Raw genomic sequence first — 54,644 nt, 5'->3', positions numbered from 1 at the left:
AGCCCGAACAACGCGATCAGGGCGTAACTCGCGATCTCGATCGCCCCTTCCGCCTTGCACATGGTCTTGGCGGTCGCGTTCAGCACCCAGGCCGAGATGCCGACGATGAGGATCGCGACCAGCGACTGCATCAGAGCCGAGGCGAAAGACAGCGCGATGCCGCGCCGCGCGGTCTCGCGGTTGGCGACGAGATAGGAGGCGATCACTGCCTTGCCATGGCCGGGGCCGGCGGCGTGGAAGATGCCGTAGGCAAACGAGATGAAGAGCAGCGTCCACACCGCCGAGCCGTCGGACTTGGCGGCGCGAATGGTCGCCGACATCTGGCGATAGAATTCCGACTGTTTTGCCAATAGCCAGCCGATGAGGCCGCCAGCCTCGGGCTGGGCCGCCTGCGCCGGCCGCGGCGCGCCGAACGGGTTTTGCGCGAAGACATCGTGAAGCGCAGCATCCGCCACGCTCACGACGAGGAAAACAGCCGCGCAGGCAAGCAGGCCGCCTACAAGCCGAGAATGAAGACGGCCGATCAAGGGCAATCCACCGTGATCTTGTTGGCGAACATCATGCCGAAATTCGAATTCTCGCCGTTCATGAAGGTCTGCTCGTTGAGCTTCTGCGCGCTCGCGGTGCCATCGCTCGGGCGCTCCAGCTTCATCTGGCAGCCGGCGGGCGCGCCCACCAGTTTCACCGGGCTTTCCTTGGCCATCTGGAAGTCGATGAAGAAAGAGCGGTCGAACACTTCGAGCACCAGCTGCTTGGACTTGACCGGGTTCTTCAGCGGCAGCGTGAAGTGCAGGGTCAGCACCGTATCCTTGTAGTCGAGGAAATAGTCGACGGGCTCCTGGAATCGCTCCTTCTTGCCGTCGGCTCGCGCAAAGGTGAAGTAAGCGTATTCCTTGAGCGACTCGACGTTGGTCTGCGCCAGCGGCCCGAGCTCCTCGCGCGTATAGGCGCCCTTGGTCTTGCTCTCGAGCCCCTGCACCGCATAGGACGAGAACATGTCATCAAACGTCCAGGCGTGGCGGACGCCGGTGATCGAGCCGTCCTCAGCGTAGAGCAATTCGCTGGTCGCGGTGATCCAGACATGCGGGTGTGCGCTCGCCGCACCCGCGGCGAGTGACAGGCCGGCGGCGAGCAACAGGCCGAGAAGGGCGCGCATGCCCATCAGGCCGCCTTCGCGTCGTGGAGCAGCCCGCGGCGGCGGAGAAGCGCGTCGGGTTCGGGTGGGCGGCCGCGGAAGGCCTCATAGGCGGCTTCCGGATCCACCGATCCGCCCGAGGCGTAGATGTCGTCGTGCAGGCGCTTGGCGACGGCGGGATCGAAGATGTCGCCAGCCTCCTCGAACGCGCCGAAGGCGTCGGCGTCCATCACCTCCGACCACATGTAGCTGTAATAGCCGGCGGCATAATGATCGCCAGTGAAGATGTGACCGAACTGGGTCGGACGGTGGCGCAGCGCGATCTCCTCGGGCATGCCGATCTTCTCCAGCTCGCGTCTCTCGAAGGCGCGCACGTCGCTGGCCGCTTCGGCCGGCTGGGTGTGGAATTCGAGATCGACCAGGGCCGAGGAGACGAATTCGACCGTGGCAAAGCCCTGGTTGAATTTTCGTGCGGCCAGGAACCGCTGCAACAGCTCGTCCGGCAGCGGCTCGCCGGTCTGGTAATGGCGGGCGAACTTCTGGAGCACCTCGGGCCGCTCCTGCCAGTGCTCATAGAGCTGCGACGGCAGCTCGACGAAATCAGTGAAGACGGAAGTGCCCGACAGCGACGGATAGGTCACGTTTGAGAGCATGCCGTGCAGGCCATGGCCGAACTCGTGGAACAGGGTGCGGGCATCGTCGGGCGACAGCAGCGAAGGCTCGCCGCCGGCGCCCTTGGCGAAATTGCAGATATTGAGAACCAGCGGCGCAACATCGCCGTCGAGCTTCTGCTGGTCGCGCAGCGAGGTCATCCAGGCGCCGGAGCGCTTCGGCGGCCGGGCGAAGTAGTCGCCATAGAACAGCGCCTTGTGCTTGCCGTCGGGGCCCTTGACCTCCCAGACCCGGACGTCGGGGTGCCAGACGGGAACGTCCTTGCGCTCCTCGAAGGTGATGCCGAACAGGCGCGTGGCGCAGTCGAAGGCGGCGGCGATCATGTGGTCGAGCGAAAGATACGGCTTGATCGCGGCGTCGTCGAAATTGGCGCGCTGAAGGCGCAGCTTCTCGGCGTAGAAGCGCCAGTCCCAGGGAGCGAGCTTGAAATTGCCGCCCTCTTCCGTGATCAGCGCCTGCATGTCGTCGCGGTCGGCGAGCGCCCGCGCCCGCGCCGGCTTCCAGACCCGCTCCAAAAGGCACCGCACCGCGTCCGGCGTCTTGGCCATGGAGTCCTCCAGCCGGTAAGCGGCGAAGGTCGGATAGCCCAGCAGCTTGGCGCTCTCTTCACGCAGCTTGAGGACCTCGACGATGGTTCCATTGTTGTCGTTGGCATTGCCGTTGTCGCCCCGCGCAGTGAAAGCCTTGTAGACCTTCTCGCGCAGATCACGCCGGGCGGAGCTCTTCAGGAACTGTTCGACCGAGGACCGCGACAGCGTGACGATGGCCTTGCCTTCCATGCCGCGCTCTTCTGCCGCAGCCTTGGCGCTGGCGACGAAGCTCTCCGGAAGGCCCTGGCGGTCGGCCTCTCCCAGCTCCATGACCCAGTCCTGCTCGTCGCCGAGCAAATGATGGCTGAAGCTGGTGCCGAGTTGGGCGAGCCGCTCGTTGATCTCGGCCATCCGCATCTTGGCCTCGTCGGAGAGCCCGGCACCGGCGCGGTGGAAGCGGGTGTAGGTGCGCTCCAAGAGGCGAAGCTGCTCCGGAGCCAGATCCAGATTGGTGCGGTTCTCGTGCAGCTGGGCGATGCGGCCGAACAGCACGGCGTTCATCATGATCGGATTCCAGTGCCGTGCCATCCGCAGAGAGACCTCCTTGTCGATCTCCAGGATGGCCGGGTTGGAATGCGCCGAAACGAGGTCGTAGAACACGGCCGCCACCTTGCTCAGCAGCTTGCCCGAGCGCTCCAGCGCCGTGATGGTGTTGGCGAAGTCGGGCGCGGCCGGATCGTTGGTGATCGCCGCGATCTCGGCGGAGTGGTCGGCGAAGGCCTGCTCGAAGGCCGGCAGGAAGTGCTCCGGCTTGATCTCGTCGAAGGGCGGGGTCGCAAACGGCGTCACCCAGGCCTTCAGCAGCGGGTTGGTCTCGGAGTCCGTAATTTGGCGGGGTTCTGACATCTCAAGTCCCGATTTCGTGGCTCAATTGTTGCGGCCAGCTATAGCACGCGATAGGGCTTTTTTGGGCCATTTGGCCTTGCTCCCGGCCGCCTTTTCGGGGAGATTGCGGCCCTCGAAGACTAGGGATCCCTGAGCCCATGAACGCGCCTTCCTCCTCGTCCCGCCAGATCGCCTGGCCAAGCGTCATCACCGTCATCAGCGCCGCCATCCTGATCGGCGCGGAGGTGTTCGGCGCGGCGTTCGCCGGCGGCTGGGCGCTCGCAATCCTGTTCGGGCTCGGCGACCAGGGCACGCACATCCTGCAGGCCGTGCTGTTCGCGCTCGGTGTGCTCGTGATGACCGCGTTCATCCGCGCGGCCCAGCGTGTCGAGCCCTTCACAAAGCGCCGCTGACGCTTCTCGCGCGCGAGAGACGCGCGCGCTGCCACAGAAAACTTAACGCGTGTTCATCTTCCGCGTCGCTCGCGCAACACCGCGCAAGCAGATGTTAGGCAATTCTGTTCTCAGCCTAAAAAAATTCTTGCGAAGCTGATTCAAAACGCTTATGTGCGCTCTTGCCCAATTTCGCACGTGCCTGTGGTCGTGTGTCAGTCGGTAGGTATCCGGACAAGAGGCCGGACAGCCGCCAAGGGGTGAAGAAGCCGAGGGGCTCTTCGGAAGTGCGGAAGTCTGAAGACCGAAAGGTCGGACGAGGAAGCAAACCCGGAGCGTCCAGCATCTCTCTCAAAGAGATGCCTTGTCGAAGGTGACTTCGCTCTTTGCAACCGTGACTGGCAGCCGGAGGCGAACCGGCGCACCCCGCTCTCAACGGGGGACGCGACTTAAAGCAACGACGGATCGGGCTTTTTTGGTCTCTACCGGCATTCCAACGCCGGCGCGGGCTACTGAAAAGGCTTGTCCTTCATTGCCAGGTGTGCGGGCGGGAAATTCCCAACCAATCCACGGCAGCACAATTCGGTCTAGGGGTCTTTGCCCTGTCGCGTCTCCATCGTGCGGCAGCGGCGTAGCACCCTCGTCCGAGAACCACTTTGAACGAGCTCCGTCGCTGGGGCCGCTTTGGAGAGTGCTATGACCGAACGTATCCAGGAATTCCTGCGCAACCGCCGCAAGGATGGCCTCGACACCGAGCCGTGCCTCGTCGTCGACCTCGAGGTCGTGCGCGACAATTACCAGACCTTTGCCAAGGCGCTGCCCGACAGCCGCGTGTTCTATGCCGTCAAGGCGAACCCGGCGCCGGAAGTGCTGGCGCTGCTGGCGTCCATGGGCTCCTGCTTCGACACCGCGACGGTCGCCGAGATCGAGATGGCGCTGGCCGCGGGTGCGACGCCCGACCGCATCTCCTTCGGCAACACGATCAAGAAGGAGCGCGACATCGCGCGCGCCTTCGCGCTCGGCATCCGGCTTTTCGCCGTGGATTGCGCCGCCGAAGTCGAGAAGGTCGCCCGTGCCGCACCCGGCGCGAAGGTGTTCTGCCGCATCCTCTATGACTGCGCCGGCGCCGAGTGGCCGCTGTCGCGCAAGTTCGGCTGCGACCCGGAGATGGCCGTCGAGGTGCTCGACGTTGCCAAGCGCCTGGGCCTGGAGCCGTGCGGCATCTCGTTCCATGTCGGCTCGCAGCAGCGCAAGGTGAAGGCGTGGGACCGTGCGCTGGCGATGGCCTCGCAGGTGTTCCGCGACTGCGCCGAGCGCGGCATCAACCTGTCCATGGTCAACATGGGCGGCGGCTTTCCGACCAAGTACTTGAAGGACGTGCCGCCGGTCGTGACCTACGGCCGCTCGATCTTCCGCGCGCTGCGCAAGCACTTCGGCAACCAGATCCCGGAGACCATCATCGAGCCGGGCCGCGGCATGGTGGGCAACGCCGGCATCATCGAATCCGAGGTCGTGCTCATCTCGAAGAAGAGCGACGAGGACGAGGTGCGCTGGGTCTATCTGGACATCGGCAAGTTCGGCGGTCTCGCCGAGACGATGGACGAGTCGATCCGCTACGCCATCCGCACCGCCCATGACGGCGCGGACATGACGCCGTGCGTGCTCGCGGGTCCGACCTGCGACAGCGCCGACGTGCTGTACGAGAAGAGCCCGTATCCGCTCCCCGTCACGCTCGAGATCGGCGACAAGGTGCTGATCGAAGGCACCGGGGCCTATACGTCGACCTACTCGTCGGTGGCGTTCAACGGCATCCCGCCGCTGAGGACGTACCACATCTGATCCGCCTCTTTCTCTGAGGCCTGACGAACCCGGGAGCCGGCTTGCCGGCTCCTCCCCTGACATTTCGATCTGACGACGTCTTGGACAGGCGTGCTGCGCGCACGCCGTTCAAGCGGGGACTGACGCGCCATGACCGCTTTTCGGAAGCCACAAGTCGCCCTCACCTCGAAAGCCGCTCCGTTCGTGATCCGCGCGGAGCGTGCTGTCGACGTCGCTGTGCGTGAAGCGCTGCTCGATGCCTGCTTTGGCGAAAACCGCCACGGCCGCACCTGCCAGCGCTTGCGCGACGGACGCGCGCCTGCCGCAGGCCTTGCCCTGTCGGCGGTGCGCGAGGGCAAGCTCGTGGGAACCGTGCGGCTGTGGCACGTCAGCGCCGGAGGCAGGCCCGCTTTGGTCCTTGGACCGCTGGCGGTAGACCCTGCCTGCCGCGAGCTCGGGATCGGCGCCGCGCTGATGCATCAAGCGCTGGCCGCCGCCCGGGCGCGCGGGCATGCCGCCGTGATCCTGCTCGGCGATGCCCCCTATTATGCCCGGTTCGGCTTCTCGGGCGAGAAGACCGGCGCGCTGGCGCTGCCTGGCCCGTTCGAACGCGACCGCCTGCTCGCGATCGAATTCCAGGAGGGTGCGCTCGATGGCGCCGAGGGGATGATCGTCCCGACCGGCGCGCCCCTGTCCAAACGGAGGGTCCTTCGCGCCCTCCATGCGCACGCGGCCTGAGGGATTGCCATGATGGCGACGACCGAAGCCGCGTAAAGCGGCAACGCTCGGCTGCGCCGTCCTGACGCCTGTTCTTTCGGGGTTGCGCAGGCCCGAGAAACGCCCTTTAACCCCCGCGAAACACGCCTTTCAGTCGAGGTCCGAAACATGTCCCGTCGCCTCATCTCCACCGGCTCTCCCCTCGAGAAGACCGTCGGCTACAGCCGCGCCGTGATCGACGGCGAGTTCGCCTTCGTCGCGGGAACCACCGGCTATGACTACACCACGATGACGATGCCGGCCGATGTCACGAGCCAGTCACGCAACTGCTTCAAGACCATCGAAGCCGCCCTGAAAGAGGGCGGATTCGAGATGGCCGATATCGTCCGTGCGACCTACTACGTCACCGACGCCAGCTACATCGATGCCCACTTCGCCGTCTGTGGCGATGTCCTCGGTGATATCAGGCCGGCGGCGACGTTGCTGGTCGTCAGCGCCCTCGCCAAGCCCGAGATGAAGGTCGAGATCGAAGTCACCGCCAAGCGCCGCAGCATCTGACAAGCGCCGCAGCGCCTGATCCACCCCTCACCATTTGTTTGCCAGCACGTTCCGGAGAAACCATCCCATGAGCCCCGCCTCGCAGATCTACGCGAAGATCACCGGTCCCATCGTCATGGTCGGCTTCGGCTCCATCGGCAAAGGCACGCTGCCGCTGATCGAGCGGCATCTCGACTACGACAAGTCCCGCGTCACCGTGATCGATCCCAAGGACGAGGGCCGCAAGGCGCATTGCGAGAAGCAGAATGTGCGCTTCATCCAGAAGGCCGTGACAAAAGACAATTATCGCGAGTTGCTGACCCCACTGCTCACCGAAGGCGGCGGCCAGGGCTTTTGCGTCAATCTCTCGGTCGATACCGGCTCCACCGACATCATGGAGCTCTGCAACGAGCTCGGCGCGCTCTACATCGACACCGTCAACGAGCCCTGGCTCGGCTTCTATTTCGATTCCTCGAAGGGCCCGGAAGCGCGCTCCAACTACGCCCTGCGCGAAGCCACGCTGGCGGCCAAGCGCGCGCGCCCCGCGGGCTCGACGACGGCTGTCTCCTGCTGCGGCGCCAACCCCGGCATGGTCTCCTTCTTCGTCAAGCAGGCGCTGCTCAATGTCGCCGCCGATCTCAAGCTCAATGCCCCCAAGCCGAAGACCAAGGCCGAATGGGCGGATCTGATGCGGCAGGCCGGCATCAAGGGCATCCACATCGCCGAACGCGACACTCAGCGCTCCAAGAAGCCGAAAGAGCCCGACGTCTTCGTCAACACCTGGTCGGTGGAAGGTTTCCTGTCGGAAGGCGTGCAGCCGTCCGAGCTCGGCTGGGGCACTCATGAAAAGTGGATGCCCGAGAACGCGCGGACCCACGAAGCCGGCTGCGGCGCTGCCATCTACCTGATGCAGCCCGGCGCCAACACCCGCGTGCGCACCTGGTGCCCAACCCGCGGCGCGCAATATGGCTTCCTCGTCACCCACAACGAGTCGATCTCGATCGCCGATTACTTCACCGTGCGCGACGCATCGGGCACGGCGGTCTATCGGCCGACCTGCCACTATGCCTATCATCCGGCCGACGATGCCGTGCTGTCGCTGCATGAAATGTTCGGCCGCGCCGCGAAGATGCAGGAGAAGCACCACATCCTCGACGAGAACGAGATCGTCGACGGCATCGACGAGCTCGGCGTGCTGCTGTTCGGCCACGACAACAATGCCTACTGGTACGGCTCGCAGCTCTCCATCGAGGAGACCCGCAAGCTCGCGCCCTACCAGAACGCCACCGGCCTGCAGGTGACCTCCGCCGTGCTCGGCGGCATGGTGTGGGCGCTGGAGAACCCGAATGAAGGTATCGTCGAAGCCGACGAGATGGATTTCGATCGTCTGCTGGAAATCCAGCTGCCCTATCTCGGCCCGGTGAAGGGTTTTTATACCGACTGGACGCCGCTGACGGATCGTCCGGGACTGTTCCCGGAAGACATCGACACCAGTGATCCCTGGCAGTTCCGGAATATTCTGGTGCGGTGAGGGACGCGAGTCTTCGGCCTCACCACAGCTGTCATGCTCCGCGAAGGCGGGGCATCCAGTACGCCGCGGCGTCTCGGTTCAATCACTACGGTCTCTGGAATACTGGATCGTCCGCCTTCGCGGACGATGACACCGTTGGTCTATCAGCCAGCTACTTCTTCTCGATCGGCGGCGCGATCTTCTCGGCCGGTGCCGGCGGCAGTGCCGGCTTGGTCGCCGCGCCTTGTGTCTGCGGCTCGGGGCGTGCGGGCTCGGGGGCCGGCGTGGTCGGCCGGTCGCCGCCGGGCTTGGCTTCCGCGGGCACCTTGCTCTGCTCGTCAGAGGGCGTGCCCTGCAACGGCGGCGTTGCCTGCGCCATCTGCAGCCGGCTCTCGGCGCGGATCTGCGCGATCGATAGGCCTGATATCGCGACACCTGCTGCGAACAGCGAACAGGCGATCACCAGGTCGAGTTTCAGTCTGCGCTTGTCATTGACTGTCATGTCGATCATCCGCCTTTGTCCGCGGGATCAACGAAATTGCCCGACCAGGGTTCCGTTCCCGGCAAGGCGGAACTGCACGCCTGCGCGCCAAAACGCCGCGCTTACTCCGTCGTGCTGACTTCCCAGGTCGCGTGGCGGATGCCCGGCAGATGCTGGAGATCGGTCGCCACGGTGTTCAGCTCGTTCGGGTCGACCGCGCTCGCGACGAGCTTCGCCACAATCTCCAGCAGGTCCTCGCCGATCTCGACGACCTCGATACCCGCCACCGGATATTTCGCTGCCTCGAGCTTGTCGACGAGGCGATCACGCATGTCGGGCAGGGCGTCGGCGGTAACCGCGAGCTTGAAATAATAGGTCGCCTCCAGCGCCTTCTCGTTCAGCGGGATGCGGTTGATGGCGTTGACCAGCGGGCGCAGCATGGTGTTGCCGGCGATCACGAACACGGTCAGGGCGGCCGCCTGCGCGATCATATCGGCACCGGCACAGGAGCCGACCGCGGCCGAGGCCCACAGCGTCGCGGCGGTGTTGAGCCCGCGGACGTCCATGCCCTGCTTCATGATGACGCCGGCTCCTAAGAAGCCGATGCCGGAGACGACATAGGCGATGACCCGCACCGCGCCGTCGGCGCCGTCCAGCTGCATGGCGAGATCGACGAAGGCGGCGGCGCCGACCGCAACCAGCACATTGGTGCGCAGGCCCGCGGTGCGTTGGCGATATTGCCGCTCGGCGCCGATCAGCGTGCCCAGCACGAAGGCCGTGGTCAGGCTGACCAGCGTGTCGAGGAAATCAGCAAGCTGGAAGGTCGTCAGAAATCGCATGAATGTCAGCTGCCGTAGGGTGGGCAAAGCGAAGCGTGCTCACGGCTTCCGTCAACGCAAAAAGATCGTGGGCACGGCGCAAGAGCGCCTTTGCCCACCCTACGGCCTAAAGGATGACAGATTAAAGCTCCAGCATTCCGCCGTCCCCATTTTCGTCGGCGAAAGCCAGCAGCGTGCCCTTCGCATTCCAGGCGATCGCGGCGACAGGGGGCGTGCCGTTGCGGCGGACCAGGATCTCGGCGCCGTCCTCCAGCCGCACCATCAGCACGGTGCCGTCGCTGTAGCCGGCGGCGAGGATGTCGTTCTTCGGATGGCAGGCGACCACCGACACCCGCGCCTGCAGCGGCGCGAGCATTGCGGGCTCCTTACCCATCGGGCCGTCCTTGCTGGCGAACGGCCACAGGATGATGGTGTCGGCGCCCGAGGTCGCCAGCGCCTTGCCGCCCGCGCTCCAGGACATCGAGCGGACGCGGCTGGGATAGCCGGTCATGCGCATATGCCTGTTGTCGGCAAGCCGCCAGCCATGCAGCGCCGCTTCGTGCATCGTGGTGACCAGGAATTTGTTGTCGGGGCTGAAGGTGACGCCGAGATGCGAGCCGGCCCAGGGCAGGAATTCGGCTGATCCCGCCATGTTCGGAAACCACAGCGTCGCGCCGTTGTAATGGGCGATCGCGAGCCGCAGTCCCTTCGGCGCGAAGGCAAGGCCGCCGACGGTCGAGGGCACCTCGAGCGACTTCTCCTCGGTCTTGCCGCTCTTGACGAAAGCCGTCTTGCCGGCCGACCAGGCGTAGGAGCCGTCCGCATGCAGCGCCACCGCATCTATCCAGCGTCGCTTGGGATCGGTGGCGAGCAGCATCACCTCGCCCTTGGCGTCGAGCGAGACGACCTTGCCGTCGTCGCCGCCCATCACCAGGCGCTTGCCATCGCAGGCGGTGGAGAGAATGCCGCCGCTGTGAACAGTGACCGTGCTGATCTCGCCCTTGTCATCGACGAACGCGACATTCTCCTCGCCGCCGACGAAGGCGGCGCGATCCCTGAGGAAATGCACCGAGGTCACGCCCATGCCGAGCGTAACGGGCTTGACGCGATCGGTGACGGAGACGATCGAGGCGGAATCGGGGGCCGGCGAAAACTCTTTCATCACGAGACGATGCAGCTCTCAAAACCCTTGCGGATGGCTTCTTCCGGCAGTTCGCGGCCGATGAAGACGAGGCGGCTCTCGCGCGGCTCGCCCTCCTTCCACTTCCGCTGGTGGTCACCCTCCAGCATCATGTGGACGCCCTGGAAGACATAGCGGTCGTCGTCGTCGTGGAAGGCGAGGATGCCCTTGGAGCGCAGGATCTTGCCGCCCTCGACCTGCACCAAATTCTGCAGCCAGGGCATGAACACGTTCGGATCGAGCGGCTTGTCGGTCTTGAGCGACAGCGACTGCATGTCCTCGTCGTGATAGTGCTTCAGGCCGTGACCGTGATCATGGTGGTGATGATCGTGGCCGTGATGGTGGTGATCATGATCGTGGTCATGATCGTCGGCCTCCAGGAAATCCGGCTCGATATCGAGGATGCGGTCGAGATCGAAGGCGCCGCGGTCGAGCACGTCGGCCAGGGCCACCGAGCAGCGCTCGGTGCGGTGGAGTTTCGCATAGGGATTGATGCCGCGGATGCGGGCCTCGACCTCGGCAAGCTCACCCTTGCTGACGAGATCGGTCTTGTTCAGCACGATGACGTCGGCAAAGGCGATCTGGTTCTTGGCCTCGGGCGCGTCCTTGAGCCGGTCGGACAGCCATTTGGCGTCGGCCACCGTGACCACGGCGTCGAGCCGCGCATTTTTCTGCACGTCCTCGTCGACGAAGAAGGTCTGGGCGACCGGCGCCGGATCGGCAAGGCCGGTGGTCTCGACGATGATGGCGTCGAACTTGCCCTTGCGCTTCATCAGGCCGTCCATGATGCGCACGAGGTCGCCGCGCACGGTGCAGCAGATGCAGCCATTGTTCATCTCGAACACTTCCTCATCGGCGCCGATGATGAGGTCGTTGTCGATGCCGATCTCGCCGAATTCGTTGACGATGACGGCGTATTTCTTGCCGTGGTTCTCGGACAGGATGCGGTTCAAGAGTGTGGTCTTGCCGGCACCGAGATAGCCGGTCAGGACGGTCACAGGGATTTTGTGCGAGGTCGCTTCAGACATAAGAACTCCGACATCAGGCTTTTTCGCGCGACGCGAGGCGGGGTGGCCCCTGCCCTAGTGGTCAAGCGCGCTGGTCAGGGCCTTTATATTGTGCCTGACCATATCAATGTAAGTGGGTGCCGGCCCCTTTTCGCCGGTCAAACCGTCCGAAATCAGGGTCCCGCCGACTTTTGAGCCGGTCTCGGCCGCGATCCGCCGGATCAGCCGGTCGTCGCTGATATTTTCCAGGAACACGGCCGGTATTTTTTGGGCCTTGATCTGACCGATGATGGCCGCGATGTCCCGGGCGCTGGGCTCGGTTTCGGTGGAGACCCCCAGGGGGGCGATGAACTGGATACCGTATTCGGCGGAAAAATAGCCGAAGGCGTCATGGGTCGAGATCACCTTGCGCCGCTCCGGCGGGATTTTCGCCACGGCCTCGCGGACCTCGCGGTCGAGCGTTTCGAGCTTTTCCAGATAGGCTTTTGCCTGGGCCCGGAAGAACTCCGCATCATTCGGGGCGGCCGCGTCCAGCGCATTGGCGATATCGGTCGCGTAGACCTTGGCGTTGGGGACGGACTGCCAGGCGTGGGGGTCGGCGGCCGAGCCGAGCTTCAGCGGCGTGATGCCGGCGCTCGCGGTGACCACCACGGCCTTGCTACCTGCGGACTGCACGAGACGCGGCAGCCAGCCCTCCAGCCCGAGCCCATTGACGATGACGAGCTTCGCCTCCGCCACCCGCTTCGCGTCGGCAGGCGCCGGCGTGTAGACGTGAACGTCGCTGTCGGCGCCAACCAGCGTCGTAACGTTGACCCGATCTCCCCCGACGTTACGGACGAAGTCGCCGAGGATCGAGAAGCTCGCAACGACGTTGAGCCGTTCCGCAGCGCGCAGCGGCGAGGCAGCCAGCAACAGCAGACAAAGCAGGATGAGCCGCATCGCCGTCACGCTTCCAGATGCCGGCCGGGAAACAGCTGCCGGACGATGCCGCCGACGCGGCCGAACAGCACGGAGACGATATAGAGCACCGTCGCCACGAGAATGACAGCAGGGCCCGACGGCACGCGGGTCTGGAACGACAGCACGAGGCCGGCATAGCCGGAAGCCGCGGCGGCGACCACGGCGATGCAGATCATGACCGTGAGATCGCGTGACCAGAACCGCGCGATGCCAGCCGGCAGGATCATCAGACCGACCGCCAGCAACGTGCCGAGCGCCTGAAATCCGTTGACGAGGTTGATGACGACCAGCGCGAGGAAGGCGAGATGCGCGGGACCGCCGGCGCGGCTCACGGTGCGCAAGAACAAGGGATCGACGCTCTCGATCACCAGTGGGCGGTAGATCACGGCGAGCACCAGCAGCGTCACGGTGGCGTTGAAGGCCACCACCAGCAGGGTCTGGTCGTCCATCGCGAGGATGTTGCCGAACAAGACATGGAGCAGGTCGATATTGGTGCCCTTGATCGAGACGATGGTCACGCCAAGCGCCAGCGAGGCCAGATAGAAGGTCGCGAGCGAGGCGTCCTCCTTCAGCCCGGTCGAGCGCGCGACGACGCCGGCGAGGATGGCGACGGCAAAGCCGGCGATCAGGCCGCCGGCCGTCATCGCGAACAGATTGAGACCGGAGAGCAGGAAGCCGACCGCCGCGCCCGGCAGGATCGCGTGCGCCATGGCGTCGCCGACGAGGCTCATCCGCCGCAGCATCAGGAAGACGCCGATCGGCGCGCCCGCCAGCGACAATGCGATCACGGCGGCGAGCGCGCGCCGCATGAACTCGAATTCGGTGAAGGGACCGATCAGCGCGTCATAGAGCATCGGCAATCACGCGGCCCGCGAACTGATATCGTCGGCCGCGCAGGCTGTGGCGCTGTCGTCGAAGGCCTCGCACATGCGCATCGCCACCATCAGGTTTTCCGGCGTCAACACCTCCGCCGTCGGTCCCCACGCCACGGGGCCGCGCGCCAGCACCAGCGTCTCGCTGAAATGGTTGCGCACCATCTCCATGTCGTGCAGCGCGGCGAGCACGGTGCGGCCCTCGCCGTGCCAGTGCTTCACCAGCGCGAGCAGGTCGGCCGTGGTCTTGCTGTCGATGGCGTTGAAGGGCTCGTCCAGCACGATCAGGCTTGCGTCCTGCAGCAGCACGCGCGCAAACAGCACACGCTGCATCTGGCCGCCCGAGAGCGTGCCGATGGGGCGGTTCTCGAAACCGTTGAGGCCGACGGAGGCGATCGCGCGCAAGATCTTCCCGCGCGCGGCCTTGCCGATGCCGCCGAACAGGCCGGTCCCGCGCCATAGCCCGGTGCCGACGAAGTCGAACACCGAGATCGGGAAGCTGCGGTCGATCTCCGCGCTCTGCGGCAGATAGGCGATATCGCGAGAGTCGAGCCCGCCGAGGTGGATGCTGCCGTCGAGCGGCCCGAGGATCCCGACGATGCCACGCAGCAGGGTCGACTTGCCCGCGCCATTCGGGCCGATCACGGCGACCAGCGCGCCCCGCGCGACCTCGCCGTTGAGATGGTGCACGGCCGGGTGCCGGTCATAACCGAGCGTGACATTGTGAAAGTGCAGCGCCGCCATGGTCACCTCATCGCCAGGAAGACCACGCCCCAGAGCACGGCACAGACGGCGAGCGCGGCCAGAAGGCGCGCGGCCATGGTCATGCGCAGGATCGACCAGGGCGCGGCCTGGGCGGGATGCGGCGAGGCCGCGTCATGGACATGGGCGTGGGTGTGGTCGTGCCCGTGCGAATGGTCATGAGCAGGCGAATGGTCATGGGAATGACCGTGAGCATGGTCGTGATGATGGGCGTGGGACGCGGCGGGAACCATGCAGAGACGTTATATTATAACATTACCCCTGTCCACGACCCCGGTGTCATTCCGGGGCGGCTCGAAGAGCCGAACCCGGAATCTCGAGATTCCCAGGTGCGCAACTGCGCACCGTAGTTCGATGCTTTGCATCGCCCCGGAATGACGTCCCTAGCAGTCACGCCGGGCCTCAGGGCTTGCCGATCACCATTGCAATCGCCGCTGCCACAAAGGGAAACGGCACCGACACGGCGCAGCGGAACCAGACGAAACGGGCCGGCATGAACGGGATTTCCCACAAGATCACCCGCTGGAAGGCGAACAAAGCCCAGGCGACGACATAGGCCACCACCTGCGGCACCCCGCCGCCCGACTTCAGCGCCACCGTGCCGATGGAGAAGCCGATCACGGGCCCGCCGGGCGTGGCGGCGCCGGCGACCACGGCGGTCGCAACCCCGAGCCAGCCGCTGTCCGGCCCGAGCCAGCCGGTGATCACCTCCTGCGGGATGATGGCGGCGATGTAGCCGGAGCCGATCACCCCGAGCGCGATGCGCGGCACGATGTTGATGAAGTCCATCGAGCCTTCGCGCAGCGAGGCTTTGAACACCGGAGGGCCGCGGCGAAAGGCGATCAGGCCGACGCCGAACACTGAGCCCCACAACAGGATGTCGATGAAAAGCGCGGCACTCATGCCGCGTCCTCGTCGCTTTCGCGCTTCGGATAGAGCCGGACATAGACGAAGCGGCCGAGGGCCCCTGCGAGCACCGGCAGCGGCAGCGAGATCAGAATCCGCCACAGCGTGAAGTCGGTGCCCATGATCGGGATTTCCCAGGCCACCGCCCGGCCATAGCCGATCAGGGTCCAGCTCACGACCATGGCGATGGTGGCGCCGAAATCGGCGCCGACTGCGAGCAGCGCACTCGCCACGGGATAGGCAGTGAAGGGACCGCCGGGCAGGATCGCGCCGAAGGCGGTGCCGATCAGAAGGCCCGTCAGGCCGGATTTCGGCCCGAGCGAGCGCGAGACCTTTTCGTGCGGCAGGATCTCCGAGATGAAGGCGCCGAGCAGGCAGCCGGCGAGCACGCGCGGCAGGATGCCCGAGAACAGCGAGAGATCGTGGGTGAGAATATCGAGAACGCCGTCGGTGCCGTCACGCCGCCAGACCAGCGCCGCGCTCACCGCGACCAGCGCTGCGATGATGATCGTCGACCAGCCGATCGGCTTGCGCACTCGCCCCGGCCGCGGCTCGGACTCCGCGTCCTCGGCAGGCGCCGGGTTCTTCGGGGAAGGTTCTGACAACGGGCTCGGTTGGCTCGAGGGTGATGCCCGTCCTGATTAAGGGCGCCGCCCACGCGATGCAAACAGTAGGATGACAGGCCGGTGCGCGCGCCACGCAGGGCAATTCCGCACAGCAAAAAGGCGGCCGCGTGAGCGACCACCTTTTGTTTCTGTCATTCCGGGGCGCACGAAGTGCGAACCCGGAATGACGAGTAGAGCTTACGCCTTGTCGAACAGGGACTCGACGTATTCCCAGTTCACGAGGTTCTCGACGAACGCCTTGAGATAATCGGGGCGGCGGTTGCGGTAGTCGATGTAGTAGGAGTGCTCCCAAACGTCGCAGCCGAGGATCGGGGTGGCGCCATGCACCAGCGGATTCTCGCCGTTCGGGGTCTTGGAGATCTCGAGCTTGCCGTTCTTGACCTGGAGCCAACACCAGCCGGAGCCGAACTGGCCGACGCCGGCTGCCTGGAAGTCGGTCTTGAACTTCTCGAAGCCGCCGAGGTCCTCGTTGATCTTCTTCTCGATCTTGCCGGGCAGCTTGGTGCCGCCGCCATTGGGCTTCATCCAGCTCCAGAAGTGGGTGTGATTGTAGTGCTGGCCGGCATTGTTGAACACCGCGGGGTTCTTGCCGAACGAGCCCTTGACGATCTCTTCAAGGGACTTGCCTTCCCATTCGGTCCCCTTGAGCGCGTTGTTGCCGTTGGTGACGTAGGCCTGATGATGCTTGTCGTGGTGGAATTCCAGCGTCTCCTTCGACATGAACTGGCCGAGGGCGTCATAGGCGTAAGGGAGGGGGGGCAGCGTAAAGGTCATGGGATGTTGTCCGCGACTGATGGGGAACTGGCTTAACGGGGACTCTTATAGAAGGTTCCACCGCCGTTAAATACCGCCAATTTGCGAAAAGGCGCGATGCCACGGCTTGGCCGGATTGCACAAAATCGCCGCACCGAGTGACATTCAACCCGGGCCGGTCGCCCGCCGCAAAATATCATTGCCTTTGAACCGGTTATGACAGAACGAATGGACCGCGCAGCGTGTTGCGAGAGACAAAACCATGAGCATCGAGATCGACATTTTGAACGGCGACGCCTCGTGGCCGATCGCGGAGCCGCTGCATCAGGCGGTCTGGGGACCGCACTTGGTCGCGGACAAGCCCTGGGCTCACATCAAATGGGCCAATGCGGACCTGCGCGTGCTGATCGAGACGCCCGAGGACGGTCTCGTCTGTCATGTCGGCATCTACTTCCGCACCGTCATCTGGAACGGACAGAAGGTCCATATCGGCGGCATCGGCGGGGTCTGCACCCGCGAGGACCGGCGCGGTCGCGGCTATGCGACCGTGGCGATCGACGCGGCCGTGCACACCATCAGGGCCAACGAAGCGGTCCGGTTCGCGCTGCTGTTTTGCGAGCCACACAATTTTTCGTTCTACGAGACCCGGAGCTGGCTGCCCTTCAAGGGCGAGGTCTATTGCGAGCAGCCGGAGGGGCGGATCCGCTTCACCGAGATGGCGCCCTACGTCTTCAACATCGTCCGCGCGCCGACGCTGGGCACCATCGACCTATGCGGTCTGCCGTGGTGACCCCTGCGTGGCGTGAGGGCTGCCGCAGGGGCTTGGCCATCCTATAATATGTCGATCATCATCTAAATTCCGCCCGGTGAACATGACGATCGACGCCCCTGCAGACGCCGTCCCGCCGCTTGCGCCGGTCGCCTTCCCGATCGCCAGCCTGCTGACGGCCCCGATCCTGCCGACGCTGCTGCGGCTGGCGATCCCCAACATGATCGCGATGGTCGGCAGCACTTTGGTTGCGATCGCCGAGACCTCCTATATCGGCCGGCTCGGCACCATTCCGCTCGCCGCGATCGCGCTGGTGTTTCCGTTCGCAATGCTGACGCAGATGATGAGCGCGGGCGCGATGGGCGGCGGCGTTTCGTCCGCGATCAGCCGCGCGCTCGGCGCCGGGGATCGTGACCGCGCCGCGACGCTGGCGCTGCATGCCGCCATCATCGGCCTCTGCGGCGGGCTGTTCTTCACGGTGATGATGCTCGTCTTCGGCCGCTCCTTCTTCACGCTGCTCGGCGGACGCGATCGCGTGCTCGAGGAGGCCAGCGGCTATTCGCAGGTGCTGTTCTCCGGCGCGGTCGCGATCTGGTTGGTCAACACGCTGGCCTCGGTGATCCGCGGCACCGGCGACATGCGCCTGCCCTCGATGACGCTGATCGGGGCCAGCGTGCTGCAGATCGCGCTCGGCGGCACGTTGGGGCTCGGCCTGTTCGGCGTGAAGCCCTTCGGCATGCCGGGCGTCGCCACCGGCCAGCTGATCGCGTTCACCTGCGCCGCGATTTTCTTCCTCTGGTATCTCGCCTCCGGCCGCAGCCGGCTGCCGCTAAATATTCGCGCGTTTCATTTCGAGCGCGCGATGTTCCTGGACATCCTCAAGGTTGGTGCGGTGGCCTGCCTTTCGCCGCTCCAGACCGTGCTCACCATTTTGATCTTCACCAAGATCCTGGCCACGTTCGGCACCGAGATGCTGGCCGGCTACGGCATCGGCTCGCGGCTGGAATTCTTGCTGATCCCGATCACGTTCGCCTTCGGCATCGCCTCGGTGCCGATGGTCGGCATGGCGATGGGCGCCGGACAGGTGAAGCGCGCGCGACGTGTGGCCTGGACCGCCGCTGCAGCTTCCGGATTGACGGTCGGCCTGATCGGCCTCGCTGTGGCGCTCGCTCCATCGATGTGGGTCGCACTCTTCACGCGGGATCCCGGCGTCACCGCCGCCGCACACAGCTATTTCCACTGGGCCGGCCCGACCTTCGTGTTCTTCGGCATCGGCGTGTCGCTCTACTTCTCCTCGCAAGGCGCGGCGCGCGTCGGCGGCCCCGTGCTCGCTTCCACCGCGCGGCTTCTGATCGTCGCGGTCGGCGGCGTCGGCCTCATGATGACGCAGGCGCCGGCGTGGACCTTGTTCGCGCTGGTCGGCGGTGCCATGGCGGTGTTCGGCCTGTCGACTGCGGCCGCGGTCGCCTTCGCGCGCTGGGACAAATGATCGCAGGACAATGAACGAAGGCAATGAACGCAGGAATGTGATTCCAGCCTGCGTTGCACTATCCCGCCGGGCTGCTATGGAGGCGCTCCATTTTCGGGGCCTCTTCCATGACTTCCAGATTCGCTGCTCTCATCGTCCTCCTCGCTGCGCTGCTCGGCGCGCCGGCCGCGCATGCGCAGAGCGCCGATGGGACGTGGCTCACCCAGGCGGGCGATGCGCGCGTCAAGATCAGCAAGTGCGGCGGCGGCATCTGCGGCGTCGTCGCCTGGCTGCGCGAGCCCTACGACACCGCGACCGGCCAGCCCGCCAGCGACAGCAAGAACCCCAATCCCGCGCTCGCCAGGCGCCCGATGATCGGTTTGCCGTTGTTCAGCGGCATGCAGCCCTCCGGTCCGAACAAATGGTCCGGCCAGATCTACAATGCAGACGACGGCAGCACTTATGCCAGCAACATCTCCGTGACGGGAGCGGATTCGCTGCGGGTCGAAGGCTGCGTCGGCGCGCTCTGCGGCGGAGAGACCTGGACGCGCGCGGGGCACTAACTGATCCTCTTGTCCCGGACGCGCCGCGGTACGTAGTGACGCCGCGCTGCGTCCGGGCACGAGAGCGCAGTTACGCCATCATCGCCTTCAGCGCCGTCGCCGCCGAGGCGTAGCCGCCCCGTGCGCCATCGATGAAATGGACGTGATCGCTGCGTAGCGCCGACGGCGTGAAGCAGGTCATCATGGCGGCATCCTGCTGGTAGAGGCCGTAGCGTACGATGCCGTCACGGGCCGCAATCGCCAGTCGGTCGCTCAGCGCGCGCTCGAGCTGCGGCGTGCAATCGAGGATCATGCGCAGGCCGTCGTCAAATTTGCGGAAGTCCGAGTTCTCGACGACCTGGCGCCTGTAGAGCTTGGGCACGAAGCCGCCGACGTTGAGGTCGAAGCGCATGATCAGATAGACGAACAGCGTATAGGCCAGCACGCTGGCGCGGCGCGCGAGCAGCGGACCACCGCGCCTGGTGCGGGCTTCGTATTCCAGCCCTTGCGGCGGCCATTTCAACGGCGGTCCCTGCGGCGGCACCGGACGGGCGCCGTCCGGACTGCGCTCGACGAGGTGGATGATGTCCTCGATCACCTTGCGGAAGGCATGCGGGTCGGCGCCGCGCGCCGGCATCACCAGAATCGACAGGATCAGCCCGCGTGAGGCCGGTATCACCTCGAAGCGGCACGACAGGCCCGAGAGATCGGGCTGCGTGCCCGCCGACGCTGCCGGGACGGCAAACTCCCCGCGCTTCATTGCGGCATCGGCGAAGGCGAGCCCGCCGCCCGAGAACATCGCATAGGACAGGTTGGCCGACGGACCGAATCGCGCGACGCGCACGTCGAGGCCCTGCGCGCGGATGGCGCTGACCGGCACCAGCGCGACCCGCATCGTCAGATCGAGATCTTCCCGCACCCAGGTCGCGGTTGCCGCCAGCGCCTCTCGGGCAGGTTCGAGATCGCCCGGCGCAACCGCAAAGCTCGCGCCGTCGCCGCCGAACACGAAGGGGAATTCGCGTCCTTCCAATGCGTTCGTCACCGCCGCGATCACGGCGGCGCCGGCCATGTTCACCGCCTTGTAGCGCTGCGCCGCGATCGCCTTGGTGGAATCGACGATATCGGCAACGCCGATGCTCCAATCGTCCGGCAGCGGCGCATAGAGCGCAGGGTCCATCAGGCTGGTGAAGCCGCGGAAGACGGGAATGCCGCCATAGAAGGATTCGCCTGAGGTCATCGGGAATGCCGGATGGTTGGAATGCAAAACAAATACGTGGCAGGATCGATCCGGGTTCGCCGGCCGGCGGCCCCTTTCAATCATTGGCCGAAACGGGCCAGGACAACAAGATACGGCAACAACAAGGTGAGGCCGCGTTGCAATACCGCAGCGGGTCATTGATCGGGATCAAGCGGCCGGCCGGGGAGAACGGCTATCGTTGGCCAGCTCCAAGGGTTGCATGGGATGATCGAGGTGTCAGACTTCGGCAGCAAGGATTCCACCTCTCCGGTCCGCCGGCGCACGGGCATTGACCCGATCAGCGCGGTGAAGATGCCGGAAAGACTGACGGCAGCCGTCGATGCCTGGGCTGAAGCCCATCAGCTGACCCGCTCGGATGCGATCTGCAAGCTGATCGAGCTGGGCCTGAAGATCGCGCCCTCGGTCCACTCCTCGGCGCATCCGATCGCATCGGACGCCACCAGGATCGAAGAGATCGCGGTCCACGAGATCGAGACGCTGCTCGATCCGGCATTGCCCGTGGACGAACGCGACCGCCGCATCCGCCGCCTCACCGAAGGGCCGCCGGAATTTTCACACGAACGAATTGACCTGCCGAAAGACCGGACGTGAGCTGCTAGTGCAGCTTCTCGTCCTGACGCTTGCGCAAGCTATCGAGAGACGCATCATGGCAGCCGACCAGGCGTACGAATTGCTGCGGATACATTTCGTGGCCATGACCGCCGGAATTCTGGTGCGTCATCGGCGGGCAACGGGCATCGTCCTGCTTCGCGCGGGATTGCTCGGTCCGGCCCTGATTTGAAGCGGTCATGTTGGGCATGGTCATGGACTGCTCCCTGTCGATTAGGGCAGATCGATTGACGTAACCCAATCGATTGCGGGGCATCTTACGACCAAATCCGGCTGAATGTCATTGTGCCGGATCAATTCAATTGTGACGGCGGAGTTCCGCTTACGCCGTGTTTCCCGCATCGATGGTGAACACCGTCCCTGTCACGTTGCGACCACCCTCGCCGAGCAGATATTCCACCATGCGCGCGACGTCGTCCGTTTCCGGCAGGCGGCGCAGCGCGCTGCGGCTGGCGATGCGCTTGCGGGCCTCGTCGGACAGATTGTGCGTGAGCTCGGTGTCGATGAAACCCGGCGCAATCGCATTCACGGTGATGCCGAGCTTGCCGACCTCGCGCGCCAGCGAGCGGGTGAAGCCTGTGGCAGCCGCCTTGGTCGCGCCATAGACCGACAGGCCGTTGTAGCCGGTGGTCGCGATGATCGAGGAGATGTTGATGATGCGCCCAGTGCCGTCGGCCATCATCTGCCGCGCGACATATTTGGTGAGGATGATCGGCGACAGCACGTTGAGCTGCACCAATGCCTCGATCTCGGAATTATGCATGGTGGCGAGCAGGCCTTCGGTGCCGAGGCCGGCATTGTTGACGAGGCCGTAGGTCGGGCCGAACTCGTCGCGCACGAGTTTTGCAAAAGCCGGAATGGCGTCGATCACGGCAAGGTCGCAGGCGCGGAAATGCAGGCGCCCTTCGGACTCCGCAATCGCGGCCTTGAGCTCCTCGCTCTCGCGCCGGGCGGCCGCGACCACGTTGTAGCCGGCGCCGGCGAGGCGCTTGCCGATCGCAAGGCCGATGCCGCGGCTGCCGCCGGTGACGAGGACATTATGCATCGGTGCGCGCCAGTTTTCCGGCCGGGGTGACGTCGAGCGCCTCGACGAAGCGGATCACCACCGGCACCTTGTGGGACGCGAGCTGCGCGCGGCACCGCTCCAAGATCTGGTCGCGGATCTCTTTCGCGCGCGCGGGATCGGTGCCCTCGGTGAGGATCACGTCGGCGACCACGATGCCACCGGTGATCGGGCTCTTGCGCGATTTGGCCCGCGACATCCGCACGTCGGGATGGCGGTTGATGACCGCCTCGATCTCTTCGGGGTGGACCTTGAGTCCGCCGATATTGATGATGCCGCCGCGGCGGCCGACGAAATAGTAGCGCTCGCCGCGCAGCTCAACGATGTCGCCGCTGTCGACAAATCCGTCGTCATCGGTGAGCGCGGCGGCATTGCGGCCGACATAGGCATGCGCGGTACGCGTCGAACGGATACGGAGCGAGCCGTCCACCACTTTCATCTCGACGCCATTGCGATTGCCGAGATAGTCGGCCGGAAAACCTTCCAGCCCGTCATTGACGGCAAAGCCGACGCCGGCTTCGGTCGAGGCATAGGCATGACCGACGGAGGAGTTGGGGAATGCCGCCTTCAGCCCGTCGAGCACCGCCTGGTCGGCGATTTCACCGGAGAGGCGGACGTAAGCCGGTGTGAACTGCGCGGCCGAACCGCTCATCAGGAGCTTGCGCCAGTGCGAGGGGGTGCCGGAGATGTGCGAGACGCCGCGCGCCTTCAGCCGCGCGACGTGATCGCCGAGCGCCTCATGCGGATCGGACAGCACCATCGAGCCGCCGGAAAGGACGGCGCGGAGGAATATCTGCAGGCCGCCATAGCGGCGGATGTCGTAGAAGGTCGCCCAGACCGGCGCCGGGCCGCGCGCGGGCCCTTCGGCAACAATCGCACCCGTCAGCGCTTCCAGCGTGTGACCAGCGATCTTCGGCACGCCTGAGGTGCCCGAGGTGAGCATCAGCCATTCCGTCGCGCGTTCGGTCTTGGCGGGCGCGGTGGATACAAGCGGCAATTGCGCGGTGACGATGAGCGCGATGCCTGAGCCGGCCCAACGATCAGGCTCGTCCGTCACGACGGCATCGATCCCGGCATCCGCGATCAGTGCGTCGAGATGCGCCGGGTTGAGATCGGGCGGGCACAGCAGCATGCGACGCGCGATGCCGTCGAGCTCGATCATGGCGAGGCCCGACCGGAGCTGGTCGGACAATTTGAGCAGCACGGAGCGGCCGGACAATTCGCGCAAGCGGCCACCCAGGACCGTCTGCGACAGGATATCGGTCAGCGACACGCAGGTGTGCGCGTCCGACAGCGTACGGCCGGTCAGCTCCGCGCCGAGATGGTCGCGAAGCGCAAAGATCTCACGCGGGGACATTTTCGTAGGCCCGCACGAAATCGCCGACCGTGGCGGGAAACGCTGCGTCCTCGGAGATGGTGAAGGGGTCGACGCCGGTCTCGTCCTCGAGGCGCGCAACCAGGATGGCGAAGGCGAGCGAGTCGAAACCCGTCTCGTGCAGCGACAGATCGTCCGAGAGCGCGGGAAGCGTGACGTGCTGCTCTTTGGCGATCTGCTGGATCGCGTCAATGACCTTAGACCTTACCGACATGGCTGGCTCGCTTTGTTATCGTTGGTGTTGCGGCGGCTCTTACTGGCCGCCTCCCCATGGCCGCTTGTTTACCCGACAGAAGTAAATGGCTTCTTGGACAATTCAGATAAAATTGGACCTATCTGCGGATTTTGGCGGGATTTACAGCCGGATCGAGCCGTCCACGATTCGCCCATAGGCCACCGTATCGAGCGCCCCATAGGCGCCCGACTTCGGGTCTGCCATGAACAGCGGATCGGAGATCGCGGCGGGATCGAACCCTTCCCGTGCGAGATCGCCCTTCTTCTGCTTGAATGTCTCGGTCGCATCGATCTCGCTGGAGATGCGAATGAAGACGGGGCGTGCATAGGCCGGCAGGCGCTGCGCGAGATGTGCGGGCAACGCCGCAATGTCAAAACCCTCGTTGACGACGATCGCGCTCATGCCGGCGCGGCCGTCGGCGCCGGGGATGCTGACGCCGTAAGTGGTGGCATCGACCACGCCGGTGAAATCGCGCATCGCGTCGTTCACCTCCGAGGTCGCGACGTTCTCGCCCTTCCAGCGGAAAGTGTCCCCGATCCGATCGACGAAATGGAAGAAACCCTTGTCGTCGATCCGCATCAGGTCGCCGGTGCGAAACCAGGCATCGCCCCTGGCAAAGACGTCGCGTAGAACCTTCTTCTCGGTCTCGCCGGTGTCGGTGTAGCCCTCGAACCGGCCGCCGCCTTCATCAGCGGTGCCGATGCGGCCGATGGCTTCGCCGGCCTCGCCGCGGGCGCAGGCGAGGCAAAACCCCTCTTCGTTGCGCAGCGGCGCGCCGCTGTCGGGGTCGAGCTTGACGAGATTGGCAGGGAAGCGATGCGCCAGCAGCGGCGGGATGCGACCGATCGCGCCCGGCTGCCCCTCGACGTTGAACAGCGAGAAATTGCCTTCCGTGGCCGCATAGAATTCGAGGATGCGGGGAATGGCAAAACGCGACTGAAAGTCTTCCCAGATGTCGCCGCGCAGGCCGTTGCCGCAGACGAGGCGGAGACGATGCCGGTTCTCATATTCCGACGGCGCCGCCTTGAGCAGATAACGGCAGAGCTCGCCGATATATTGAAACAGCGTGCAGTCATGGCGCACGATGTCGGACCAGAAATGCGAGGCCGAGAATTTCTCCGCGATCACCACCGAGCCGCCGGCAGCGAGCATGCTGCAGGGCGCGACGATGCCGCCGACCGAGTGGAACAGCGGCAGGCAATCGTAGAGCCGGTCTTGCGGGCTCGCGCCGGTGAGGCCGGCGAACCAAAAGCCCCAATTGAGAATGCGGCGGTGGCTGATGCTGGCGGCCTTCGGCAGGCCGGTAGTGCCCGAGGTGTAGATCAGCAGCGCACGGTCGTCGATGACGACCTCGCCGTGCTCCTCCGGCGAAAGGGAGGCGTCGTCCAGCGCCGCGAGGGCGACGTCGATGGCGCGCTCGCTGCGGGCATCGCCATGCGTCCAGACCTTGGCCTGCGTCTTCAGATGCGGCGTGGCGCTCTCCAGCATCTCCGTCAGCTCATGCGCGACGATGATGTGCAGGGGCTTTGCCACATCGAGGCAATGCGCGAGCGAGGGTCCCACCAGCTTGGTGTTGAGCAGCGCCGCCACACCGCCGATCCGGCTGATGCCGAGCCAGGCCGCGACATAATCGATGCCGTTCGGCATGATCAAGGCGACCGTATCACCCTTGGCTACGCCGGCCGAGCGCGCCCAGCGCGCGTAGCGGTTGATGCGCTTCGACAGGCCTTCATAGTCGAGGCTTGCGTCGTCGGTGATCAGCGCGACGCGGTCGGGCTGGCGCTGCGCCCAATCGTCGATGACGTCGGCGAACAGACGCCCCGGCAGCGTCTCGATCCGCGCCGTAAGCTCGATGGCCTTCAGCCATATCTTTGAAGCCGAAGGCGCGCGCGCGACGTTTTGTCGTTCGATGACACCGGTGGTCATGCCGTTGATTCTTTCGGGCCGCCTGCTGACATCAGGCAATCTAGCCCCCGCGCCCTGCCCAGGTGTTAAGAGACAAGGTAAAACTCTGTTAGGGCGCGATTAACTCTAGCCATCCTCTACCACTGCCACGGCAACGCCGGTGAGTTCGGCGGCATGGTGACGGCCGAAACCGACCGCGCTGGCAAGGTGGTCGAGCTGTGGGGGCAGGAAGGAGTAGCGCGCAGCACCTGCCGACGCTAGCCGCTACGCCTGTAGCGCAAGTGCGGCGGCGGCGCCTGAACCGGATAATACGGATTGAGATCGCAGATCGCGGATCGGCCATAAGCCGTGGCGCGGCACTGGGGCAACGAGGTGAAGGAGCAGTCGTACCACTCCCCACCTCCCCCGTTCGCACCTGAATAAACGTGCATGCAGACGGGATAGCGCGGATCAAAAGTCTGCGCATGCGACGGCGCGGCTGCGAGCACCGCGCCCACGGTCACGACCATTCCGAACGAGAAGCGCATGAACTGTGTTCCGGTACGAGGCATCGCGGATTCGCTAGTGCACCTTCTTGTGACGCCGGCGCGGCTGCGGCGGCGGCTGGTCGAAGGCGTAATAGGGGTTGACGTCGCAGCTCGCCGAGCGGCCCGACGCGGTCGCGCGGCACTGCGGCAGCGAGGTGAAGGAGCAGTCGAAATAATCACCGCCGCCACCGCCGAAGCCGCCGCCGGGCGTGTAAACGTGCATGCACACCGGGTAGCGCGGATCATAGGTCTGGGCGCTGGCATCTGCCGCGACGAACAGCGCGGCAATCGCGGTGAGGGTCAAAATCCACAGGCGCATGGACTTAATCCTTGAATCGACGGCGCCGGCGGATCTGATGCCGGCAGCCTCGTATGGCATAACACCAGGCCGGAGGCGACTGTTCCTAGGGACAGATGACGGCAAGGTGAGCGCTGCGGGCTGCGGCGCTAGGCGCCGAGCCCCTGCAGCACGAGCCGGTTCAGCCTTGCGGCAAACGCAGCCGGGTCTTCCGGCAACTCGCCGTCCAGGATCTGCGCCTGCTCGAGCAGGAGCAGGCTGAGATCGTCGACCGCCTTCGAGCCGGCTTGCGCCTTGGTGATCGCGCCCACCATCGGATGGCGCAGATTGATCTCCAGGATCGGCTTGGTCTTCATGCCGCGGTTCTGCTGCGACAGGATGCGCTCGAGCTCGCGACTCGGGCCCTGGCTGTCGGCGACGAGGCAGGAGGCCGAGCTGGTGAGGCGCGTCGAGGCCTTGACGTCGCTGACACGCTCGCCGAGCGCGGCCTTGATCACGGCAATGGTGGCCGCTTCATCCGCCTCGGGCTCGTCCTTCTTTGCCTCGTCCTTGTCGTCGACGCGCGGAATCAGGTCGAGATTGAGATCGCCCTGGCTTAGTGACTTCAGCGGCTTGCCGTCGAACTCCGACGGCATCGAGGTCCAGAACGCATCGACGGGATCGGACAGCAGCAGCACCTCGATGCCGCGCGCGGTCGCGGCCTCGAGCCGCGGATTGGACTTCAGCCGCTCGATGCTGTCGCCGACGAGATAATAGATCTCGGTCTGGTTCGGCTTGAAATCGGCGATGATCTGCTTCAGCGACCGCGTCTCGCCCGACGTCGTGGTGAAGCGCGACAGTGCCAGCAGCTTTTCGCGCCGCTCGAAATCCTCGTAAATGCCTTCCTTGATCACCGCTCCGAAGGCGTCCCAGATCTTGGCGAAGTTCTCCGGATCCTTCTCGGCCAGGCTTTCGAGCTCGGACCCGACCCGGGTCGCCACGGCTTTCCGGATCTGCGCCAGCTGCGGATTGTTCTGCAGCATCTCGCGGGAGATGTTGAGCGGGAGATCCTCGCTGTCGACGACGCCGCGGATGAAGCGCAGATAGCCCGGGAGCAGATCGGCATCATCGGTGATGAAGACGCGGCGGACGTAAAGCTTCACCCGGCCCTTGCGGTTCGGCTCGAACAGGTCGAACGGCTTGGTCGAGGGCGCGAACAACAGCACGGCGTAGGAGTAGCGGCCTTCGGCACGGTAATGCAGCGTCATCGCGGGATCGTCGAAGGCGGAGGCGATCTGCTGATAGGCCTTCTTGTAGTCCTCCGGCGTCAGCTCGGATTTCGAGCGTTGCCACAGCGCACTGGCCGAATTGATCTGACGGGGCTCGCCCTCTTCCGGCACCAGCTCGATCGGGAACAGGATGTTGTCGGAATAGGCACCGACGATGCGCTCGATCTCAAAGCCCTCGAGATATTTCTTGGCATCGTCCTTCAGGTGCAGGACGATCTCGGTACCGCGCGCCAGGCGCGCCGCCTCCTCGTCGCTGGCACGGGCGATCTCGAAGCCAGAGCCGCCGGAGGACGTCCAGGTCCAGACGTCGCTCTCGCCAGCGCGGCGGCTGACCACGACGATCTTGTCGGCGACCATGAAGGCGGAATAGAAGCCGACGCCGAACTGGCCGATCAGGCCGAGGCCGTCCTTGGCCTCCTTCAGCTTCGACACGAATGCCTTGGTGCCGGAGCGGGCGATGGTGCCGAGATGGTCGATCAGCTCCTGCCGCTCCATGCCGATGCCGTTGTCGGCGATCGTGAGCGTCCCGGCCGCCTTGTTCGGGATGATGCGGATCTTGAGCGCGTCGCCCTCGCCGAGCAGCGAAGGGGTCGCGATCGCCTCATAGCGCAGCTTGTCGCAGGCGTCCGAGGCGTTGGAGACGAGCTCGCGCAGAAATATGTCGGTCTCCGAATAGACGGAGTGCACCATCAGGTGCAAAAGCTCGGAAACCTCGGCCTGGAAGGGCTGCGTATGCACAGCCGTGTCTGACGTCGTCATGCGTTTACCCGGTCAAAACGAAAGGGAAGAAACCCGGGATATAACGCGAGCGTGGAGGGGATCAAGTGGACGTGAAGAATCGTCCTCCAGGCGGGAGAACGATCTATTCGGCGCCCCGGGCGGATCAGGTCACGCAGCGGCCGGGCTGGAGCAGCTTTGCGACCTCGGTCAGGGAGCTGACCATCGGCTCGCAGGCGATCGTCGGCCTGTTGCGCACCTTCTTCTGGTTCTGGAGCAGCGCCGGCGGCTTGGCATTACCGGTCTCGATCACCGCGGGGACCCGTAGCAGCACCGACGTGTCGGCGAGGTCGTTCAGCCGCATCGAGACGGTGCGGGTCGGAACAGCTGCCTGCTTGATCTCGGCGAGCCGGTCGGCCTTGCCGGTACGATTGACATTGTGGCCGGGCTTGTCGGCCTTGTCGGCGACCGCCTGCCAGCGGTCTGCCAGATCATGACCCGAGGCCAGTTGCACGGCACCGAGCGTCGCAGCAGCGGCGACGACGCTCAAAAATACCTTATGAATCTGTGACATGGCTGTCGATCCCTCGCCCCATGGCGATCGCGGGAACAACGCCGGTGAAGGATCAGGGGTTCTTAGCGATTACGATCACTTAACCGTGTGCGACAAATACGACAGCGTGCGCAAAATATTTCGCGAGGGGTGGAACGACTTTCGCAGACTGGAGTCGTCTCAACAGCCGGCTATTCCCCCCTGCCCCATAAGCCGGTGACGTAGGGCGCGACTGTGGTGATGCCAGTCGCGCCTTACTTTTTTCTGGGGGTCACTTCCCCGTCAGCCAGTCGCGCCCTTCGCCATAGAGCTTCTCGACCTCGGGTCCGATCAGGCCCGGCATGTCGCGCTTGACCTTGTAGCCGATCAGCTCCTGCATATAGGCGAGGTGGCGATAGCCTTCGGGCAATGCGGCCAGCGCCTTCTGGTCGAGGCGGAGCTCTGCTGCGGGATCGACCGGGTCGATCCGATCCTTCTCGTAGATCGGCTGGCGGCGGACAATGCCCCACCGCCCCTGTCGTTTTTCCAGGAAATCGTAGAAGCGCCCGGTGCAGACGACGTCGCAGACCACGTCGTGCACGGGGGCACGCTGCGAGATCGTCATCTTGGTCTGCGCGATGGCCCGCTCACCCGCGAGATCGATGCTGGTGCCGCCGAGGAAATGCAGGATGCGAACGCCCCTGGCGAACCCCTCCTGGCTGACGCGCATGAAATCCCGCGCCGGCCCCTGAAACCAGGTGGCGGACATCCAGCCCTCTTCATGCCAGACCGTGGCAAAGCGCTCCCAATCACCGGCATCGCGCCAGACCGCCCAGTTCTCGACGAGGTCGCGAATGGCGAGGCGATCGAGGAGTTGCTGGTCCATGGGCACATCTCCGGCTGGGATCAATGCAGGAGGTATGAGCGGCGTAGCCGACGCACGTCAAGCACGGCAGGCGACACGAAAAATCCGGCGTGCCTTGCAGCACGCCGGATCGGATCGCTTGGCCAAATGGCCAGTTCTATTAAGCCGCTGGCGCCTTCGGCGCGCGGTTGCGCGAGTTGCGCTGGAAGAATAGCGCCTGGCTCGCCACCGCCGACACCATCGCGGGCTGGAACGGTTTTGAGATCAGGAACGCCGGCTCGGGCCGCTCGCCGGTGAGGAAGCGCTCCGGATACGCGGTGATGAACACCACCGGCACCTCGAAGGTGCGCAGCAGCTCGTTGACGGCGTCGAGGCCCGACGAGCCATCGGCAAGCTGGATGTCGGCGAGGATCAGGCCGGGCCGCCTGTTCTTGGCCAGCGCCACCGCATCGGCATGCGTGCGCGCGACGCCGACGACGTTGTGGCCGAGATTCTTCACCAGGCTCTCGAGGTCCATGGCGATGAAGGTCTCGTCCTCGATGATCAGCACATCGGTGGCGATCTCGGCGGCCATCTCGCGTCCGGCGGCATCCGCAAGCCGCCGCGTCTCGGCGACGTCGGTGCCGAGGATGTAGCCGACTTCCTCTTCCGAGAATCCCTCCAGCGAGAGCAGCAGGAAGGCCTGGCGCGGCAGCGGCGTGATGTTCGACAACCGACGCTCGGGCGGCATCGGCAAGGTCGTCACCTCGGAATCATCGTTGACGGAGACCGAATTCCAGATCTGGGTGAACAGCCGGAACAGGCCCGCGCGCGGCCCATGGCTCTCGTCGAGCACCGAGGGATCCCCCAGCATGGCTTCCAACATGGCTGCGACATAGGCGTCACCGGAGGCCTGGCTGCCCGTCAGGGCGCGTGCGTACCGGCGCAATAAGGGCAAGTGTTCAGCAACAAGCTGTGAACGGGACATCCCCACTCCATTCATCTTCGGGCCAACCTTGACGTCCAGGCAATCCGAGGGGGGCCCGGGTTCCCCTGCTCGGCTGATTACGCCTCAGGCCAAGAAAAGTTCCGTCTGAGCGGGAACTTTTTCTCGAACCTCGAATTGAGCCTATCCAGGGAACGGCTCCCGGTTGAGAAAACCTCTCGATTTTACAGTCACTTAACTCGGGGAAACGTGGAACAGGTCATGAAAGATCTCAAGTCTCAAGCCAGCAGAAGCACGACCCCCGGCAAGGGAGGCCTCACTCCGGAGATACAATCCCGGATCGGGCACCAGTTGCGCGCCATGTATGATGATGTGGTGCGACAAGGGGTTCCAGATCGGTTCGCAGAACTGATCAAGAAGCTTGATGCGCCAGGAGCGACACCCCACGTGGGACATGAAGGCGGATCCAACGACAACAATGGGAGGGATTAATGCCTCTCACGGACTCCCTGCGTAACGACATCCTGGCGGCCGTGCCCAGTCTGCGCGCGTTCGCCATTTCGCTCAGCGGCAATGCGGATCGCGCCGATGATTTGGTCCAGGAGACGCTGCTCCGCGCGCTCGCCAACATCGACTCGTTCCAGCCCGGCTCCAATCTGCCGGCATGGCTGTTCACGATCCTGCGCAACCTTTTCCGCTCCGACTATCGCAAGCGGCGGCGCGAGGTCGAGGATGCTGAAGGCAACTACGCCAAGACGCTGAAGACACAGCCGTCGCAGAACGCGCATCTTGAGTTCGAGGAGTTTCGCACGGCGCTCGACAAGCTTCCGCAGGACCAGCGTGAAGCGCTGATTCTGGTCGGCGCCTCCGGCTTTTCCTACGAAGACGCGGCCTCGATCTGCGGCTGTGCAGTCGGCACGATCAAGAGCCGCGTCAACCGCGCGCGCTCGAAGCTCGCCGCGCTGCTCTATGTCGATGGCGCCGAGGATTTTGGCCCGGACGAGACCGTGCGGGCCGTGATCGGCGGCAGCGGCGGCTGACGGCCGGCGTCCTCAAGGACTTAGATGAAGATGAAGGCGGCCGTTTCCACGGCCGTCTTCGCGCGCGTCTGATAACGATGGCGCAGAGCTGCGCCGCTTGATCACTCGTCTGCGAACGTCACGGTCTCGGCCACGCTGGCGCGCGAGGTGCGGTAGCTGTTGACCTTGTGAGCGTCGTCGGCATAGCCGAACGAAATGCCGCAGACGACGCGGCGATCGTCGGGCAGATTGAAATGGCGGCGGATCAGTCCGGAATGCCGCGCGAGTGCCGCCTGCGGAATCGTGCCGAGCCCGAGCGCCTGCGCGGCCAGCATGAAATTGGAAACATAGGCGCCGCAATCGATCGCACCGTAGATGCCGAGCGGCTCGTTGGTGTGAATGATGGCGACATGCGGCGCGCCGAAGAAATTGTAGTTCTCCAGCGCCTGCCTGGCGTAGGCGCTTCTGTCGCCGCGGGCGATGCCGAGCGTGTTGTAGAGCTGAAAGCCGCTCTCGCGGCGGCGTTCCAGATAGACACCGACATACTCGCGCGGCGGCGTGAAATCGTAATCGTCGCCGAGACCGCCGGAAGCCTCCGTGTAGATCAGCTGGCGGAAGCGCTCCTTGGCCTCGCCGCTGGCGATGATCACCTGCCAGGGCTGGCTGTTGCACCATGACGCGGTGCGCTGCGCGGTGGTCAGCAAATGCTCGATGGTCGCGCGGTCGACCTCTTTGGGAAGGAAGGCGCGGACGGAGTAGCGCTCGTTGAGGAGCTCTTCGAGCACGCCGATGCGGTCGTTTTGTTTGACTGTAGCGTCCATGGTTCAGTTCGCGCTCTTCTCGTAGGGTGGGCAAAGGCGCATCGCGCCGTGCCCACCGACAGACTTGCTGCGGCGCATCTGCATATGGTGGGCACGCTTCGCTTTGCCCACCCTACGAGATGCAGCGAGAGGTGAGATCACCGCCCCTTGGTCGGGATCTTGTTGTACGGCACGTCCTTGTCGACGCGGATGTCGCCGGGCAATCCCAGCACGCGCTCGGCGATGATGTTGCGCAGGATCTCGTCGGTGCCGCCGGCGATGCGCATCGAAGGCGAGGACAGCAGCATCTGCTGAAACTGGCCTTGCACGGTTTCCTCGTCGTTGCCGGTGAGCACACCAGCCGCGCCTTGCAGGTCCATGGCATAGGTCGCGATGTCCTGCAGCATCATGCCGGAGACCAGCTTGCCGATCGAGTTCTCCGGGCCCGGCCGCTCGCCCTTCGACAGCGCCGAGATCGTGCGATAGCTGGTGTATTTCAGCCCGCTCGACTTCGCCGCCCAACTCGCGAGCCTGGAACGCACCGCAGGATCGTCGATCGCGAGGCCATCTTCCAGCATCAGATTGGAGCAGAACTCGAACATTTCCGGGACGCCGGTCGCAAGGCGCGAGCCGATCGACATGCGCTCGTTCATCAGCGTGGTCAGCGAGACGCTCCAGCCCTCGCCGACGGCCCCTAGCCGCTGGCTGTCTGGGATCACGACATCAGTGAAATAGACCTCGTTGAACTCCTGCATGCCATTGGCCTGCCTGATCGGTCGCACCTCGACGCCGGAGCTTTTCATGTCCAGGAAGAACATGGTGAGGCCCTTGTGCTTGGGCACGTTCGGATCGGTCCGCGCGATCAGTAGACCGTAGTCGGAGTAATGCGCGCCCGAGGTCCAGATCTTCTGGCCGTTGACGACCCAATTGTCGCCTTTCTTCTCCGCGCGGGTGCGCAAGCCTGCGACGTCCGAACCGGCGGACGGCTCGGAGAACAGCTGGCACCAGATCTCCTCGCCCGAGGCCAGCTTCGGCAGATAGCGGCGCTTGGCATCCTCGCTGCCGAACGCCATCACGGTCGGACCGCACATGCCCTCGCCGATCTGGAACGGCTGCGTCAGCTTGCCGTAGACGCCCTCTTCCTGCTGCCAGATCACCTTCTCGATCGGCGTCGCGCCACGGCCGCCATACTCCTTCGGCCAGTGCAGGCAGGCCCAATTGCCTTCGAACTTCTTCTTTTGCCAGGCCTTGCCGACCTCGACGATATCTTGCTTGGCAAGCCGAATGCGGCCGAGCGAGGATTTTGACAGCTCGACGTGCAGCTCTTTCGGCGCATTGGCGTCGACCCATTGGCGCGCGGTAGCGCGGAATGCGGCTTCCTGCGGGGTGTCATCGAAATTCATCTTCGAGCTCTCCTCTCTCGTGCCCCGGACGCGGCGCAGCGCGAAGCGGTGCGCTGCAGAGCCGGGGCCCATTGTAGCCTTCTGGGTCCCGGCTCTGCGGAGCGGCCCTTCGTGCCGCACCGCGTCCGGGACACGATCAGCCTCTTCCCTTCGTCGGGATCTTGTTGAACGGCACGTCCTTGTCGACACGGATATCGCCGGGCAGGCCCAGCACCCGCTCGGCGATGATGTTGCGCATGATCTCGTCGGTGCCGCCTTCGACGCGGGTGCCGGGCGCACGCAGCAGCATCGCCTGGAAACGGCCGGCGAGCTCGGCATCCTCGCCGCTGATCACCCCGCTCGCGCCTTGCAAATCGAGCGCGTAGGTCGCGACATCCTGGATCATCGAGCCCGCCACCAGCTTGCCGATGGAATTCTCCGGCCCCGGCCGTTCGCCCTTCGACAGCGCCGAGATCGCGCGCATGCTGGTGTATTTCAGCCCGCTCGCCTTCACCGCCCAGTTCGCCAGCTTCGAGCGCACCGCGCGATCCTCGATCGCCGGACCGTCGTCGAGCATCAGGCTGGAGCAATACTCGAACAGCTCCGGGAAACCGGTCGAGACGGCCGCGCCGATCGCGCTGCGCTCATTCATCAGCGTGGTCAGCGAAACGTTCCAGCCATCGCCGACCTCGCCGAGGCGCTGATGATCGGGAATGCGGACGTTGGTGAAATAGACCTCGTTGAAGTCGGAGGCGCCGCTGGCCTGCTTGATCGGCCGCACCTCGACGCCGGGGCTCTTCATGTCCAGGAAGAACATGGTGAGGCCCTTGTGCTTGGGCACGGTGGGATCGGTACGGGTCAGCAAGATGCCGTAGTCGGAATAATGCGCGCCCGAGGTCCAGATCTTCTGGCCGTTGATGACCCAGTCGTCGCCGTCCTTCTCGGCACGTGTGCGCAGGCCCGCAACGTCGGAGCCGCCGGCGGGCTCGGAGAACAGCTGACACCAGACCTTTTCGCCCGAGGCCAGCGGCGGCAGATAAGTGCGCTTATGCTCCTCGCGCGCGAATGCCATCATGGTCGGCCCGCACATGCCGTGGCCGATGATGAACATGCGGGAGAGTTGGCCAAAGGGACCTTCTTCCTGCTGCCAGATCACGCGCTCGATCGGCGATGAGCCGCGCCCGCCATACTCCTTCGGCCAGTGCAGGCAAGCCCAGCCGGCATCCGCCTTCTTTTTCTGCCAGGCTTTCGCGACCTCGAGAATGTCAGCGCTCTTGAGCGCAGTGCGGCCGAGCGAGGATTTGCGCAGCTCGTCCTCGTATTGCTTTGGCGCGTTGGCGCTGATCCAGGCGCGGGCGGTGGCGCGAAATTCGGCTTCCTGCGGGGTGTCGTCGAAGTTCATGGTCTCAGTCCTCGGCCGCGCCGTTCATCTCGTAGGATGGGTAGAGCGCAGCGAAACCCATCTCTTTCAATCTTCGTATGGTGATGGGTTTCGCTGCGCTCTACCCATCCTACGCATCCATCATCACGCCGCATTCTTCTTCCGCATGCGGTCGATCAGCTGATCTTCCCAATAGCTGAGACTGCCGAGGCCGAGCGCCATGGCGTTGGCGCGGCGGTAGTACATGTGGCAGTCGAACTCCCAGGTGAAGCCCATGCCGCCATGAACCTGGATGTTGTTCTTGGCACAGTGCTGGAACGCCTGCGTCGCGCTGATGCGCGCGGCGGCCGCGGCTTCCGGCAATTCAGCTGCGTTGGTCGAGAGCGCCCAGGCACCGTAATAGCTGTTGGAGCGCGCCAGCGTCGCCGACACATACATGTCGGCGAGCATGTGCTTCACCGCCTGGAACGAGCCGATCTGGCGACCGAAGGCGATGCGGTCGAGCGCGTAGTCGCGCCCCATCTCCAGCGCGCGGTCGGAGCCGCCGACCTGCTCGAACGCGCAAAGCACCGCGGCGCGATCGAGCACCTGGGTGAGGATGCTCCAGCCTTCGCCGGCAGCTCCCAGTGGCTCAGCCTTGCAGTCTTTGAAGGTGATCTCGGCCTGCCCGCGGGTCGGATCGAGATTGGTGAGGCTTTTCACCTCGACGCCGCCGGCTTTGAGATCAACCAGGAACAGCGAGATGTCGCTGTCGCGGCCGCTCGACCCGATCCGCGCGGCAACCACCGCGAAGTCGGCAATCGCACCATCGGGGACCGGCTTCTTGACGCCGGTGAGCACGCCGTTCGCAGCGGTGAGCTTGACGTTGTTCGGCGCCGGATTGCCCTTGCCCTCGAACAGCGCCAGCGTGCCGATCGCCTCGCCCGAGGCAATCGCTGGCAGCCATTTCTTCTTCTGCGCGTCGCTGCCGGCGATCAGCAGCGCTTCGGCGGCGAGATACACGGTGGACGAGAACGGCACCGGCGCGTTCGCGCGGCCCATCTCCTCGGCGATCACGCAGAGCTCGAGATGGCCGGCGCCGGCACCGCCGAACTCCTCGGGGATTGCGACGCCGAGGAAGCCCATCTCGGCGAGGCCCTTCCACAGCTCCTTGTCGTAGGGAGCCTTGCCGTCGAGCACCACACGCACCGCCTTCGGCGAGCATTTTTCGGTGAGGAATTTGCGCGCCTGATCGCGGAGCTGCTTCTGGTCGTCAGAGAAGTCGAAGTTCATGGCGGGCTACCCTATTATTGCTGTTCTGTAGGATGGGTGGAGCGAAGCGATACCCATCGATTGTCTGAGCAAGAATGATGGGTTTCGCTGCGCTCTACCCATCCTACCGTCTTCATCGCAACACGATCACACCTTCATCCGGCTTCTCGGCATAGAGCCGCTCGACCAGCGGCGAGCGGCGTTCGAGGCCGGCGCGCTGGTTGATGTAACCCTTGTCGGTGAGCTCGTTGCCGTCGATCGAGGGCGGCTCGACCATCAACATGGCGCGCGCGATGATGCGGCTGCTGGCGCCTTCACAGTCCCGGTTGTGAGCCTCCAACCCACGCCTGAAGCAGGCGATCACCTCGGGATGCTTCACTGCGTCCTCGAAGCTGAGATCGGCGTTGCCGACAAGTTGCCGGCAGGCGTGCAGGTTTGGCCAGGCGAGCAGGCCGATGAAGGCCCGGTCCTGCCCCGCGACCAGCGCGTCGTGCACGACAGGCGTCGCTGCGGCGATGGCATCGGTGCGGAGTGAGCCGACATGCACGAAGGTGCCGGTGGTGAGCTTGAAATCCTCGACCACACGTCCCGCAAAGATGATGCCCTTCACCGGATCGGCATCGTCGACGAAAACGCCGGCATCGCCGATGCAGTAATAGCCCTCCTCGTCGAACATCTTCTTGGTGAGATCAGGCTGGCCGAAATAGCCCGGCGTGACGTTGACGCCGCGCAGGCGTAATTCGTATTTCGAACCGCACGGCACCATCTTCAGCTCGACACCGGGGAATGGCAGGCCGATCAGGCCGACGCGCTCGGTGTCCCAATAGGTGCCGGTCGAGGTCGGCGCGGTCTCGGTCGAACCCCAGCCGGTGTAGAACACGATGCGCTCGCCGGTGGTCTTCACCGCGAGGGCCTGCATGCGGTCGTAGAGATCGTCAGGCAGGCGCGCGCCGCCATAGGCCATGATCGAGAGGTTCTTGAAGAAGGAGCGGCAGAGCGCATCGTCCTTCTCCATGGCGGCGGCGAGCGCCGCATAGCCGGCCGGCACGTTGGCGTAGTAGGTCGGCGAAATCTCGCGCAGGTTTCGCAGCGTCTCCTCGAATTGGCCCGGCATCGGCCGGCCGTCGTCGATATAGAGCGTGCCGCCATCGACCAGGATCGGGTGGAACGCCGCGTTGCCGCCCATGGTGTGATTCCACGGCATCCAGTCCAGCATGGTCGCAACAGGGCCATCAGCCGAGCGCGGCCGCACCTGCATCATCATCGCCGCATTGGCGCACATCATCTCCTGCGTATTGATGACGGCCTTGGGCATGCCGGTCGAGCCGGAGGTGAAAAGCAGTTTTCCGACCGTCTGCGGCGTGATCTTCGCGATCGACGCATCGACATCGGCGGTTACCGGCGTTGCCGCAAGCTCGGCAAAGCTGACGCTCTTAATACCGTCACAGGGACGCCCGACGTGAACCACCGTGACGCCGGTGAGATCGATCGCCTTGAGCGCCTTCTCGAACGTCGGCCCGTCCTGCACCATCACCACGGCCGGTTTGATCAGGTCGAACAGGTACTTCAGCTTGACGTGATCGTGGCTCATCAGCGAGTAGGCCGGCGACACCGGCGCCGCTGGTGCGCGCGCCTGCATCGCGGCCTGCGTCATCAGCGCATGCTCGATCGAATTGCCGGAGAGGATCGCAACGGGGCGACCATCGAGAGCGAGTTTGAGCAGGCCTTGGGTCAGCGCATCCACGGTGCGCTTGGCTTCGCCATAGGATACCTTGCGCCATGCGCGGTTCGCGCCACCGCGCTGGGCGAGCCAGATGCGCTCGGGCGCTTCCTTCGCCCATTTGGCCAGCGACGCCGGGATGTGCGTCTCGTAAGCTTGTAGCGGAATGCGCGACTTCAGCACTACCGTGCCGTCGTCGCGGCGCTCGACGTCGATGTCGCGCGCGAGCCACTCGATCTTGCGAAAGGCGGGCTTCGTCATCACAGCCGCCGCGCTTCCACTCATTTTGCGTCTCCCGGAATTATCGTCCTTTGCGGATCGTTCTCGTTCAGCGCTTGATATAGACAGGCTTTCGCTTCTCAAGGAAGGCCCTGATGCCTTCCGAAAATTCCTCGGAACGGCTGCACAGGACCTGGTTGCGATCTTCCATGGCGATAACGGCCTCCAGCGATCCCGCGTCGACACTCATGTTGAGGCATTCCTTGGACAGACGCAGGCCGACGGGCGAAGCCGTCATCATTGCGTCGACATAAGGCTCAGCCGCGGCGTCGAGCTTGTCCTCGTCGACGACCTCCGAGACCAGCCCGACCGCCAGCGCGCGCTCGGCGCCGATGAACCGGCCGGTGAGGATCAGCTCCGACGCCACGGACACGCCGACCAGCCGCGGCAGGAAATAGCTGGTGCCGATGTCACAGCCGCCGAGGCCGAGCTTGATGAAGGCGCAGTTCATCCGCGCCGACTTCGTCGCGATGCGAATGTCGGAGGCGAGCGCCAGCGCAAAGCCGCCGCCGGCCGCCGCGCCCTGCACCAGCGACAGGATCGGCTGCGGGCAACGCCGCATCAGCATCACGATGTCGGCGATACGCCGCTGCGAGTCCAGCGACTCCGTGACGCCAGGCGGCTCCTGCTGGCCGGCACGGCGGGCCATCGCAGCCTTGAGATCAAGGCCCGCACAAAAATTCTTACCAGCGCCCCGGAGCACGACGACGCGCGTGTCGCGGTTACGCTGGAGGCCCTGGAAATAAACGTTGAGCGCATCGATCAGCGCGGGATCGAGCGCGTTGAGGTGCTCGGGCCGATTGAGCGTCACCCGGTCGACGCCGTCGTCATGCTCGATCAGCAGCGGTTGGGACATGGGGGCGCTCCTGGATCCGCTCTTTGAGTGGCGGTTATTGCGCCCTCTCCCCTTGTGGGAGAGGGCATGTACGTCGCTAGCCCGGAATTCGTTTGGGTGAGGGGTCTGTCTCCGCGAATAGAGACCCCTCATCCGGCGCTTCGCGCCACCTTCTCCCGCAAGGGGAGAAGGGAAGAGAGCTACCTCGGCGCCATGCGGATGGCACCGTCGAGGCGGATGGTCTCGCCGTTGAGCATCGGATTCTCGACGATGTGCACGGCGAGCGAGCCGTATTCCTTGGCATCGCCGAGACGAGAGGGATGCGGCACCTGCGCGCCCAGGCTCTTGCGAGCCTCCTCGTTCAGCCCCATCAGCAGCGGCGTGAAGAACAGGCCGGGCGCGATGGTGTTGACGCGGATCTTCTGGCTGGCGAGATCGCGCGCGGCCGGCAAAGTCAAACCGACGACGCCGCCCTTCGAGGCCGAATAGGCGATCTGGCCGATCTGGCCTTCGTAAGCGGCAACCGAGGCCGTATTGATGATGACGCCGCGCTCTTCACCGACTGGCTCGATCGTGACAAGGCGCTCGGCGAACAGCCGCAGGCAGTTGAAGGTGCCGATCAGATTGACGTTGATGATGCGCGCGAACTTTTCCAGCGGATAGACGCCGTCGCGGCCGACGATGCGCTGCGAGCCGCCGATGCCGGCGCAGTTCATCAGCACGCGGGCAACGCCATGCGCGGCTTCCGCCTTGGCGATCGCGGCCTTGATCTGCTCTTCGCTGGTGACGTCGGCATGGAGCGCGACGCCCTTCACCTCGGCCGCGACCTTCTCGGCATTCTCTTTGTTCTGGTCGATCACGCCGACCTTGGCGCCCTTGGCCGCCATAGCGCGGGCGGTCGCCTCGCCGAGGCCCGAACCACCGCCGGTGATGAGAACGGCTACGTCTTTCAATTCCATGACAGGCTACCTTTCCTTGGACGTTTCTTCTCTAGACTCGAGAGTTGCGGCCGGATCATCCGGCCGCGGCAGCTTCCTCGACTTGCGTGAGGATGCCCCCGCAGATCAGCGTTTCCATGTGCTTGATATATTGCCGGCAGACGTCGTCGGTGACCGGGCCGACGCCGGTCGCGCGAGACATCGCGTGCCGGCCAAAGAACAGATGATCGCAGGCTCCGATCAGGCTGGTGTAGAACAGCACCGGATCGGTGGCGCGGAACTCGCCCTGGCTGACGCCTTCGGCGAGCAGGCGGCGGTGAAAGTCGAGCAGCGGCGCCACGAAGAATTTCGACACTTCGTCAGCGGAGGCCGTGTTGGTCTCGTGCAGGAGATAGTGGATCAGCCGGTTCATATAGGGGAACCGGTAGTAGGCGCGGATGATGCCGCCGATATGCAGCTTGAGCTTCGCGGTTGCCGTAATCGGCTGTGCCAGCAGATATTCGAGATTGGACATCTCGGTCGCGGCATCCCGCGCGAGCAGTGCCAGCAACAGGCCGTCCTTGTTGCCGAAGTGATATTTGACCAACGCGGCGTTGGCGCCCGACTTCTGCGCGATGTCGCTGAGCGAAATCTCGATCGAGGAGCGTTCGATCATCAGCTCGCTCGCGGCCACGAGCAATTTCTCTGCCGTGGAATTTTTTCCGCTGGGGAGCCTGTTCGGTACGCTGGTAGTCACGGAGTTCCCTGAGTGCGCGTCGAGACGGGGCGCAGATAAGCCCAAGCAGCGGCTCATCACAAGAATTAATTGATCGATTGACTAAATCATCTTACGTCCCTTAAATCCGCCCCGACAACCGACCCAATCAAGAATTCAGGGAGAAACCGACATGGCCGAGGCTTACATCGTCGCCGCTGCGCGTACCGCGGGCGGGCGCAAGGGGGGCCGTCTCGCCGGCTGGCATCCGGCCGACCTCGCCGCAAAGGTGCTGGACGAGCTGGTCGACCGCACCAAGGTCGATCCTGCGCTGGTCGAGGACGTGATCATGGGCTGCGTGATGCAGGTCGGCGAGCAGTCCAACAATGTCGCGCGCAACGCGATCATGGCCTCGAAGCTGCCGGAGAGCGTGCCGGGCACCTCGATCGACCGCCAGTGCGGCTCCTCGCAGCAGGCGCTGCACTTTGCCGCGCAAGCGGTGATGTCCGGCACCATGGACGTCGTGATTGCCGCCGGCGTGGAATCGATGACGCGCGTGCCGATGGGGCTGTCCTCGCAGCTTCCCGCCAAGAATGGCTTTGGCAATTACAAGAGCCCGGGCATCGAGCAGCGCTATCCGAACATCGTGTTCAGCCAGTTCACCGGCGCCGAGATGATGGCCGAGAAGTACGGCCTGTCGAAGAATGATCTCGACGAATACTCCTTCAACAGCCATCAGCGCGCGATCGCTGCAACTCAAGCCGGCCACTTCAAGAAGGAGATCGTGCCGCTCGAGATCACCCGCGCCGACGGCAGCAAGGACACCCACCACATCGACGAAGGCATCCGCTTCGATGCCACGCTCGAGGGTATCAAGGGCGTCAAGCTGATCGCCGAGAATGGCAAGCTGACCGCGGCCAGCGCCAGCCAGATCTGCGACGGCGCCTCCGGCGTCATGGTGGTGAACGAGCGTGGCCTCAAGCAGCTCGGCGTCACACCGCTGGCGCGCATCCATCACATGACCATGACGGGCGGCGATCCCGTGATCATGCTGGACGCACCGCTGCACGCCACAAAGCGCGCGCTGGAGAAGGCCGGCATGAAGATCGGCGACATCGACCTGTTCGAGGTCAACGAGGCCTTTGCCTCGGTGCCGACCGGCTGGCTCAAGACCACCGGGGCCGATCCTGACCGCCTCAACGTCAACGGCGGCGCCATCGCGCTCGGCCATCCGCTCGGCGGCTCCGGCACCAAGCTGATGACGACGCTGGTTCACGCTCTGCATCAACGCGGCAAGCGCTACGGCCTGCAGACCATGTGCGAAGGCGGCGGCATGGCCAACGTGACGATCGTGGAGCGGCTGTAAGAAGAACAAAAGGGAGTAGTGAGTGGCGAGTAGCGAATGGTGAGTAGGCGAAGAGCGGTTACCCTTCTCCCCTATTCGCCACTCGCTACTCGCCATTCGCGTCTTGAGGAAACGTCATGACCCACCCCTCCGTCCACGCCCGCACCACGCCCGACAAGATCGCCTACCAGATGGCCGGGACCGGCAAGGCGATCACCTATCGCGAGCTCGACGAGCTTTCGAACCAGGGCGCGCATTTGTTCCGCTCGCTCGGCCTCAAGGCCGGCGACCACATCGCGCTTCTCATGGAGAACCGCCTCGCCTTCATGGAGCTCTGCTGGGCCGCGCAGCGGAGCGGGCTCTATTACACAGCGATCAGCCGCTATTTGAAGCAGGACGAGATCGACTACATTATCGCCGATTGCGGCGCCAAGGTCGTGATCACGACGCCGAAATGCGCCGACCAGATCAAGGGCCTGATCAAGGGCGCCGCCGGCGAGCCGATCTTCTACATGATGGACGACCCGCTGCCCGGCTTCCGCTCCTACGACAAGGAGGCCGCCGCGCAGCCGATCACGCCGATCGCCGACGAGGTCGCCGGCTACGACATGCTCTATTCGTCCGGCACCACCGGCCGGCCCAAGGGCGTCAAGAAGGCGTTTGAAGGCAAGACCATCGATATGCCGAATCCGCTTCTGAAGGTGCTCTGCGCCGACATGTGCGGCATGAACACCGAAAGCACTTACCTGTCACCGGCGCCGCTCTATCACGCAGCTCCGTTGCGCTTCAACATGATGGCGATCGTGCTCGGCGGCACCTCCATCATCATGGAGCATTTCGATGCCGAGGAATTCCTGAAGCTGGTTGAGACATACAAGGTGACGCAGTCGCAGCTGGTGCCGACCATGTTCGTGCGCATGCTGAAGCTGCCGGACGAGGTCCGCGCGAAGTACAACGTCGCCACGCTCAAGGGTGCGATCCACGCCGCTGCCCCCTGCCCCGTCGACGTGAAAGTGAAGATGATCGAATGGTGGGGGCCGATCCTGATCGAGTATTACGCCGGCTCGGAAGGCAATGGCGTCACCGTCTGCAGCTCGCAACAATGGCTCGAGCATCGCGGCAGCGTCGGCCGCGCCGTGGTCGGCAAGATCAAGATCTTGGACGAGAACGACGAGGAGCAACCGCTCGGCGAGATCGGCACGGTCTATTTCGCCGACGCGCCCGCGTTCACCTATCACAACGACCCCGAGAAGACGAAGAAGGCCTACAACGCGAAAGGATGGTCGACGCTCGGCGATGTCGGCTATCTCGACAAGGAGGGCTTCCTCTATCTCACCGACCGCAAGTCCTACATGATCATCTCGGGCGGCGTGAACATCTACCCGCAGGAGACCGAGGACGTACTGATCACCCACCCCGACGTCGCCGACGTTGCGGTGTTCGGCGTGCCGAACGAGGAGATGGGTGAAGAGGTGAAGGCGGTGGTGCAGCCGCACGACATGAATCGTGCCGGCAAGGCGCTCGAGGCCGATTTGATCGCCTATTGCAAGGGCCGCCTCTCCGCCATCAAGTGCCCGCGTTCGATCGATTTCGAAGCGGAGCTGCCGCGCACGCCCACAGGCAAACTGGTGAAGCGGCACCTGCGCGATAAGTATTGGCCGAAGACGGCGGCGAAGATTTAGCGGAGGTCTCGTAGGGTGGGCAAAGGCGCGAAGCGCCGTGCCCACGACCTTTCCATGTTACGACGAGATGGTGGGCACGCTTCCGCTTTGCCCATCCTACGAAGTCAGCGCAAGCCGCCTCAATCAAACAAACTCGGCGTGTGGTTCACCAGCGCGCCTTCGATCTCGAGCATCTTCAGCTTCGTCACGACGCCCCCGTTGGCCGAGAAACCGCCGGGCTTGTTGCCGGCAGCCAGCACGCGATGGCATGGCACCACGATCGGGCACGGATTGTGGCCGAGCGCCTGGCCGACGTCGCGCGAGAGCTGGACGCCGCCGAGCTGCTTGGCGATGTCGCCATAGGTGAGGGTCTTGCCGGGCGGGATGGCACGGGCGATCTCGTAGACGCCGCGGTTGAACTCGGGCACGCCGTCGAGATCGAGCTCGATATCGGTGAGGTCGTCAGGCTCGCCCGCGAGCAGCTTGACGATGCGGTCGATCGCCTGTTGCACCTCGGCGGTCGGCTCGGCCTCAACGGCATCACCATGGCGCTGGCTGATGCGGGTGCGGATCTTCTGCTCGCCGCCCATCGGCAATTGCGTGCCGTTGATGCCGCGCGGGCCCCAGGCGATGGCGCAGAGGCCGATCCTGGTGTCGAACAGGGCGAAATGCTGGTCGGTCATGGCTTGGTTCCTGGCTTGCGTTGCCGTCGCATGCCCCCAATGTGATCTCGGGCTAAATCTAGGCTTGGAAATAGTTGCGATCCACCCGGTTTCCGGGAATCTTGCACAGGAGTTCCAATCCCTTCGCGAGCCCTGAATGCAAAGCCTCCACGTCAACGGATACGACATGCCCTATCTCGACGTGGGCGAGGACAGCGGCCGGACGCCGCTGGTCTGCGTGCACGGTTCGCTCAACGATTTCCGGGTCTGGGGCTGCGTGCTCGGCCCGCTGACCCAGCGGCACCGGGTGATCGCTGTCAGCCTGCGGCACTTCTTCCCGGCGCGATGGGACGGCATCGGCGACACCTACTCGATCGCCCAGCACGTCGACGATGTCATCGCCTTCATCGAGGAGCTCGATCTCGGGCCCGTCGACCTGATGGGTCACTCCCGCGGCGGACACATCTGCTTCCGCGTGGCGCAACGGCGGCCGGATCTGCTGCGGCGGCTGATCCTCGCCGAACCCGGGGGCGAACTCGATGCGAGCCTCGACCCCGACTATGCCGGCGGGCCCTCGCCGCTGCTGGCGCGCTTCATGGCCTCGGCCGAAAAGATCGCCGCGGGCGATGTCGATGGCGGCCTCGCCGTGTTCGTCGACACGCTGGAAGGCGCCGGCACCTGGCCGCGGCTGCCGGCTTTGGTGAAGCAGAATTTGCGCGATAATGCCTATACGCTGATCGGCCAGGTCCGCGACAACCGTCCGCCGTTCTCCAAGGCGGATGCGGAGGCGATCAAGATGCCGACGCTGTTCATCCTGGGCGCACGGACCAAGGGCCTGCTGCCGAAGGTGCTGCATGCGCTCGCTGCGCATGTGCCCTATTCGAAGACCGCGATCATCCCGAACGCGACGCATCCGATGTTCGAGCAGGCGCCGCAGAAATACTCCGAAGTCGTCCTGGATTTTCTGGCGAGCTGATCATGCAGACATTCCACGTCAACGGTTACGACATGGCCTATCTCGAAGTCGGAGAGGGTCGTCCGCTGGTCTGCGTGCACGGCACGTTGGGTGATTTCCGCACCTGGTATTCGGTGCTCGGCCCGCTCTCGAAATCCCATCGCATGATCTCGGTCAGCCTGCGGCATTTCTTCCCCGAGCATTGGGACGCGGCCGGAGACGACTACAAGATGGCGCAGCACGTTGCCGACACGATTGCCTTCATCGAGCAGGTGCAGCCCGGCCCCGTCGATCTCATGGGCCATTCGCGCGGCGGACACATCGCCTTTCGCGTGGCGCAGGCGCGGCCTGATCTGCTGCGAAAATTGGTGCTGGCCGAGCCGGGCGGCGATCTCGACGCATCCCTGCCGTTGCCGGAAGGCACGCCCGCGCATCCGCCGCTGGCCGCGCGCACGGCGCGCTCGGTCGAGATGATCCGTGCCGGCGATATCGAGAGCGCGCTGCAGAATTTCTACGAGGGCATCCAGGGTGACGGCTCGTGGCGGCGCGTGCCGGCAGCGGCAAAGCAGCAGCTGCGCGACAATGCGCTGACGTTCCTCGGCCAGATCAACGAGCAGCGCAAGCCCTACACGCTCAGCGATGCGCAGGCGATCCGGACGCCGACGCTGCTGATCGGCGGCGGAGCCACCACGGGCAGCCTCTCCGTGATGTGGCGCGTGCTGGCCGAGCACATCACGGGCAGCCGGACGGCAGTGATTCCGAACGCCGGCCACTGGATGTTCGAGCAGGCCCCACTGGAGTTCGGCGAGGTGGTGAGCAAGTTCCTGGCGGAGTAAGTGCCCCCTCTCCCCGCAAGCGGGGAGAGGTGAAGACCTCACACCTTCCAAACACCCACCGGCATCTTGATCGTTGCATTCAGCCGGTTCCAGACATTGATGGTGGCAATCGAGAGGATCAGCGTTGCGAGCTCGCGCTCGTCGAAATGCTTGGCGGCCTCGTTCCAGATCGCATCCGGCACCGGGTCCTCGCGATCGGCGAGGCGCGTGACGGCCTCGGTCAGCGCCAGCGCGGCGCGCTCGGCGTCAGTGAAATAGGGCGCATCGCGCCAGGCGGACACGGCGAACAGACGCTCGTCGGTCTCACCGAGCTTGCGGGCGATCTTGGGATGCATGTCGACGCAGACGCTGCAACCGTTGATCTGGCTGGCGCGCAGGTGCACCAGTTCCAGGAGCTTTTCCGGCAGGCCCTGCTTGGTCAGATTGCCGAGGGACTGCAGGACATTCAGGGCCTCGGGGAGGACCATGACAGGGTGATTCATGCGGGCGTGCATCTTTTTCGTCTCCATCGCTCGAATTTCGAAGGTTCCGGTCACATCGGCCGGATTGGCTTCGTCATGGGCATGACGGATCGCGACGAGGGAATGTGACCGATGACCGAAAAAAACTTCGAAGACGATTTTCTCAGCCACCAGTTCGAGGCCAGCAGAGACCATCTGCACGCGGTCGCCTACCGGATGCTGGGCTCCGGCGCGGAGGTCGACGATGCCGTGCAGGAAGCCTGGCTGCGGGTCAGCCGCTACGACATGTCCGACGTCGCGAATTTGCGCGGCTGGCTGACGACCGTGGTCGCGCGCATCTGCCTCGACATGCTGCGCGCGCGGAAGTCGCGCAAGGAAGAGCCGATGGGCCCGCATGTGCCGGAGCCGGTCGACGAAACGCGGGAGCGCGAGGCGGAGATGGCCGATTCCGTTGGCGCGGCGCTGCTCGTCGTGCTCGAGACTTTGCAGCCGGCGGAGCGGCTCGCCTTCGTGCTGCACGATATGTTCGCGGTGCCCTTCGAGGAGATCGCGCCGATCGTCGGCCGCTCGGTCGACGCGTCGCGACAGCTTGCGAGCCGGGCCCGGCGGCGCGTGCAGGGGGCGCCGGTGCCCGAGACCGACCTGTCGCGCCAGCGCGGAATCGTCGATGCTTTCCTCAAGGCGTCGCGCGAGGGCAATTTCGAGGGGCTGCTCGCCGTGCTCGATCCAGACGTCGTCTTCCGCGCCGATCAGGCCGCGGTGCGGCTCGGCACGCTACCGGAGATCCGGGGCGCGGATGCGGTCGCACAGCTCTACAAGGGCCGCGCCCAGGCCGCGCGGACGGCACTGGTTGACGGCGAGATCGGCGTTGCCGTCATCCTCGGCGGACAGCTGCGCATCGCGCTGCGTGTGACGTTCAAGGACGAGCGCATTGCCGGGATCGAGGCGCTGGCCGATGCGGAAGGGATCGCCGCGCTGGAGGTGGAGGTGCTGGAGGGTTGAGGCGGAGGTTTTTCCGCGAAAACAACCCCATGCACAGTAGACGGGCATAGCGATATCAATGGCTTAGGGAAGCTGTGCGGGCGCCCTGGGCGTGGGCGGGCAGTCCATCTTGACGCCATCCCCCTCCCGCGATACCTTCGAATACGGAATTCCGTATTCCATCGCAGGAGCTGCCGGCGTGATCCCTCTCGACCCGCTCCCGAACCTGATCGACCAAGTCTATGCCCGGATCCTGGAGGCGATCTCCGACCGCACGCTTCAGCCCGGCCAGCGCATCCGCCAGAACGAGCTCGCCGACAAGCTCGGCGTGTCGCGCCAGCCTGTCTCGCATGCGCTGCATCTGCTGCACCGCCAGGGTCTGGTCGCCGAGAGCGGACGGCGCGGCTTTGAGGTCACCCAGCTCGATCCCGCGCGCATCCGCCAACTCTACGAGGTGCGCGGCGCGATCGACGCGTTGGCCGCGCGGCTTGCGGCGAAGCGCGCCGCCAGCGACGCGGCAGGACGCGCACGGCTGGAGGCTGCGTTCGCCGCGGGGCGCGGCATCGACCGCAACACGACACTCACTGAACTGATCGTGCTCGACGTGGATTTTCACCGCGCGATCTATCAGCTCGCCGGCAATCCCGTGATCGAGGAGACGATCGCGCCGCAATGGCCGCACATGCGCCGCTCGATGGCGATGGTGCTGTCGGAGCTCGACTACCGCGGCAGCGCCTGGGCCGAGCATGCCGATATCGCCGGACACATTCTCGCGGGCGACGTGAAGGCGGCTGAAGCCGCCGCGCTGGCGCATGCACAGACGGCGGGACGGATGACTGAGGAGAGATTGAGGGCGACGGAGGAAGCGGCGGCGTAGCGATTTGCCCTGTCATTCCGGACGCGCGACGCGCGACTACGGTGCGCAATTGCGCACCGGAGTTCGGTCCTGCGGACCGCCCCGGAACGGCGAAACAACAAATAAACAAAACAGGAGGAAACGACCCATGAGACTGTCTCAGGAGCAATTGGAGTTCTTCCACCGCGAGGGCTGGCTGTTCCTGCCCGAGCTGTTCAATCAGGAGGAGGTCGATCTGCTGGCGCGAGAGGCGGTCGGCATCTACGACGCCAACCGTCCCGAAGTCTGGCGCGAGAAGAGCGGCGCGCCGCGCACGGCTTTTGCCGCGCATCTTTACAATGAGGCGTTCGGCCTCCTCGGCGCACATCCGCGCATGATCGACCCGGTCGAGCAGCTGTTCGGCGAGTCCGTCTACATGCACCAGTTCAAGATCAACGCGAAATCGGCCTTCACCGGCGATGTCTGGCAATGGCACCAGGATTACGGCACCTGGAAGCGCGACGACGGCATGCCGGAGCCCCGCGCCATGAACATCGCGATCTTCCTCGACGAGGTGATGCCGATCAACGGGCCTCTGATGCTGGTGCCGCGCAGCCAGAACGCCGGCGATCTCGAAGCCTCGCACGACCTCGCCACCACCTCCTATCCGCTGTGGACGCTGGACGAGGCGACCGTGACGCGTCTGGTCGCGCAGGGCGGCATCGTGGCGCCGACCGGCAAGCCCGGCGGCATGTTGATGTTCCACGGCAATCTCGTGCACGGCTCGGCCGGCAACATCACGCCCTTCCCGCGCAAGATCGTGTACCTGACGCTGAACGCGGTCTCGAACCACATCCGCAACCCCACGCGGCCGGACTACATCGCGCATCGCGACTTCGCCCCGATCAAGACGGTGGACGACGACGCGCTGCTGCGCCTCGCACGTGCGCCACGGCAGGCCGCGGAGTAGAGATACTCTCGTGCCCCGGACGCAGCGCAGCACGTCAGTGATGCGCTGCAGAGCCGGGGCCCATGCCATACGGATAGTTTCTCTGGGTCCCGGCTCTGCGCAGCAACGCTACGCGTTGCATCGCGTCCGGGACACGATCATTACCAGGACAATCCCCCATGAACCTCTTTCGCCTCCTCCAGGCCCGCGCGTCCGCCGGCAAGCCTGTCCGTGTTGCGCTGATCGGTGCGGGCAAGTTCGGCTCGATGTTTCTGGCGCAGGTGCCGCACACGCCGGGGCTGGAGGTGCCCATCATCGTCGACATCGACCGCGAGCGCGCACGTGAGGCCTGCCGCACGGTCGGCTGGAGCTCTGAGCGGATCGCCGCAACCGTCTTCACCGATGACGGCGCGCGCGCCATTGCCGGCGGCGCGATGGACGTGGTGGTGGAGGCGACCGGCAATCCCGCCGTCGGCATCCGCCATGCGCGCGCCGCGATCGCGGCGGGCAAGCATATCGTGATGGTCAACGTCGAGGCCGACGTGCTGGCAGGTCCGCTGCTCGCCGAGGAAGCGCGCAAGGCGGGCGTGGTCTATTCGCTCGCCTATGGCGACCAGCCGGCGCTGACTGCCGAGATGGTCGACTGGGCCCGCGCCACCGGCTTTCGCGTCGTCGCTGCCGGCAAGGGGACAAAATACCTGCCGGCCTATCATGACGTCACACCGGACGGCGTCTGGCAGCATTACGGCCTCACCGCAGGCGAAGCGCAGTCGGCCGGCATGAATCCGCAGATGTTCAACTCCTTCCTCGATGGCACCAAATCGGCGATCGAGATGGCTGCGATCGCCAATGCCTGCGCCCTCGACGTGCCCGCGGACGGCCTGCTGTTTCCGCCCTGCGGCGTCGACGACCTCCCGCACATCATGCGGCCGCGCTCGCGCGGTGGCGTGCTGGATCGGTCTGGCCTGGTGGAGGTCGTGTCCTCGCTCGAGCGCGACGGACGGCCGGTGTTTCGCGACCTGCGCTGGGGCGTCTATGTCGTGCTGGAGGCGCCGAACGACTACGCCGCCGACTGCTTCAGGCAATACGGCCTCAAGACCGATGCCAGCGGACGCTTTGCCGCAATGTACAAGCCCTATCATTTGATCGGGCTCGAGCTGAACATCTCGGTGCTGTCGGCCGCGCTGCGCGGCGAGCCGACCGGCCAGGCCAGCGGCTTCCGAGGCGACGTCGCGGCGGTCGCCAAGCGCAATCTGCGCGCGGGCGAGATGCTGGACGGCGAAGGCGGCTACACCGTGTGGGGCAAGCTGGTACCGGCGGCGGCCAGCCTGAAGGCCGGCGCGCTGCCGATCGGTCTTGCGCATCGCCTGAAGCTGAAACACGACGTCGCACACGGCGCCGTGGTGCACTGGAACGACGTCGAGTTCGACGCCGGCAACGAGACGGTGAAGGTTCGAAAGGCCATGGAAGCCGCGTTCGCAGCGCAGCATTGAACGGCAGCGACGATAGCGCAACCAAAGTGCGCTTGATTTGCGCTTCCCCTTTGGTCATCCTGCACCTCGATCCGGGAACATAGAATTTCGGACGCAATAAAACGTCGGCCACCGGCGAAGACAAAGCGACGACAAGATCGCGATCCCTCGTCGAGGACTAGACATGACAGGGAGGGACTACATGGAACGTCGTAAGTTTCTGACGGCAGGCGGGCTGGGCCTGGCCGCGACTGCAGTTGCCGCGCCGGCCGTTGCACAATCGATGCCCGAGGTGAAATGGCGGCTGGCGGCGAGCTGGCCAAAATCACTCGATACGCTGTATGGCGGCTGCGAATATTTCTGCAAACGCGTCGCCGAGATCACCGACAACCGCTTCCAGATCCAGCCCTTTGCTGCCGGCGAAATCGTGCCGGGCCTGCAAGTGCTCGACGCCGTCTCCAACGGCACCGTCGAGATCGGCAACACTGCGCTCTATTACTATTGGGGCAAGAACCCGGCATTCACCTTCGGCACGTCGCTGCCGTTCGGTCTCAACACGCGCCAGCATATCTCCTGGCTGATGTGGAGCGGCGGCCAGGACATGCTCAACGATCTTCTGAAGGAGCATAATGCGATCGGCGTTCCCACGGGTTCGACCGGTGCCCAGATGGGCGGCTGGTTTCGCAAGGAGATCAAGACCGTCGACGACCTCAAGGGCTTGAAATTCCGCGTCGGCGGGTTCGCCGGCACCATCATCTCGAAGCTTGGTGGCGTACCGCAGCAGATCGCGGCCGGCGACATCTATCCCGCGCTGGAGAAGGGCACGATCGACGCGGCCGAATGGGTGGGCCCCTATGACGACGAGAAGCTCGGCTTCGTGAAGGTCGCGAAGTACTACTACTATCCGGGCTGGTGGGAAGGCACCGGCCAGGGCCACAACATCATGAATCTCGAGAAGTGGAATGCGCTGCCGAAACATTATCAGGCAGCGATTTCGGCGGCCTCGCTCGATACCTTCACCTGGGTGACCGGCAAGTACGACTCGGTCAATCCGCCCGCGCTCAAGCGGCTGATCGCCGCCGGCGCGATCCTCAAGCCCTTCCCGCAGGAGGTGCTCGAAGCCTGTTACGGTGCGGCCAACGAGATCTACGCTGATCTCGCCAAGACCAATCCCCATTTCGGCAAGATGTACTCGAGTCTCACCGCTTATCGGGCCGACTCGCTTGCCTGGATGCAGGTGGCAGAACTCAGCTTCGACAGCTTCATGATGCGGATGCGGACGCGGACGTAACTGCGTCGCGCTGCGAGGCGTGAAACGACAAAAGCCCCGGAGATGTCTCCGGGGCTTTTTGGTGTTGGGCGCGGCTGCAACTTTTCCGAGTTGGCCGCGAGGTCGAGCCCACATCAGCGGTGTCATCGCCCGGCTCGACCGGGCGATCCAGTATTCCAGAGGCCGGCATGAGAGGGCTCGCTCTCACAACATCCGCTGCGGCGTACTGGATGCCCCGCTTTCGCGGAGCATGACAGTGGAGGTTGTGGCTTGCGGCGTGTCATCCTTGCCGCGCAAGCGTCGCAGATTCGAGGCCCCAGTAGCGTCTTCAGTTCTCATCGTCCCCGAGCGCGGCGACCAGCTTGTCGTAGTACTTGGCGACGAGATCGATGTTGGCCTTGTTCTCGACTGTCGGTGCCGGCGTCTTCAGCGCCTCGTTGAGCTCGTCGAGCGCTTCCTTCTTGTCCTTGGCCGGCATCTTCTTGTCGGCCTGGAGCTGCGCGATCTGCGCCTTGATCACGGCTTCGGGGCCGACATATTTCTTGGTCCCGGGATCGAAGCCGCCGATCACGAGGCTGATGTTGTCGACGACGTTGTTGTAGTCGTCATAGCCGGCAAAGCCGTGCTTCTTGGCGACGCCGTCGAGCTGCGCGATCACCTTCTGGTCGGGCGCGGTGTTTTCAGGGAGTTTCTCCGTGATCGCGTCCATGTCCTTTTGCGCAGCAAGCACGCCATCGAGCTGCTTGTCGGTCAGCGCGATCTGCTTGAGAGCCGGAGCCTGAGCGGGCGCGGCCTGCGGGGCCGGTGCTGTCTGTTGTGCCGGCGCGGCCTGCTGTTTGGCTTGCGCGAATGCGGAGCTGGACGAGGCGAGCGATGCTGCGGACAGAAGGCACGCGACGCCGAACGCGGTGAGAGCGGGACGAAGCAATGCTGGCATGGAGGTCTCCTCGTGAAGGGGCAGGTTTGTCGTGGAGCGAAAGCCCTTGGCGATCGAACGCTAGGGAACTCGAAATGAACTCCGTATGAACTCCGCTCGCTCTGCTAGCGGCCGATCATGGCTGAATGATCACAACCCTGTGGTGCCCTCGGAGATCACCAAACATTGTTCGGCATGCAATCCATCCGATGTACGGCCAGCCTGTCTCGACGATCGCGTTCTCCTGAGAGACGTGCATGCTGACCTATCGAGAGTCCCGCCATTGCGGGCGCGGCGACGTTCAGCCTCGTGTCAGAAATCGCGGAGATGACGACGTGTGACTGCTCACTGTGCCGGCGGAAGAACACGGATGACCAAGGTGCACAATCGCGCGCTCACGGTGGAGGCGGCGAGGATCTCTTGTCGGTCCACGAATGGAATACGCAGCGCGCCAAACATTGCTTCTGCTACCGCTGCGGCATCCACACGCTTCGCTGCATGCGCGCCGCGCCGGATCATCTCGGTGTCAACGCGTTCTGTCTGGAGGATTTCGCCGAGCTCGGTGCTGGTGCGCGCGACTGAGGACGCCAGCATGTCGGTGGTCGATCGCAATGCGCGATGCCAGTGGCGAGGCCCGCGGAAAGCCGGCTGGCACCGGACGTTTTCGAAGACGATGGCACAAAGAAAAACGCCGCCTCGGTTTCCCGAAGCGGCGTTCTGAATTCTTACATCGAAAGAGGAAGATTTCTTGTCCTTTGCAGGCCTGGCAGCGACCTACTCTCCCAGGGCTTAAGCCATAGTACCATTGGCGCTGAAGAGTTTAACGGCCGAGTTCGGGATGGGATCGGGTTGAGGCTCTTCGCTAAAACCACCAGGCCGGCGAAGGACAAGAAAACGAAGCAAGCGATCTTTGTTTGGCGACTAGCGCCTCTCATTCATTCTGGTCTGGGTCTTCACGACCCTATGGACACTGAAAATGAGAGCAATCAAGCCAATCGAACGATTAGTACCGGTAAGCTACATGCATTACTGCACTTCCACATCCGGCCTATCAACGTGGTGGTCTTCCACGGTTCTCAAGGGAA

At 64.6% G+C, this 54,644-nt stretch carries 58 protein-coding genes and 2 rRNA genes (1 of these 60 running past the window's edge); 21 read left to right on the top strand and 39 right to left on the bottom strand.

The window, feature by feature from the left end:
* The 3 genes in view from GA0061098_RS39020 to GA0061098_RS39010 are tightly spaced (each overlapping or abutting the next) and all read right to left on the bottom strand, a layout consistent with a single transcriptional unit that may run on beyond the window.
* Nucleotides 1-533: the start of a nickel/cobalt transporter gene (locus GA0061098_RS39020; protein ID WP_091966783.1), read on the bottom strand. 604 nt of this gene lie to the left of the window's left edge; only the first 533 of its 1,137 coding nucleotides appear in the window; the start codon lies at nt 531-533; its stop codon lies off the left edge, out of view.
* Nucleotides 524-1,162: a DUF1007 family protein gene (locus GA0061098_RS39015; RefSeq protein ID WP_091966781.1), complete on the bottom strand. Its 639-nt coding sequence runs from the start codon at nt 1,160-1,162 to the stop codon at nt 524-526. The genes GA0061098_RS39020 and GA0061098_RS39015 overlap by 10 nt, the downstream gene beginning before the upstream one ends.
* A complete protein-coding gene (locus tag GA0061098_RS39010; protein ID WP_091966779.1) occupies nt 1,162-3,243 on the bottom strand; it encodes a M3 family metallopeptidase in 2,082 nt (693 codons plus the stop codon). Before GA0061098_RS39010 ends, GA0061098_RS39015 begins: the two co-directional genes overlap by 1 nt.
* A 137-nt stretch (nt 3,244-3,380) precedes the next feature.
* Between GA0061098_RS39010 and GA0061098_RS39005 the strand changes: the two genes are divergently transcribed.
* The 5 genes from GA0061098_RS39005 (at nt 3,381) to GA0061098_RS38985 (ending at nt 8,217) form a co-directional block, all read left to right on the top strand.
* Nucleotides 3,381-3,635, top strand: coding sequence for a hypothetical protein (locus GA0061098_RS39005; RefSeq protein ID WP_018316184.1), 255 nt, complete (start codon nt 3,381-3,383; stop codon nt 3,633-3,635).
* A gap of 675 nt (nt 3,636-4,310) precedes the next feature.
* A complete protein-coding gene (locus GA0061098_RS39000; RefSeq protein ID WP_091966778.1) occupies nt 4,311-5,453 on the top strand; it encodes a type III PLP-dependent enzyme in 1,143 nt (380 codons plus the stop codon).
* Nucleotides 5,454-5,582: 129 nt separating this feature from the next.
* A complete protein-coding gene (locus GA0061098_RS38995) occupies nt 5,583-6,170 on the top strand; it encodes a GNAT family N-acetyltransferase (RefSeq protein ID WP_091966776.1) in 588 nt (195 codons plus the stop codon).
* A 147-nt stretch (nt 6,171-6,317) separates the two neighbouring features.
* Complete coding sequence (locus GA0061098_RS38990) at nt 6,318-6,707, top strand: RidA family protein (protein ID WP_091966774.1); 390 nt, start codon at nt 6,318-6,320, stop codon at nt 6,705-6,707.
* Between the two features lie 67 nt (nt 6,708-6,774).
* Entirely contained in the window at nt 6,775-8,217 is a 1,443-nt protein-coding gene (locus GA0061098_RS38985) for a homospermidine synthase (RefSeq protein ID WP_091966772.1), read from the top strand.
* Between the two features lie 151 nt (nt 8,218-8,368).
* Here GA0061098_RS38985 and GA0061098_RS45445 read toward each other — a convergent pair whose 3' ends face one another.
* The 11 genes from GA0061098_RS45445 to GA0061098_RS38930 all read right to left on the bottom strand — a co-directional run bounded on the left by GA0061098_RS45445 (nt 8,369) and on the right by GA0061098_RS38930 (nt 16,582).
* Nucleotides 8,369-8,698 carry a hypothetical protein gene (locus tag GA0061098_RS45445; protein ID WP_165637897.1) on the bottom strand — a complete coding sequence of 110 codons (330 nt, stop codon included), beginning with the start codon at nt 8,696-8,698 and terminating at the stop codon, nt 8,369-8,371.
* A gap of 101 nt (nt 8,699-8,799) precedes the next feature.
* Nucleotides 8,800-9,516: an MgtC/SapB family protein gene (locus tag GA0061098_RS38975; RefSeq protein WP_091966768.1), complete on the bottom strand. Its 717-nt coding sequence runs from the start codon at nt 9,514-9,516 to the stop codon at nt 8,800-8,802.
* 121 nt (nt 9,517-9,637) lie between these two features.
* Nucleotides 9,638-10,657, bottom strand: coding sequence for a WD40 repeat domain-containing protein (locus GA0061098_RS38970; protein ID WP_165637896.1), 1,020 nt, complete (start codon nt 10,655-10,657; stop codon nt 9,638-9,640).
* Entirely contained in the window at nt 10,657-11,703 is a 1,047-nt protein-coding gene (locus GA0061098_RS38965) for a CobW family GTP-binding protein (RefSeq protein WP_091966764.1), read from the bottom strand. The genes GA0061098_RS38970 and GA0061098_RS38965 overlap by 1 nt, the downstream gene beginning before the upstream one ends.
* Before the next feature lie 54 nt (nt 11,704-11,757).
* Nucleotides 11,758-12,621, bottom strand: a complete 864-nt coding sequence (locus GA0061098_RS38960; protein WP_165637895.1) for a metal ABC transporter solute-binding protein, Zn/Mn family — start codon at nt 12,619-12,621, stop codon at nt 11,758-11,760.
* A gap of 5 nt (nt 12,622-12,626) precedes the next feature.
* Complete coding sequence (locus GA0061098_RS38955; protein WP_028139985.1) at nt 12,627-13,496, bottom strand: metal ABC transporter permease; 870 nt, start codon at nt 13,494-13,496, stop codon at nt 12,627-12,629.
* A gap of 6 nt (nt 13,497-13,502) precedes the next feature.
* Nucleotides 13,503-14,258 carry a metal ABC transporter ATP-binding protein gene (locus GA0061098_RS38950; protein WP_165637894.1) on the bottom strand — a complete coding sequence of 252 codons (756 nt, stop codon included), beginning with the start codon at nt 14,256-14,258 and terminating at the stop codon, nt 13,503-13,505.
* 2 nt (nt 14,259-14,260) lie between these two features.
* Nucleotides 14,261-14,509, bottom strand: coding sequence for a hypothetical protein (locus GA0061098_RS38945; protein WP_091966758.1), 249 nt, complete (start codon nt 14,507-14,509; stop codon nt 14,261-14,263).
* 169 nt (nt 14,510-14,678) lie between these two features.
* Nucleotides 14,679-15,179, bottom strand: coding sequence for a hypothetical protein (locus GA0061098_RS38940; protein ID WP_018316197.1), 501 nt, complete (start codon nt 15,177-15,179; stop codon nt 14,679-14,681).
* The gene (locus GA0061098_RS38935) at nt 15,176-15,787 is read right to left on the bottom strand and encodes a permease (RefSeq protein WP_091966756.1); all 612 of its coding nucleotides are present in this window, start codon (nt 15,785-15,787) and stop codon (nt 15,176-15,178) included. Before GA0061098_RS38935 ends, GA0061098_RS38940 begins: the two co-directional genes overlap by 4 nt.
* Before the next feature lie 198 nt (nt 15,788-15,985).
* Complete coding sequence (locus tag GA0061098_RS38930; protein ID WP_091966754.1) at nt 15,986-16,582, bottom strand: superoxide dismutase; 597 nt, start codon at nt 16,580-16,582, stop codon at nt 15,986-15,988.
* Between the two features lie 241 nt (nt 16,583-16,823).
* On the opposite strand from GA0061098_RS38930, the gene GA0061098_RS38925 reads away from it, so the two are divergent.
* The 3 genes from GA0061098_RS38925 (at nt 16,824) to GA0061098_RS38915 (ending at nt 19,361) form a co-directional block, all read left to right on the top strand.
* Nucleotides 16,824-17,351 carry a GNAT family N-acetyltransferase gene (locus GA0061098_RS38925; protein WP_038950614.1) on the top strand — a complete coding sequence of 176 codons (528 nt, stop codon included), beginning with the start codon at nt 16,824-16,826 and terminating at the stop codon, nt 17,349-17,351.
* A gap of 82 nt (nt 17,352-17,433) precedes the next feature.
* Entirely contained in the window at nt 17,434-18,819 is a 1,386-nt protein-coding gene (locus GA0061098_RS38920; RefSeq protein ID WP_165637893.1) for an MATE family efflux transporter, read from the top strand.
* A gap of 107 nt (nt 18,820-18,926) precedes the next feature.
* The gene (locus GA0061098_RS38915) at nt 18,927-19,361 is read left to right on the top strand and encodes a DUF2147 domain-containing protein (protein ID WP_091966749.1); all 435 of its coding nucleotides are present in this window, start codon (nt 18,927-18,929) and stop codon (nt 19,359-19,361) included.
* Nucleotides 19,362-19,431: 70 nt separating this feature from the next.
* On the opposite strand, the gene GA0061098_RS38910 is transcribed toward GA0061098_RS38915, so the two are convergent.
* Nucleotides 19,432-20,577: a DUF3095 domain-containing protein gene (locus GA0061098_RS38910; RefSeq protein ID WP_091966747.1), complete on the bottom strand. Its 1,146-nt coding sequence runs from the start codon at nt 20,575-20,577 to the stop codon at nt 19,432-19,434.
* A gap of 225 nt (nt 20,578-20,802) precedes the next feature.
* On the opposite strand from GA0061098_RS38910, the gene GA0061098_RS38900 reads away from it, so the two are divergent.
* Entirely contained in the window at nt 20,803-21,189 is a 387-nt protein-coding gene (locus tag GA0061098_RS38900; RefSeq protein ID WP_091966745.1) for a hypothetical protein, read from the top strand.
* A gap of 4 nt (nt 21,190-21,193) precedes the next feature.
* Here the strand turns inward: GA0061098_RS38900 and GA0061098_RS38895 are convergent, their stop codons facing one another.
* From GA0061098_RS38895 to GA0061098_RS38845, 11 genes are all read right to left on the bottom strand, one after another.
* Entirely contained in the window at nt 21,194-21,403 is a 210-nt protein-coding gene (locus tag GA0061098_RS38895; RefSeq protein ID WP_091966742.1) for a hypothetical protein, read from the bottom strand.
* A gap of 126 nt (nt 21,404-21,529) precedes the next feature.
* Entirely contained in the window at nt 21,530-22,252 is a 723-nt protein-coding gene (locus tag GA0061098_RS38890) for an SDR family NAD(P)-dependent oxidoreductase (protein ID WP_091966740.1), read from the bottom strand.
* Complete coding sequence (locus GA0061098_RS38885; protein WP_165637892.1) at nt 22,245-23,627, bottom strand: class I adenylate-forming enzyme family protein; 1,383 nt, start codon at nt 23,625-23,627, stop codon at nt 22,245-22,247. Before GA0061098_RS38885 ends, GA0061098_RS38890 begins: the two co-directional genes overlap by 8 nt.
* Nucleotides 23,614-23,859 carry an acyl carrier protein gene (locus tag GA0061098_RS38880; RefSeq protein WP_008543699.1) on the bottom strand — a complete coding sequence of 82 codons (246 nt, stop codon included), beginning with the start codon at nt 23,857-23,859 and terminating at the stop codon, nt 23,614-23,616. The genes GA0061098_RS38885 and GA0061098_RS38880 overlap by 14 nt, the downstream gene beginning before the upstream one ends.
* 141 nt (nt 23,860-24,000) lie before the next feature.
* A complete protein-coding gene (locus GA0061098_RS38875; RefSeq protein WP_091966800.1) occupies nt 24,001-25,815 on the bottom strand; it encodes a long-chain-acyl-CoA synthetase in 1,815 nt (604 codons plus the stop codon).
* Between the two features lie 227 nt (nt 25,816-26,042).
* Nucleotides 26,043-26,312: a DUF3551 domain-containing protein gene (locus GA0061098_RS38870; RefSeq protein WP_091966736.1), complete on the bottom strand. Its 270-nt coding sequence runs from the start codon at nt 26,310-26,312 to the stop codon at nt 26,043-26,045.
* 34 nt (nt 26,313-26,346) lie between these two features.
* Nucleotides 26,347-26,631 (bottom strand): DUF3551 domain-containing protein, encoded by a 285-nt coding sequence (locus tag GA0061098_RS38865; protein WP_091966798.1) that lies wholly within the window; start codon nt 26,629-26,631, stop codon nt 26,347-26,349.
* A gap of 128 nt (nt 26,632-26,759) precedes the next feature.
* Nucleotides 26,760-28,637, bottom strand: a complete 1,878-nt coding sequence (htpG, locus tag GA0061098_RS38860) for a molecular chaperone HtpG (protein ID WP_091966734.1) — start codon at nt 28,635-28,637, stop codon at nt 26,760-26,762.
* 124 nt (nt 28,638-28,761) lie between these two features.
* On the bottom strand, nt 28,762-29,169 hold the full coding sequence (locus GA0061098_RS38855) for a hypothetical protein (RefSeq protein ID WP_091966732.1): 408 nt from the start codon (nt 29,167-29,169) through the stop codon (nt 28,762-28,764).
* A 250-nt stretch (nt 29,170-29,419) separates the two neighbouring features.
* On the bottom strand, nt 29,420-30,013 hold the full coding sequence (locus GA0061098_RS38850) for a nuclear transport factor 2 family protein (protein ID WP_091966731.1): 594 nt from the start codon (nt 30,011-30,013) through the stop codon (nt 29,420-29,422).
* 139 nt (nt 30,014-30,152) lie between these two features.
* The gene (locus tag GA0061098_RS38845) at nt 30,153-30,959 is read right to left on the bottom strand and encodes a response regulator (RefSeq protein WP_165637891.1); all 807 of its coding nucleotides are present in this window, start codon (nt 30,957-30,959) and stop codon (nt 30,153-30,155) included.
* Nucleotides 30,960-31,178: 219 nt separating this feature from the next.
* Between GA0061098_RS38845 and GA0061098_RS38840 the strand changes: the two genes are divergently transcribed.
* Both GA0061098_RS38840 and GA0061098_RS38835 read left to right on the top strand, forming a co-directional pair.
* The gene (locus GA0061098_RS38840; RefSeq protein ID WP_026201628.1) at nt 31,179-31,409 is read left to right on the top strand and encodes a NepR family anti-sigma factor; all 231 of its coding nucleotides are present in this window, start codon (nt 31,179-31,181) and stop codon (nt 31,407-31,409) included.
* A complete protein-coding gene (locus tag GA0061098_RS38835) occupies nt 31,409-31,957 on the top strand; it encodes a sigma-70 family RNA polymerase sigma factor (RefSeq protein ID WP_018316216.1) in 549 nt (182 codons plus the stop codon). The genes GA0061098_RS38840 and GA0061098_RS38835 overlap by 1 nt, the downstream gene beginning before the upstream one ends.
* Nucleotides 31,958-32,058: 101 nt before the next feature.
* Here GA0061098_RS38835 and GA0061098_RS38830 read toward each other — a convergent pair whose 3' ends face one another.
* From GA0061098_RS38830 to GA0061098_RS38795, 8 genes are all read right to left on the bottom strand, one after another.
* Entirely contained in the window at nt 32,059-32,757 is a 699-nt protein-coding gene (locus GA0061098_RS38830) for a nitroreductase (RefSeq protein WP_091966729.1), read from the bottom strand.
* A gap of 137 nt (nt 32,758-32,894) precedes the next feature.
* On the bottom strand, nt 32,895-34,139 hold the full coding sequence (locus GA0061098_RS38825) for an acyl-CoA dehydrogenase (RefSeq protein ID WP_091966796.1): 1,245 nt from the start codon (nt 34,137-34,139) through the stop codon (nt 32,895-32,897).
* Nucleotides 34,140-34,275: 136 nt separating this feature from the next.
* A complete protein-coding gene (locus GA0061098_RS38820) occupies nt 34,276-35,520 on the bottom strand; it encodes an acyl-CoA dehydrogenase (RefSeq protein WP_091966728.1) in 1,245 nt (414 codons plus the stop codon).
* Between the two features lie 123 nt (nt 35,521-35,643).
* On the bottom strand, nt 35,644-36,771 hold the full coding sequence (locus tag GA0061098_RS38815) for an acyl-CoA dehydrogenase family protein (RefSeq protein WP_091966727.1): 1,128 nt from the start codon (nt 36,769-36,771) through the stop codon (nt 35,644-35,646).
* A 112-nt stretch (nt 36,772-36,883) separates the two neighbouring features.
* The gene (locus GA0061098_RS38810) at nt 36,884-38,755 is read right to left on the bottom strand and encodes an AMP-binding protein (protein WP_091966726.1); all 1,872 of its coding nucleotides are present in this window, start codon (nt 38,753-38,755) and stop codon (nt 36,884-36,886) included.
* A 43-nt stretch (nt 38,756-38,798) separates the two neighbouring features.
* Nucleotides 38,799-39,605, bottom strand: coding sequence for an enoyl-CoA hydratase/isomerase family protein (locus tag GA0061098_RS38805; RefSeq protein ID WP_091966725.1), 807 nt, complete (start codon nt 39,603-39,605; stop codon nt 38,799-38,801).
* Nucleotides 39,606-39,784: 179 nt separating this feature from the next.
* The gene (locus GA0061098_RS38800; RefSeq protein WP_091966724.1) at nt 39,785-40,543 is read right to left on the bottom strand and encodes an SDR family NAD(P)-dependent oxidoreductase; all 759 of its coding nucleotides are present in this window, start codon (nt 40,541-40,543) and stop codon (nt 39,785-39,787) included.
* Nucleotides 40,544-40,598: 55 nt separating this feature from the next.
* On the bottom strand, nt 40,599-41,177 hold the full coding sequence (locus GA0061098_RS38795; protein WP_245323899.1) for a TetR family transcriptional regulator: 579 nt from the start codon (nt 41,175-41,177) through the stop codon (nt 40,599-40,601).
* Nucleotides 41,178-41,409: 232 nt separating this feature from the next.
* Between GA0061098_RS38795 and GA0061098_RS38790 the strand changes: the two genes are divergently transcribed.
* Nucleotides 41,410-42,582, top strand: a complete 1,173-nt coding sequence (locus GA0061098_RS38790) for an acetyl-CoA C-acetyltransferase (protein WP_091966721.1) — start codon at nt 41,410-41,412, stop codon at nt 42,580-42,582.
* 116 nt (nt 42,583-42,698) lie between these two features.
* Nucleotides 42,699-44,243, top strand: a complete 1,545-nt coding sequence (locus GA0061098_RS38785; protein ID WP_091966719.1) for an acyl-CoA synthetase — start codon at nt 42,699-42,701, stop codon at nt 44,241-44,243.
* 119 nt (nt 44,244-44,362) lie between these two features.
* On the opposite strand, the gene GA0061098_RS38780 is transcribed toward GA0061098_RS38785, so the two are convergent.
* A complete protein-coding gene (locus GA0061098_RS38780) occupies nt 44,363-44,905 on the bottom strand; it encodes a methylated-DNA--[protein]-cysteine S-methyltransferase (protein WP_091966717.1) in 543 nt (180 codons plus the stop codon).
* A gap of 136 nt (nt 44,906-45,041) precedes the next feature.
* On the opposite strand from GA0061098_RS38780, the gene GA0061098_RS38775 reads away from it, so the two are divergent.
* Nucleotides 45,042-45,860: an alpha/beta fold hydrolase gene (locus GA0061098_RS38775; RefSeq protein ID WP_091966715.1), complete on the top strand. Its 819-nt coding sequence runs from the start codon at nt 45,042-45,044 to the stop codon at nt 45,858-45,860.
* Nucleotides 45,861-45,862: 2 nt separating this feature from the next.
* Nucleotides 45,863-46,675: an alpha/beta fold hydrolase gene (locus tag GA0061098_RS38770; RefSeq protein ID WP_091966713.1), complete on the top strand. Its 813-nt coding sequence runs from the start codon at nt 45,863-45,865 to the stop codon at nt 46,673-46,675.
* A 38-nt stretch (nt 46,676-46,713) separates the two neighbouring features.
* Here the strand turns inward: GA0061098_RS38770 and GA0061098_RS38765 are convergent, their stop codons facing one another.
* Nucleotides 46,714-47,169: a carboxymuconolactone decarboxylase family protein gene (locus GA0061098_RS38765; RefSeq protein WP_091966794.1), complete on the bottom strand. Its 456-nt coding sequence runs from the start codon at nt 47,167-47,169 to the stop codon at nt 46,714-46,716.
* Between the two features lie 99 nt (nt 47,170-47,268).
* Here GA0061098_RS38765 and GA0061098_RS38760 point away from each other — a divergent pair, with 99 nt between their 5' ends.
* The 5 genes from GA0061098_RS38760 to GA0061098_RS38740 all read left to right on the top strand — a co-directional run bounded on the left by GA0061098_RS38760 (nt 47,269) and on the right by GA0061098_RS38740 (nt 52,664).
* Complete coding sequence (locus GA0061098_RS38760; RefSeq protein WP_091966710.1) at nt 47,269-48,138, top strand: sigma-70 family RNA polymerase sigma factor; 870 nt, start codon at nt 47,269-47,271, stop codon at nt 48,136-48,138.
* A gap of 178 nt (nt 48,139-48,316) precedes the next feature.
* Nucleotides 48,317-48,994 carry a GntR family transcriptional regulator gene (locus tag GA0061098_RS38755; RefSeq protein WP_091966708.1) on the top strand — a complete coding sequence of 226 codons (678 nt, stop codon included), beginning with the start codon at nt 48,317-48,319 and terminating at the stop codon, nt 48,992-48,994.
* A gap of 127 nt (nt 48,995-49,121) precedes the next feature.
* Nucleotides 49,122-49,922: a phytanoyl-CoA dioxygenase family protein gene (locus tag GA0061098_RS38750; protein WP_091966707.1), complete on the top strand. Its 801-nt coding sequence runs from the start codon at nt 49,122-49,124 to the stop codon at nt 49,920-49,922.
* Nucleotides 49,923-50,080: 158 nt separating this feature from the next.
* The gene (locus GA0061098_RS38745; RefSeq protein ID WP_091966706.1) at nt 50,081-51,394 is read left to right on the top strand and encodes an NAD(P)H-dependent oxidoreductase; all 1,314 of its coding nucleotides are present in this window, start codon (nt 50,081-50,083) and stop codon (nt 51,392-51,394) included.
* Between the two features lie 181 nt (nt 51,395-51,575).
* Nucleotides 51,576-52,664 (top strand): TRAP transporter substrate-binding protein, encoded by a 1,089-nt coding sequence (locus tag GA0061098_RS38740; protein ID WP_091966705.1) that lies wholly within the window; start codon nt 51,576-51,578, stop codon nt 52,662-52,664.
* Nucleotides 52,665-52,971: 307 nt separating this feature from the next.
* On the opposite strand, the gene GA0061098_RS38735 is transcribed toward GA0061098_RS38740, so the two are convergent.
* On the bottom strand, nt 52,972-53,580 hold the full coding sequence (locus tag GA0061098_RS38735; protein ID WP_091966704.1) for a hypothetical protein: 609 nt from the start codon (nt 53,578-53,580) through the stop codon (nt 52,972-52,974).
* A 399-nt stretch (nt 53,581-53,979) separates the two neighbouring features.
* On the opposite strand from GA0061098_RS38735, the gene GA0061098_RS45440 reads away from it, so the two are divergent.
* Nucleotides 53,980-54,141, top strand: coding sequence for a GFA family protein (locus GA0061098_RS45440; RefSeq protein ID WP_165637890.1), 162 nt, complete (start codon nt 53,980-53,982; stop codon nt 54,139-54,141).
* Between the two features lie 179 nt (nt 54,142-54,320).
* Here the strand turns inward: GA0061098_RS45440 and rrf are convergent.
* Nucleotides 54,321-54,435 (bottom strand): 5S ribosomal RNA (rrf, locus tag GA0061098_RS38725).
* A 106-nt stretch (nt 54,436-54,541) separates the two neighbouring features.
* Nucleotides 54,542-54,644, bottom strand: a 23S ribosomal RNA gene (locus tag GA0061098_RS38720); the annotation flags it as partial.

The sequence above is a fragment of the Bradyrhizobium shewense genome (genome assembly GCF_900094605.1).
Taxonomy (GTDB): Bacteria; Pseudomonadota; Alphaproteobacteria; order Rhizobiales; family Xanthobacteraceae; genus Bradyrhizobium; species Bradyrhizobium shewense.
Note: the sequence above shows the minus strand (reverse complement) of the source record. Positions and strands in the feature narration are given on the sequence as shown.

Bases quoted from the DNA above. Each gene is read 5' to 3' on its own strand.
- GA0061098_RS39015 (WP_091966781.1), bottom strand. From the start codon at position 1,162: ATGGGCATGCGCGCCCTTCTCGGCCTGTTGCTCGCCGCCGGCCTGTCA.
- GA0061098_RS39010 (WP_091966779.1), bottom strand. From the start codon at position 3,243: ATGTCAGAACCCCGCCAAATTACGGACTCCGAGACCAACCCGCTGCTG.
- GA0061098_RS39005 (WP_018316184.1), top strand. From the start codon at position 3,381: ATGAACGCGCCTTCCTCCTCGTCCCGCCAGATCGCCTGGCCAAGCGTC.
- GA0061098_RS39000 (WP_091966778.1), top strand. From the start codon at position 4,311: ATGACCGAACGTATCCAGGAATTCCTGCGCAACCGCCGCAAGGATGGC.
- GA0061098_RS38995 (WP_091966776.1), top strand. From the start codon at position 5,583: ATGACCGCTTTTCGGAAGCCACAAGTCGCCCTCACCTCGAAAGCCGCT.
- GA0061098_RS38990 (WP_091966774.1), top strand. From the start codon at position 6,318: ATGTCCCGTCGCCTCATCTCCACCGGCTCTCCCCTCGAGAAGACCGTC.
- GA0061098_RS38985 (WP_091966772.1), top strand. From the start codon at position 6,775: ATGAGCCCCGCCTCGCAGATCTACGCGAAGATCACCGGTCCCATCGTC.
- GA0061098_RS45445 (WP_165637897.1), bottom strand. From the start codon at position 8,698: ATGACAGTCAATGACAAGCGCAGACTGAAACTCGACCTGGTGATCGCC.
- GA0061098_RS38975 (WP_091966768.1), bottom strand. From the start codon at position 9,516: ATGCGATTTCTGACGACCTTCCAGCTTGCTGATTTCCTCGACACGCTG.
- GA0061098_RS38970 (WP_165637896.1), bottom strand. From the start codon at position 10,657: ATGAAAGAGTTTTCGCCGGCCCCCGATTCCGCCTCGATCGTCTCCGTC.
- GA0061098_RS38965 (WP_091966764.1), bottom strand. From the start codon at position 11,703: ATGTCTGAAGCGACCTCGCACAAAATCCCTGTGACCGTCCTGACCGGC.
- GA0061098_RS38960 (WP_165637895.1), bottom strand. From the start codon at position 12,621: ATGCGGCTCATCCTGCTTTGTCTGCTGTTGCTGGCTGCCTCGCCGCTG.
- GA0061098_RS38955 (WP_028139985.1), bottom strand. From the start codon at position 13,496: ATGCTCTATGACGCGCTGATCGGTCCCTTCACCGAATTCGAGTTCATG.
- GA0061098_RS38950 (WP_165637894.1), bottom strand. From the start codon at position 14,258: ATGGCGGCGCTGCACTTTCACAATGTCACGCTCGGTTATGACCGGCAC.
- GA0061098_RS38945 (WP_091966758.1), bottom strand. From the start codon at position 14,509: ATGGTTCCCGCCGCGTCCCACGCCCATCATCACGACCATGCTCACGGT.
- GA0061098_RS38940 (WP_018316197.1), bottom strand. From the start codon at position 15,179: ATGAGTGCCGCGCTTTTCATCGACATCCTGTTGTGGGGCTCAGTGTTC.
- GA0061098_RS38930 (WP_091966754.1), bottom strand. From the start codon at position 16,582: ATGACCTTTACGCTGCCCCCCCTCCCTTACGCCTATGACGCCCTCGGC.
- GA0061098_RS38925 (WP_038950614.1), top strand. From the start codon at position 16,824: ATGAGCATCGAGATCGACATTTTGAACGGCGACGCCTCGTGGCCGATC.
- GA0061098_RS38920 (WP_165637893.1), top strand. From the start codon at position 17,434: ATGACGATCGACGCCCCTGCAGACGCCGTCCCGCCGCTTGCGCCGGTC.
- GA0061098_RS38915 (WP_091966749.1), top strand. From the start codon at position 18,927: ATGACTTCCAGATTCGCTGCTCTCATCGTCCTCCTCGCTGCGCTGCTC.
- GA0061098_RS38910 (WP_091966747.1), bottom strand. From the start codon at position 20,577: ATGACCTCAGGCGAATCCTTCTATGGCGGCATTCCCGTCTTCCGCGGC.
- GA0061098_RS38900 (WP_091966745.1), top strand. From the start codon at position 20,803: ATGATCGAGGTGTCAGACTTCGGCAGCAAGGATTCCACCTCTCCGGTC.
- GA0061098_RS38895 (WP_091966742.1), bottom strand. From the start codon at position 21,403: ATGACCATGCCCAACATGACCGCTTCAAATCAGGGCCGGACCGAGCAA.
- GA0061098_RS38890 (WP_091966740.1), bottom strand. From the start codon at position 22,252: ATGCATAATGTCCTCGTCACCGGCGGCAGCCGCGGCATCGGCCTTGCG.
- GA0061098_RS38885 (WP_165637892.1), bottom strand. From the start codon at position 23,627: ATGTCCCCGCGTGAGATCTTTGCGCTTCGCGACCATCTCGGCGCGGAG.
- GA0061098_RS38880 (WP_008543699.1), bottom strand. From the start codon at position 23,859: ATGTCGGTAAGGTCTAAGGTCATTGACGCGATCCAGCAGATCGCCAAA.
- GA0061098_RS38870 (WP_091966736.1), bottom strand. From the start codon at position 26,312: ATGCGCTTCTCGTTCGGAATGGTCGTGACCGTGGGCGCGGTGCTCGCA.
- GA0061098_RS38865 (WP_091966798.1), bottom strand. From the start codon at position 26,631: ATGCGCCTGTGGATTTTGACCCTCACCGCGATTGCCGCGCTGTTCGTC.
- htpG (WP_091966734.1), bottom strand. From the start codon at position 28,637: ATGACGACGTCAGACACGGCTGTGCATACGCAGCCCTTCCAGGCCGAG.
- GA0061098_RS38855 (WP_091966732.1), bottom strand. From the start codon at position 29,169: ATGTCACAGATTCATAAGGTATTTTTGAGCGTCGTCGCCGCTGCTGCG.
- GA0061098_RS38850 (WP_091966731.1), bottom strand. From the start codon at position 30,013: ATGGACCAGCAACTCCTCGATCGCCTCGCCATTCGCGACCTCGTCGAG.
- GA0061098_RS38845 (WP_165637891.1), bottom strand. From the start codon at position 30,959: ATGTCCCGTTCACAGCTTGTTGCTGAACACTTGCCCTTATTGCGCCGG.
- GA0061098_RS38840 (WP_026201628.1), top strand. From the start codon at position 31,179: ATGAAAGATCTCAAGTCTCAAGCCAGCAGAAGCACGACCCCCGGCAAG.
- GA0061098_RS38835 (WP_018316216.1), top strand. From the start codon at position 31,409: ATGCCTCTCACGGACTCCCTGCGTAACGACATCCTGGCGGCCGTGCCC.
- GA0061098_RS38830 (WP_091966729.1), bottom strand. From the start codon at position 32,757: ATGGACGCTACAGTCAAACAAAACGACCGCATCGGCGTGCTCGAAGAG.
- GA0061098_RS38825 (WP_091966796.1), bottom strand. From the start codon at position 34,139: ATGAATTTCGATGACACCCCGCAGGAAGCCGCATTCCGCGCTACCGCG.
- GA0061098_RS38820 (WP_091966728.1), bottom strand. From the start codon at position 35,520: ATGAACTTCGACGACACCCCGCAGGAAGCCGAATTTCGCGCCACCGCC.
- GA0061098_RS38815 (WP_091966727.1), bottom strand. From the start codon at position 36,771: ATGAACTTCGACTTCTCTGACGACCAGAAGCAGCTCCGCGATCAGGCG.
- GA0061098_RS38810 (WP_091966726.1), bottom strand. From the start codon at position 38,755: ATGAGTGGAAGCGCGGCGGCTGTGATGACGAAGCCCGCCTTTCGCAAG.
- GA0061098_RS38805 (WP_091966725.1), bottom strand. From the start codon at position 39,605: ATGTCCCAACCGCTGCTGATCGAGCATGACGACGGCGTCGACCGGGTG.
- GA0061098_RS38800 (WP_091966724.1), bottom strand. From the start codon at position 40,543: ATGGAATTGAAAGACGTAGCCGTTCTCATCACCGGCGGTGGTTCGGGC.
- GA0061098_RS38795 (WP_245323899.1), bottom strand. From the start codon at position 41,177: ATGATCGAACGCTCCTCGATCGAGATTTCGCTCAGCGACATCGCGCAG.
- GA0061098_RS38790 (WP_091966721.1), top strand. From the start codon at position 41,410: ATGGCCGAGGCTTACATCGTCGCCGCTGCGCGTACCGCGGGCGGGCGC.
- GA0061098_RS38785 (WP_091966719.1), top strand. From the start codon at position 42,699: ATGACCCACCCCTCCGTCCACGCCCGCACCACGCCCGACAAGATCGCC.
- GA0061098_RS38780 (WP_091966717.1), bottom strand. From the start codon at position 44,905: ATGACCGACCAGCATTTCGCCCTGTTCGACACCAGGATCGGCCTCTGC.
- GA0061098_RS38775 (WP_091966715.1), top strand. From the start codon at position 45,042: ATGCAAAGCCTCCACGTCAACGGATACGACATGCCCTATCTCGACGTG.
- GA0061098_RS38770 (WP_091966713.1), top strand. From the start codon at position 45,863: ATGCAGACATTCCACGTCAACGGTTACGACATGGCCTATCTCGAAGTC.
- GA0061098_RS38765 (WP_091966794.1), bottom strand. From the start codon at position 47,169: ATGCACGCCCGCATGAATCACCCTGTCATGGTCCTCCCCGAGGCCCTG.
- GA0061098_RS38760 (WP_091966710.1), top strand. From the start codon at position 47,269: ATGACCGAAAAAAACTTCGAAGACGATTTTCTCAGCCACCAGTTCGAG.
- GA0061098_RS38750 (WP_091966707.1), top strand. From the start codon at position 49,122: ATGAGACTGTCTCAGGAGCAATTGGAGTTCTTCCACCGCGAGGGCTGG.
- GA0061098_RS38745 (WP_091966706.1), top strand. From the start codon at position 50,081: ATGAACCTCTTTCGCCTCCTCCAGGCCCGCGCGTCCGCCGGCAAGCCT.
- GA0061098_RS38740 (WP_091966705.1), top strand. From the start codon at position 51,576: ATGGAACGTCGTAAGTTTCTGACGGCAGGCGGGCTGGGCCTGGCCGCG.
- GA0061098_RS38735 (WP_091966704.1), bottom strand. From the start codon at position 53,580: ATGCCAGCATTGCTTCGTCCCGCTCTCACCGCGTTCGGCGTCGCGTGC.